Annotated in this window: 30 protein-coding genes and 1 riboswitch (2 of these 31 cut by a window edge); of the genes, 17 read left to right on the top strand and 13 right to left on the bottom strand. The window is 41.1% G+C overall.

The window, feature by feature from the left end:
• From BM176_RS23695 to BM176_RS23685, 3 genes are all read right to left on the bottom strand, one after another.
• Window positions 1–3,154: the 5' end (the start) of an SDR family NAD(P)-dependent oxidoreductase gene (locus BM176_RS23695; protein WP_090106826.1), read on the bottom strand. It extends 6,746 nt beyond the left edge of the window; the window shows 3,154 of its 9,900 coding nt (coding positions 1–3,154); it begins with the start codon at window positions 3,152–3,154; its stop codon lies off the left edge, out of view.
• A gap of 90 nt (window positions 3,155–3,244) precedes the next feature.
• A complete protein-coding gene (locus BM176_RS23690) occupies window positions 3,245–4,240 on the bottom strand; it encodes an acyltransferase domain-containing protein (protein WP_090106825.1) in 996 nt (331 codons plus the stop codon).
• A 6-nt stretch (window positions 4,241–4,246) separates the two neighbouring features.
• Complete coding sequence (locus tag BM176_RS23685; protein ID WP_090106824.1) at window positions 4,247–17,395, bottom strand: SDR family NAD(P)-dependent oxidoreductase; 13,149 nt, start codon at window positions 17,393–17,395, stop codon at window positions 4,247–4,249.
• Window positions 17,396–17,578: 183 nt separating this feature from the next.
• Here BM176_RS23685 and BM176_RS23680 point away from each other — a divergent pair, with 183 nt between their 5' ends.
• From BM176_RS23680 to BM176_RS23660, 5 genes are all read left to right on the top strand, one after another.
• Window positions 17,579–18,310 (top strand): 4'-phosphopantetheinyl transferase family protein, encoded by a 732-nt coding sequence (locus tag BM176_RS23680; RefSeq protein ID WP_090106823.1) that lies wholly within the window; start codon window positions 17,579–17,581, stop codon window positions 18,308–18,310.
• 105 nt (window positions 18,311–18,415) lie between these two features.
• Window positions 18,416–19,042, top strand: coding sequence for a response regulator (locus BM176_RS23675; protein ID WP_090106822.1), 627 nt, complete (start codon window positions 18,416–18,418; stop codon window positions 19,040–19,042).
• Window positions 19,043–19,295: 253 nt separating this feature from the next.
• Window positions 19,296–19,952: a response regulator gene (locus BM176_RS23670; RefSeq protein ID WP_090106821.1), complete on the top strand. Its 657-nt coding sequence runs from the start codon at window positions 19,296–19,298 to the stop codon at window positions 19,950–19,952.
• A gap of 154 nt (window positions 19,953–20,106) precedes the next feature.
• Window positions 20,107–23,193, top strand: coding sequence for a ligand-binding sensor domain-containing protein (locus BM176_RS23665; protein ID WP_090106820.1), 3,087 nt, complete (start codon window positions 20,107–20,109; stop codon window positions 23,191–23,193).
• 212 nt (window positions 23,194–23,405) lie between these two features.
• Entirely contained in the window at window positions 23,406–25,775 is a 2,370-nt protein-coding gene (locus tag BM176_RS23660; RefSeq protein WP_090106819.1) for an ABC transporter permease, read from the top strand.
• Between the two features lie 63 nt (window positions 25,776–25,838).
• Here the strand turns inward: BM176_RS23660 and namA are convergent, their stop codons facing one another.
• Window positions 25,839–26,915, bottom strand: a complete 1,077-nt coding sequence (gene namA / locus BM176_RS23655; protein WP_090106818.1) for an NADPH dehydrogenase NamA — start codon at window positions 26,913–26,915, stop codon at window positions 25,839–25,841.
• A 91-nt stretch (window positions 26,916–27,006) separates the two neighbouring features.
• The gene (locus BM176_RS23650) at window positions 27,007–27,210 is read right to left on the bottom strand and encodes a cold-shock protein (RefSeq protein ID WP_090106817.1); all 204 of its coding nucleotides are present in this window, start codon (window positions 27,208–27,210) and stop codon (window positions 27,007–27,009) included.
• A 280-nt stretch (window positions 27,211–27,490) separates the two neighbouring features.
• Here BM176_RS23650 and BM176_RS23645 point away from each other — a divergent pair, with 280 nt between their 5' ends.
• Window positions 27,491–28,582 carry a fatty acid desaturase family protein gene (locus BM176_RS23645; RefSeq protein ID WP_090106816.1) on the top strand — a complete coding sequence of 364 codons (1,092 nt, stop codon included), beginning with the start codon at window positions 27,491–27,493 and terminating at the stop codon, window positions 28,580–28,582.
• 182 nt (window positions 28,583–28,764) lie between these two features.
• Here BM176_RS23645 and BM176_RS23640 read toward each other — a convergent pair whose 3' ends face one another.
• From BM176_RS23640 to BM176_RS23610, 7 genes are all read right to left on the bottom strand, one after another.
• The gene (locus BM176_RS23640; RefSeq protein WP_090106815.1) at window positions 28,765–29,874 is read right to left on the bottom strand and encodes a family 20 glycosylhydrolase; all 1,110 of its coding nucleotides are present in this window, start codon (window positions 29,872–29,874) and stop codon (window positions 28,765–28,767) included.
• Window positions 29,875–29,964: 90 nt separating this feature from the next.
• Window positions 29,965–32,703 carry an alpha-L-rhamnosidase gene (locus BM176_RS23635; RefSeq protein ID WP_090106814.1) on the bottom strand — a complete coding sequence of 913 codons (2,739 nt, stop codon included), beginning with the start codon at window positions 32,701–32,703 and terminating at the stop codon, window positions 29,965–29,967.
• Window positions 32,704–32,715: 12 nt separating this feature from the next.
• The gene (locus BM176_RS23630; RefSeq protein WP_090106813.1) at window positions 32,716–34,209 is read right to left on the bottom strand and encodes a RagB/SusD family nutrient uptake outer membrane protein; all 1,494 of its coding nucleotides are present in this window, start codon (window positions 34,207–34,209) and stop codon (window positions 32,716–32,718) included.
• Window positions 34,210–34,227: 18 nt separating this feature from the next.
• Complete coding sequence (locus BM176_RS23625) at window positions 34,228–37,359, bottom strand: SusC/RagA family TonB-linked outer membrane protein (RefSeq protein WP_090106812.1); 3,132 nt, start codon at window positions 37,357–37,359, stop codon at window positions 34,228–34,230.
• A gap of 284 nt (window positions 37,360–37,643) precedes the next feature.
• Window positions 37,644–38,756, bottom strand: a complete 1,113-nt coding sequence (locus BM176_RS23620) for a YncE family protein (protein ID WP_177230517.1) — start codon at window positions 38,754–38,756, stop codon at window positions 37,644–37,646.
• A gap of 3 nt (window positions 38,757–38,759) precedes the next feature.
• The gene (locus tag BM176_RS23615) at window positions 38,760–40,730 is read right to left on the bottom strand and encodes a TonB-dependent receptor plug domain-containing protein (protein ID WP_090106810.1); all 1,971 of its coding nucleotides are present in this window, start codon (window positions 40,728–40,730) and stop codon (window positions 38,760–38,762) included.
• Window positions 40,730–41,791: a DUF5074 domain-containing protein gene (locus tag BM176_RS23610; protein ID WP_090106809.1), complete on the bottom strand. Its 1,062-nt coding sequence runs from the start codon at window positions 41,789–41,791 to the stop codon at window positions 40,730–40,732. The genes BM176_RS23615 and BM176_RS23610 overlap by 1 nt, the downstream gene beginning before the upstream one ends.
• A 126-nt stretch (window positions 41,792–41,917) precedes the next feature.
• Window positions 41,918–42,141: riboswitch (cobalamin riboswitch) on the bottom strand.
• 70 nt (window positions 42,142–42,211) lie between these two features.
• Between BM176_RS23610 and BM176_RS23605 the strand changes: the two genes are divergently transcribed.
• From BM176_RS23605 to BM176_RS23590, 4 genes are all read left to right on the top strand, one after another.
• Complete coding sequence (locus BM176_RS23605) at window positions 42,212–44,059, top strand: STN and carboxypeptidase regulatory-like domain-containing protein (protein WP_143097898.1); 1,848 nt, start codon at window positions 42,212–42,214, stop codon at window positions 44,057–44,059.
• A gap of 52 nt (window positions 44,060–44,111) precedes the next feature.
• Window positions 44,112–44,987 carry a carbon-nitrogen hydrolase gene (locus BM176_RS23600; RefSeq protein ID WP_090106807.1) on the top strand — a complete coding sequence of 292 codons (876 nt, stop codon included), beginning with the start codon at window positions 44,112–44,114 and terminating at the stop codon, window positions 44,985–44,987.
• Window positions 44,987–46,039 carry an agmatine deiminase family protein gene (locus BM176_RS23595; protein WP_090106806.1) on the top strand — a complete coding sequence of 351 codons (1,053 nt, stop codon included), beginning with the start codon at window positions 44,987–44,989 and terminating at the stop codon, window positions 46,037–46,039. Before BM176_RS23600 ends, BM176_RS23595 begins: the two co-directional genes overlap by 1 nt.
• 234 nt (window positions 46,040–46,273) lie before the next feature.
• Window positions 46,274–47,023, top strand: coding sequence for a murein L,D-transpeptidase catalytic domain family protein (locus BM176_RS23590; RefSeq protein WP_090106805.1), 750 nt, complete (start codon window positions 46,274–46,276; stop codon window positions 47,021–47,023).
• Here BM176_RS23590 and BM176_RS23585 read toward each other — a convergent pair.
• Entirely contained in the window at window positions 47,013–48,653 is a 1,641-nt protein-coding gene (locus BM176_RS23585; protein WP_090106937.1) for a L,D-transpeptidase family protein, read from the bottom strand. The genes BM176_RS23590 and BM176_RS23585 overlap by 11 nt on opposite strands.
• A 705-nt stretch (window positions 48,654–49,358) precedes the next feature.
• On the opposite strand from BM176_RS23585, the gene BM176_RS23580 reads away from it, so the two are divergent.
• The 7 genes from BM176_RS23580 to BM176_RS23550 all read left to right on the top strand — a co-directional run.
• A complete protein-coding gene (locus tag BM176_RS23580; RefSeq protein ID WP_090106804.1) occupies window positions 49,359–50,222 on the top strand; it encodes a beta-1,6-N-acetylglucosaminyltransferase in 864 nt (287 codons plus the stop codon).
• Between the two features lie 52 nt (window positions 50,223–50,274).
• Window positions 50,275–51,117 (top strand): ABC transporter permease, encoded by an 843-nt coding sequence (locus BM176_RS23575; RefSeq protein WP_177230516.1) that lies wholly within the window; start codon window positions 50,275–50,277, stop codon window positions 51,115–51,117.
• A gap of 18 nt (window positions 51,118–51,135) precedes the next feature.
• Complete coding sequence (locus BM176_RS23570; protein WP_090106802.1) at window positions 51,136–52,383, top strand: ABC transporter ATP-binding protein; 1,248 nt, start codon at window positions 51,136–51,138, stop codon at window positions 52,381–52,383.
• A 3-nt stretch (window positions 52,384–52,386) separates the two neighbouring features.
• Entirely contained in the window at window positions 52,387–54,423 is a 2,037-nt protein-coding gene (locus BM176_RS23565) for a glycosyltransferase family 2 protein (RefSeq protein ID WP_090106801.1), read from the top strand.
• A 32-nt stretch (window positions 54,424–54,455) separates the two neighbouring features.
• Window positions 54,456–55,445, top strand: coding sequence for a glycosyltransferase family 2 protein (locus BM176_RS23560; protein ID WP_090106800.1), 990 nt, complete (start codon window positions 54,456–54,458; stop codon window positions 55,443–55,445).
• A gap of 227 nt (window positions 55,446–55,672) precedes the next feature.
• Window positions 55,673–57,052, top strand: a complete 1,380-nt coding sequence (locus BM176_RS23555) for a TolC family protein (RefSeq protein WP_090106799.1) — start codon at window positions 55,673–55,675, stop codon at window positions 57,050–57,052.
• 12 nt (window positions 57,053–57,064) lie between these two features.
• Window positions 57,065–57,671: the beginning of an efflux RND transporter permease subunit gene (locus tag BM176_RS23550; protein WP_090106798.1), read on the top strand. The gene runs 2,540 nt beyond the window's last position; 607 of the gene's 3,147 nt are visible here — the first part of the coding sequence; its start codon is at window positions 57,065–57,067; its stop codon lies off the right edge, out of view.

The following is a 57,671-nucleotide window of genomic DNA, read 5'->3' as shown; positions in this document are numbered from 1 at the left end:
CTTCCCTCACTTTGTGATCCGTTAAGAAAGCTTCTTTGCCGGTGTATACACTAGTATATTTTTGCTCGTTTAAATTTGAGGTATTGTTATGTAATAACGGGTGCAGCATTGCACTCCCGGTTATTAGTGCCGGATGGGCATCCTGAAGGGGAATCCAGTACCTTTCCCTGGCAAAGGGATAGGTCGGTAAACTGATCTTGCGGGGCCTGTGTTCTCCATAGAGTAAATGCCAGTCAATAAACATTCCTTTTACCCATAACTGCGCTAAGGATTTGTTTTCTTTTTGCTCTATTGCGTAGTTTATGTATGCTTGTCCTGCGCCTCCTTCCAATAAAAAATCAGATTTATCTTTCTTAATATTACCCCTCAGAAGATTGTCTGTCTTTCCTTCCAGGAAACTTATTAATTGTGTTTTTAGTTCTTCCTGGTTTTTTGAGACTATTGCCAGTCTTTCTGTCATCGCCTCTCTTCCTATCTGCAAAGTATAGGCTATATCGTGAAAAGGAGTATCAGGATTCGCTTCCAGATAATTCTTTAAGTTCACTACCTGTCGTTTCAAACTCTCCGCATTCCGGCCTGATAAAACCACAATTGCCGGTGCTGTATTTCGATACGGTTCTCTTTCTGTTGGCCTGTACTCTTCTATTATAATATGGGCATTACTTCCTCCTGCACCAAAACTGCTAACCCCTGCCAGGCGTGGTTCGTTATTTTCTGTGGTCCATGCTTCTAATTTCTGCTGAACTTTAAAAGGGCTGCTTTCAAAATCAATATTGGGGTTAAGTGTGGCGGAGTGCAATGAAGGTACCAATTGCTTATACTTCATTTGCAGCAGGACTTTTGTAATGCCTGCCATGCCTGCTGCAGCTTCACCATGACCAATGTTTGATTTAACCGATCCTATACTGCAATATTGTTTTTTATCGGATTGAAAAGCCTTGGTTAATCCTGCTATTTCTATAGGGTCTCCTAAGCTGGTACCTGTTCCATGCGCTTCGATGTAGCTGAAGTCTTCTGCTTTTACCCCTGCCTTTTTTATAGCTTCTTTTATCACTACTGCCTGAGCATTGGGATTGGGCACAGTAAACCCGCTACTCCTTCCACCATGATTAACAGCTGTTCCCCTTATCACCCCATAGATCTGATCACCATCTGCTTCGGCATTACTTAACGGCTTTAACAATATGACACCCACGCCTTCTGCCGGAACATACCCTTCTCCTCCTTCCCCAAAGCTTTCACATAAGCCTTTGGACGACAAAAACATTGAGTTAGATAACCAATTATACTTACTGGGATGCAGACTCAAATTCACGCCGCCTGCAAGGGCAGTTGTACTTTCGCGCTTTCGTAAACTATCACATGCCAGGTGTATTGCCGTTAATGAGGATGAGCATTGAGTATCCAACCCTATACTTGGTCCCTCAAACCCAAAATGGTAAGATACTGTATTAGCCGCCAGGGATACAAAACTGCTTGGGAAAATGGACTGCGTTCTTACCTCTGCTCTGAACAACTGGTAATCTGTCCAGAACACTCCTGCAAATACACCCACCTTTTCTTTCGCCAGTTTTTTGGGTGTATAGCCTCCATCTTCCAGGGTTTTCCAACTCTCTTCTAAAAAGAGCCGAACCTGTGGATCCATGTTTTCAGCTTCCTGTGGAGATATATTAAAAAATAAAGGATCGAATTTATCTGCGTCTTCAACAAATCCACCCCATTTGCTATAGCTCTTTCCGTCCTTGCCTTTTTCTTTAGTATAAAAGTTTTCTATATCCCACCTGTCCCGGGGAATTTCCTGAATGCTGTTTTTACCTTGCTGCAGGTTATTCCAGAATTCATTTACATTTCCTGCGCCCGGAAATCTTCCGCTTAATCCTATTATCGCGATGGGCTCTTCCGGCAACCCGTAATGGAATAATGGCAAATAAGGAGATGGTGATTGATAGTCCTGTACAGGAGCCTTATGTACATAACTCTCCTGGCTTTCTGTTTTAAAATGTTCGGCCTCTTCTTGTAATAAATATTCGCTGAGCGCTTCTATAGTCTGGTATTCAAATAATAAAGTGGGATAAAAATCATGCCCGCATTTTACTTCCAGCTCTCTTACCAACTCCATAGTTTTTTTAGAATCCAGTCCTAAATCGTAAAAGCCTGTAGTATTGTCCAGCTCTGAAATCTGTTTGCCAAGTTTTGCCGCTATAATTTCTTTTAAATAGTTGGTTATAGTAGATGTCCCACTGTTGTTTGTAATTGATGGCGGATTTTGTTCCTGCTGTGGTGTTGCCGCATCTTCTACCAGTTGTCTGATCAATTCAGGATGGCGGATACGCTTACTTGTTAAGCCTCTGAAGCGTGCGAGCAGTTGCCCGTTTTCATTATACAGCGTAATATCATTCTTGATTACTTCCGGAAGTTTATTTGCCGGCAATACTTGCTTTTGGCTGTACACATACACTGTTGACGGGAAAGAATGCCGTATTTCAAAATGATCAATTGAAAAAGGAATAAATGGAATGCCTTCACCAAACATTCCCTGGCCTTCCTGCAAGCCAAAGGACATGCCCGCAAATGTTGATCCATCCAAAAAAGCAGGATGAGCCATTAATTGTTCTCTATATTCCTCTGCCAGTTCGCTTAAATGAAGTGCCATTAACTCTTCATCTCCTTTTTGATAAATCCTGCCTTTTGCCTGCATAAATTCACCATGGGAGATTTCTGCTTTTCTTGTCCTCGCATATACTTCTTCCACATCATACACATGTTCACTATTTGCGATAAAGCCTCTCACATCAAATAACACTTCATCCTGTTTTTCTAAAGCATCTAACCGGCAATGCATGTGTTCTGTCCACGGGCCAAAGGTTTCTCCCTTATGATTCATTTTTTGGGAACGGAGCACAGCTTCATAGGCAGATCCTTTTCCTTCCTGGTAGGTTATTTCTAACTTACGATTATACTCTTTTGTGGTGGCTAAAGGTTCAGTGAACAGCACCCTGCTAAGCTGGAAGTCCTGGTCAAATATTGCCTTTGCAGAACGGAGGATCAAATCAAGATAGGTAACACCTGGAATGATACTAACATCATATACCTTATGGTCTCTCAGGATATAGTTATCATTATCAAAATCCAGATGAACAATGCGGGTTTTCATATAAAATTAATATTGAGGAGTGAATTCTTTTCGACTGCGATCGTAATTCAATAATACATCGATTATAATCCAACAGTACTAGAAACATTTCTATATTGCAGATTTCAGTTCGCCCTGCATCAAATTATTTTTTCCGGCCAGGATTTCCTGTAATTTTTCTAATTGTTCGGGCTCTCTTTTAAAAGGGGTGATGATCTGAAAAACCTGAGATGAAGATGTGTGGTCCAGATTGTATTTAACAAAACTGGCGCTTGTTCCCGAAGGCCCCAGATCGATATAAAAGCAAGTACTTTTCTTTTCAATATATTTAACCATCTTTGGGAAATCGGTGTATTTACTTATCACTTCCCAAAAATAATTCTCCGGTAGCGTGGTCAGCTCTTCACATTGTAATCCTGATACAAATCCAGTCGTTGGAACTGATAAGGATGGCATACCTGCCATATCGTAAATGGATCCGTTGCGCCCATTTTCTATCAGTGGGGAATGGAAAGGGTGATTGACCGGGAGGCGTAAAAAATCAATTCCCGGTTTCTCTAATTCGGATTGAAATGCATTCAGATTTTGAATTGATCCTGCCAGGGTAAAGTGACCATCAAAATTGTCCGATGCCAGAAAAAGGTTATGCTTGAGATAGAGATGCTCCAGAAACCCCGTTTTCCGGCTCATGACTGCCACCATTCCTCCCGTAGTATTATTTCTAACAATTGACTTAGCTTGTTCAATAGTCGCCTCAATAGCTGTTTCCGCAGTCCATACTCCACTCACTACTCCAGCTGCAAATTCACCAAGACTATTCCCTGTTACAAAATCAGCCCTGACACCCAGCCCCTGCATCACGCTGGCCATAGCGATTTCAACGGCAACAATAGCGGGATGCGTGATAAGCAGGTCATCAAATCTTTGTTGTTTCGTACCATACAATTCATCGATCAATGATCGATGCAACCATCGCTGAACTATTCTATCACTTTGCTCCAGGCTATTTTTGAAAAGAGCATTCTGCTCAAATAGCTTTTGTCCCATGCCTCTGTACTGACTTCCCTGACCTGAGAACAAGAATACAATTTTGATATTAGTATCCATGATTTTTCAATCAACGGTGAAATGTAAATACTTTTGAAAAGCTTCTTTCCGATTCGTTTTTTCCTGTTTAAAAATCACTTGCTCTTCTTTTGGCCAATATCGTTGACGTTGGAAATAAATAGAAGGCCCTGTAAATGGTAATTGTACCCGGTTGGCATCCGGAATGCCGGCATTACTTAGTAGTACATGAGCATTACTGCCCCCGAGGCCAAAAGCACTAACGCCTGCCCTCCTTATTCCGTCCACCCCATTCCAATGCTGCAATTGTGTTACAGGATATACTGGCGAATTAGCAAAATCAAATCGCGGGTTTGGTTTTTCACAATGAAGTGTAGGTGGAAGTTGTCCGGCCGTTATTGAAAGTAATGTTTTGATAACACCGGCAATACCTGCAGCGGATAGTAAATGTCCTATATTACTCTTTACACTGCCCACACCGCAAGTTCCTTTTCCCCGGCCATCAGTTTCCAGCAACCGGGTAATGGCTTTCAATTCTATCGGATCTCCTATCAGGGTACCTGTACCATGTGTTTCAATATAACTTATGGTGGAAGTATCAATTCCTGCTTTGATAACGGCATCCTTCATAAGGGAAAGCTGGGCCTCCGGATTGGGCGTAGTGATTCCCATCGTATTGCCGTCATTGTTAGCCGCTGTTCCTTCAATTACACCGTATACTTTATCGCCGGAGGCTATAGCGTCCTCCAGCCGTTTGAGTACGAGAACGCCACATCCTTCACCCAGTCCGATGCCATTGGCTCTTTCGTCAAAAGTTCTGCACTTTCCATCGGGAGACAATACCTCTGCTGTACTAAGTGTAATAAATGATTTTTCATCAAGGAGTATATCCACACCTCCTGCCAGGGCAAGTTCTGTTTCCCCTGTAAGCAACCCTCTTACAGCCAGGTCTATGGCGGTAATGGAGCTGCTGCAGGCAGTATCTATTACCATATTAGGTCCCTTCAGGTTATAGATATGCGCCAGGTGTGCAGTGATAAAGTTCTGCCCCACTCCTACAATTACATCTTTGTGGTTCTTACTTATCTTATCTGAAAAATTGCTGGCCCGGCTTCCTGCATATACACCAATTCGTTTTCCCCACAAGTCCTCTTTTGCGTATCCCGAGTCTGCTATAGCCTCGGCACTTACTTCCAGCCATTGCCGTTCCAATGGATCTATGAAACTGGCTAACGACGGATTTATTCCGAAATAAGCCGGGTCAAAGTCTTCTATCCGGTTCAGAAATGCGCCCCATTTACTAATACTCTTGCCGTTTGTTTTACCTTCGGCATCATAGTGATCCTCAATAGCCCAACGACTTTCAGGAACCTCCCTGATGCTGTCTTTGCCCTGTTTCAGGTTCTCCCAATACGCTGATAGGTTATCTGCATCCGGAAAATGACAGGCCATTCCAATAACAGCAATCCGGGTATTATCAGGTTTTCTTTGATCAGGTATATTCCGCCTGGTTTCGCTTTCCGTATTACTGATTGATTGTTTTGTATAACTCCGGGGCTCTCTTTCTGCAGATACTAGGTCATCTGATTTATTTAAAAGCCCGGATAACTCTTTGGAATAATGTTCTTTTAAATAGTCACTCAACAGTCTGATAGTGGGGTTCTCTAAAATCACTGTGGGGGATATACGTACATCCGCTATTTTAGTTTCCAATCGTTTAACCAATAGTGACAGAGTAATAGAATCTACGCCATACTCCTGCAATGCTGTGTCCATATCCAGGTCTTGCGCCTGCATTCCCAGCACGTTACTTACCAGTTCTTTTAGCCAGTCACCGGCATCGGGCAGAACATTTGCCCTGACTGCGGAATACTCAGCCGGAATTCCTTTTCCCGGAATCATTAATAAAGTATCCTTATCAAATTTAGAGGGCTCATACACTGCCGGGAAAATAAGAGCCGGCAATCCTCTGTCGGATATAACAGCATCAAGGATCTCCAGGGCTTCCTTATTTGTGATTGATAACTGCCCCAAATCTTCATAAGCCCCTCCTTTCACCTCACCCATTCCTGTTTCTTTCCAGCTAGGCCATTGAATACTTGTATAGTTATACCCTTGGGATCGCTGATACACAGCAAAATGATCCATATAACTATTAGCCATGGCATAATCGCTAAAGCCAGCGGCCAACATTGGTACGAGGGCCGATATAGAAGAGAAGAGGATTGCAAATTCAGTCGCCTGTTCCCGGAGAGCCTCGTGCAGATTGTTCAGTCCCGCCACCTTGGGCATTTGTAAATTTGCAATATTTTGTACCGTTTTATTGATAAAGACAGCATCCTCTGTATCTATGTAACCCGCACAATGCAGTAATCCTTTAATTGGTCCCCACAGCTTTTGCACATCATCCAGAGACGCCTTTAATCTTTCTTTATCCAATAGCGGGGTGTTTAATACTATTACATCGGCCCCTGCCTGCTCAAGGAAAAGAATGTCGCTGATTTTTCTGCCCAAGGGGCTGTCTTCTGTTCTCATCGATTCCCAACTTTCCCGGGTAGGGAGTTCATCTTTTCCCAGAAGAATTAGTTTGGTAACATTATGCTTTAGCACGAGATGTTTGGCACAGGTCATACCAATGCCTCTGGTGCCTCCGGTAATCAATACCGGGTAAGTGATAGAAAAGGCTGCCGGTTTTCTTAAGATGATGGATTTCAATACCGGATGATGCCAGCTGCCTTGAAGGTTTTTGAGGTTTGTGTATTGATTCTGGCTATTATAAGCATCTATTATTAACTTACCCTGTTCTTTCTCCTGTAACCCTCTGTTGATGTGAATATGAAGACTGTCAACCTTGGAATATTCTGCCTGAAGCATATGATACAATCCAAATCGTTCAGCTCCTTTTAAGTTTTCAACGTCAGATGTTCCGTTACTAACTATCAATAATTTCAAAGGCAGGCTTTCCGACTTTTCGATCAATTTCTGGATCAAACCAATCCATTCATAACGGATGCCTGCTTCATTCTCCAGTGCACTGAGATCTATTAAACCAGCTACATCTTTTAAATATCCAGGATATTCTATTCCCGGAGAAACTACAGTGATTGTATCAAATGCCCTTTCTAATTCCTTTATTAAACCAATACTGGAGCCATCACTCAAAACCAACACTTTACCAGGACGGCTTCTATTTTCTTTTAGCGTAATCGGTTGCCAACCTTCAGTGAAAACTACAGATTCTCTTTCCGTCAATAAGCTTATATTTTTTTGGGGTGCAGGTAATGTGATTGCGGACGATAGAGGTATCCAATACCGCTCCCTTGCAAACGGATACATCGGTAAGCTGATCTTATTGGGTTTCTGATCCGGGTAAAGCAAAGTCCAGTCAAGGCTTATGCCTTTTACCCATAGCCTGGCTAAAGATTTGCTTTCTTTGTGCTTGATAGCCATTTCAATGTACCCTTTGCCAGCTTCTCCTTCCAGCAGAAAGTCGGATTTGTCTTTTTTAATATTGCCTGTAATGAGATGATTGGTTTCCCCTTCGAGGTAACTTGTGAGTTGCGTTGTTAGTTCTTCCTTGTCTTTTGCTACCAATGCCAGTCGCTCGTCCATAAACTCCCTGTTTGTCTGTAACGTGTATGCTATATCGTGAAGGTTTACTCCCGGGTCCGATTGCAGGTAATTCTTAAGATTACCTGCAATCGCTTTAAGTCTGTCTTTGTCCCTGGCTGATAAGAGTATGATAACTGGTGATGAGCTGCTATATGCGGTTATGTCCTTTGATTGATATTCTTCTATCACAACGTGCGCATTATTTCCTGTCATGCCAAAGGAGCTCACGCCGGCTATTAATGGTTTATCAGATTTCCAGGGCTCATTACTTCTATTGATTATGAAAGGAGAACCGTCTATTTTGATATACGGATTCAGCTCCTCAAAATTAGGCATCGCAGGAATGGTCCTGTGTTTCATCATAAGCAGCACCTTGATCACACTTGTTAACCCTGCCGCGGCTTCCAAATGGCCTGCATGAGCCTTGGTAGAGCCGATGGTGCAAAAGCCTTCTTTATCAGTATATTGCTTAAAGGCGCGTTTTAATGCATTGATCTCAATGGGATCTCCCAGCCCTGTACCAGTGCCGTGGGCCTCTAAATAACTGATGCTTTCCGGGTTTATGCCTGCTGCATTCCAGGCATCGATTAATAACCTCGTTTGAAGTTCAGGTCGCGGAGAAGTAGGATTATTGGATTTCCCCACATGATTGATTGCACTGCCTTTGATAATGCCATGAATTTTGTTACCATCTGCTATCGCTTTGGATAATGGTTTGATCAATATGGAAACAACTCCTTCTCCAGGTACATAGCCATCTGCTTTTTTATCAAATGTGTGACATCTTCCTGTTGGTGACAATGCCTGCATTCTTGAAAAATAAACGTAATGCAGGGGACTTAACAGAACATTCAATCCTCCTATAACTGCTGTATCTATTTCTCCGTTACGGATTGCCTGGCACCCCAGGTGTAAAGCTGTAAGCGATGACGCACAGGCATTATCCAGTGGTACAGAGGCTCCCTGTAAATCAAAATGATAAGAAACACTGGCAGATAAACCGGACATAATACTGCTGGTATGCTGGTAATCACTAATAGATGTTTGTGCCCGCACTATCTCATCCCAATATTCATGAAAACAACTTCCCACGTATACGCCGGTACGGCTTCCTTTTATTTCATTTACCACACCTGCATCTTCAAATGTGTGGTAAGTTGACTGCAGTAACAACCTTAACTGGGGATCCATCCATGTTGCCTGTAGTGGTGCAATACCAAAGAACAGCGGATCAAACTTGTCTATGTCTTTGAGAAAACCTCCCCATTTGCTGTACGTCTTATTAGCAGCTTCCCGGTTTTCGTCAAACCACGGTTTATAATCCCAGTGACCCTCCGGGATTTCTGTGACCAAATCTCTGCCAGCCTGAATGTGATCCCAAAACTCTGTTAAATCGGCAGATTGAGGAAGATAGCCACTCATTCCTATAATGGCGATGTCCTCCATCCTGGACTGTTCCACTTTCCTGGATATTTCCTCATGTTTGAATACTGCCTTTTCCGGGGTAGAACTTTTTTGTTCAACCGGTAGAGGTTTCCCTGCTTCCGGAATTATTTCCTGTAATATTTCTCCATTGTTCTTCCCAAATTTCTCTGCTAATTTCCCTGCATGATCGCTATTAAAATAACCTACTAAATCCTCTATATTCTGATATTCAAAAAAGAGTGTGGGATATAATTCTATGTCCAACTCCTTTTCTATTTGTTGAGATATGCCAATCATCTGGCCGGAATTCAGGCCCATATCCATGAAATTTTGCGCTACTGAAATCTCTGTTTGAGGTTTGCGCAAAACCTCTCCAATTTTATTTTGTAGGTATGAAGTAATCTGCATATCATGGTTTGCTGGTGAGGAGATGGGTTTTGAAGTTTTTTCGCCAAACAGGCTCGCCGGGTCAGGTACTGATTTAGTTGTAAAGCCTGGCATATGAACGACTGTGGCGCCATCCGGGTTTAATATCTTAATATTAAATTCGGCTATCTGAGCATTACTTTTAACAGGTGAAATATAACAGTAGTAATCCTGCAAAATGAAACCGGAGGAATCACCCATAACTTCCACTGCTTTTATCATAAGTGGCGGCCAGTGATTATTAACTGACTTTTCGATATCCCGGTGCAGACACAATGTACTGGCTACGTGGGCTCCATCCAATAGTGCAGGATGAATGGTAAAAGTTTGTGTATGCTTCAATTGCTCATCACTTACCCGAAGCGACGCCAGCAAATCTCCGTTTGGCAGATACCAGACTTTTTGAACAGTCCTTAAAGTGGATCCATAACAGGACTGATCCCTATGAACATAAAATTGTTCTGCCTCCAGTTCTTTAACGCTATCTTTTTTTAGTTTAGCAACATCCATTTTATCTTCGGTTGCTAAGAATTGATTCAACTCACACGTAGAGGATATGTTTACTTTCCCGTCTATTTCATATTCAACGCTAACACGATTAGATGCCGGATCTGTGATACTCTTTAACTGGGCTATTTCTCCTGGTACCAGCACCAGTGGATTAGAGAATAATACCTTTTCAAGTCTCAATGCCTTTCCGGGATATTGTCTAAATCCAGTGTCAATACTCATGGCCAGGTGTGCTACTCCCATCAGGACTTGTTTGCCAAAAAGCTGGTGGTCCCGCATTAACGGTTCATCATAAATAATCTTTTCTTTTATTGGACTTTCTTCTTTTAGTGGGTTATTATTTTCTGTTCCCAGCCAATATGAATTATTGGACAACCTTTCTACCGGGAGAGCTGCCCTTTTTATTAATGTGTTGCCGGCTGCTGGTTTTTCTATCACCATATGGCAATTAGTTCCCCCGAATCCAAAACTGGATATGGCAGCTATTTTCTTGTCTGCATTCCATTCCCTGAGCTTTGTATTAGGATAAAAGGGAGATTCCTCAAACTTAAACCGGGGATGCAGGCTTTCACAATGCAAGGTGGGTGCCAGTTGATTATGTTCCATTTGCAGCAGGATTTTTATCAACCCTGTTACGCCTGCTGCCATCATCGTATGACCAAGATTGCTCTTAACGGAGCCTATGGCACAGTATTGCTTATTAGCAGTACTTGCTCTATATACTTCTGTGGCCGCTTTAATTTCTATCGGATCGCCTAACAAGGTGCCGGTGCCATGCGCTTCATAATAAGTGATCTCTTCAGGTGATATTCCAGCCTTTTCCAGTGTCTCTTTGATCACTTCTTTTTGCCCTTCCTTATTGGGCACGGTCAATCCCATCGTTTGCCCGTCATTGTTAACCGAGGATCCTGTAACGATACCAATTATCCGGTCCCCGTCTGCCAGGGCCTGATCGTAATCTTTCAGCATAAGAAGGCCTGCACCTTCTCCCATCACAAACCCGGCTGCCCGTTCATCGAAAACATAACATCTTCCATCCCTGGATAATACTTCGGCCTGGCTAAATCCTATATGACCGAATACATCCACCATGATCGATACGCCTCCTGCTATGGCCATCGTTGTTTTTCCATTCAGGATATCATCACAGGCCTGATGAATAGCTACCAGCGAACTGGAACAAGCTGTATCAATCACCTGGCTGGTTCCTTTCAGATCATAAAAGTCAGAAACCCTCGCCGCAATCATATTGCTGATGCTATTCACAACTGTATGCTGGTGAGTTCCTGCCGGCAGGAGATGATAATTATTGCGGAGGTAATTGTTATCCTTTGCGCCAATGTATACACCGGTTTTTGTATTCGCCAACTCCTCTTTCCTATACCCGGCATGGGATAACAAATCCCTGCTAAGTTCCAGTATGATCCGCTGTTGGGGATCTATCGCTATGGCTTCTTCATCACTTATCTTAAAATAACGGGCATCAAACAATCCCGGAGTTTTTAAGAATCCTCCTTTTGTGGTGTAGGTTTTGCCAGGAGTTGTGTTTGCCGAATAATAATTTGAGGCATCCCATCTGTTTGTCGGTGTTTCGCTGATCAGATCTTTCCCCAATCGTAAATTCTGCCAATACTCATCAAGATTATCTGATTCCGGTAGTTTGCAAGACATGCCAATAATAGCCACTTTCCCACTATTCTTCGAACTTCTTCCAAAGCGGGGACGCTCTGGTCGTATTTGTATGGCAGGCGCTATATTGTTTTCGTTGTCCTTAATTGGTGTGGACTCTTTTAACGTTAGTGATTTTTCTTCTTCCAGGTATCCTGCCAGTAAGGATATGGTGGGATAACTTACAATAGCGGTAGGCTCCATGGCTATTTCAAACCTTGCTTCCAGCATATTGAGGATCTTCATCATCATTATAGAGTCTACCCCATATTCCGAAAAATCAGTTTCAGTGTCCAGATTTTCTTTGCTCAGCTTAAGTAGAGCGGAACACATTTCTATCAATATTGCCTCTATTGCAGATTTACTGTTGCCTGTATCTTTTAAAGGCGCTTTCTGTTGTGTTTTTTCGCCTTTATTGAGTAGTACTCTGGATATTTTTTCTCCTGATCCAAAGGCTACTATTCCCTGGCTAATGGTGCTGCCAAGTAACGCTTCAAATGCTTTGATCCCTTCTTCTGCAGGCAATGGCAGCATACCCCACTGCGTTTCCAGGTATTGGGCAGATGCCGGATCTACCTGCATACCTCCCTCCTTCCATAGCGGCCAGTTAATACTAAGCGTTTTGCCTTGCCTTTTCCCTCTTATCCTTAGTTCCTCGCGATGATGGGCATAGTTATCCAGGTAAGCATTGGCGGAGGCATAATCGGCCTGACCTGTATTGCCCAATATGCCCGATATGGATGAGAAGAATACCATAAAATCCAGTGCTTCTTCTTTTGTGGCCTCATCCAGATTCCTGACACCCGCTATTTTGGGAGAGAATACTTCCGTGACTTCTACGGCTGTCTTTTTGATGATAAAACTATCGCGGATAACTCCTGCGCTATGAATAATCCCATCCAGTTTCTGGTATTTTTCTTTGATCGTTTTAATTAAAGAAAACACTTCGTCTTTATTGCTTACATCACAGCGGTAGTATATTGCACCAGGTATTTCTAAGATCGATTCTTTGAGCTCACTTCTTCCGGTGAGGATGAGCTTCGTGTTTTTGGTTTTACTGATGTGCTCCGCAAAAATTCTTCCTAAGCCCCCTGCGCCGCCTGTTATTAAATATACTCCACCTTCTTTGATGCTCATGTTTATTATGCCTGAAACAGATTGTAAAGTTTTGACTTCTCTGTTTCCACCACTATATCTCACTTCTGTCTCCATTGTTCGCTGCTCAGATTCGAGGATCTTAGTAAGCTCTTCCAGATCACGGACAGATAAACTTTCCACAACTATGATTTTCCCTGTTATTTTTGGGTTTTCCCGCGTAGCTGTCTTTAACAATCCAGATACAAAACCATAGTCTATATAGTCTGCACTTTGGCAAACTACCATTATGTTCGCAGGCTCTTTCGTTTTTAATTTTTCTTTTACTGTTTCCAGCAAGTTCATAAAACAGGCTTCCGTCGTTTCCTGGTTAATAGCCCTTACTTCTACCTGCAATGTTTCAGTGAGTTTATCGGCCAAGCCTGAAGGGGCGCCTGCTAAAAGTACAAGTTGGGTAGCGTTTGTTTCCTCATGACTGCTCGTTACCTGTTCCGACAATTGCCAGCTGTTACTATATAAATGAGCAAATGTCTTTTTTGAAAGGCTATCCAAAGGCAACATAACAAAGTCTCTAAAACTGAGTAACACCTCTCCATTATTATTAAGCAGATCAATATCATAACTGACTACTTTACCGTTTGCTTTATTGTTCTTGCTTTTTCTTGCATAACACCAGATCGTCTTTGGCAGGTCCTGGTATATATTGACTTCCCTTACGCTAAAGGGAAGTGACAGGACTTGATCACCTTTCGCAAAACCCAGGCCTATGCAGGTTTGCAAAGCGCTATCCAGTATGCCAGGGTTCAGTATATAACCATCTTCATTGGGTAAACTGATCCTGGACAAGGCTTCTTCTTCACTGTAATAAAGCTTTTCTATCCCGCGGAAACTCTTTCCGTAATCAAGGCCCATTGCTTTAAATAAGCTGTAACAGGTTTCATGCTCCTTTGTATGGAATAGCCTTTGCCGTATTGCCTCCGGATTCTGGCGTTCTGGTGCCTGTTGCATTTTTGTACTGAGTTTTCCCTGGCTGCTCACCTGCTCCTGCCCGCCATTCTCTCTATAAACCTCGTAACCTACTTCTTCCCCGGATGAATAAAGGCAGATGCTTACTTTTTCAGGTATTTCGTTTACTCGTATCGGACTTAGCCAGGTTACATCTTTCAACCAGTTGATCTTTTCCCCTGTTGACCGGGCTCCGGCTTCCCTGGCTAATTCCAGATAGGCAACGCCGGGCAGCACCTTTTCTTCCCGCACTTTGTGATCGGACAGGAAAGATTCACTGCCAGTGTATATACTGGTATATTTTTGCTCTTTTAAAGTAGAACTGTTGTAATGTAATAGTGGATGTAACCGGCTGCTATCATCATGTTTTTCCCGCGTTTCCATTTCGGGTATCCAATACCGTTCCCTGGCAAATGGATAAGTTGGTAAGCTGATCCTATCGGGTATATTATCAGGGTAGAGCAAAGACCAATCGAATGTTGCACCATAACACCAGTATTTTGCAATATTTTGTAGCTGTTTTGTATTCAGCCATTCTTTTATTATTGCCCGATCCTGACGGAAGATCTCAATTGATTTTATATCTCTCTTTATATTTCCCGTGTAGAGATGCAAAGAAGATTCGTTAATATATTCGCTAAGGCTGCTTTTTAATTCATTTAAATCCTGGTATACGACGGCTAAACGCTCTTCCATCTCTTCTCTTGTAGTTTGCATGGTATAAGACAGAGAGGATGGATTTATATCCGCTTTTTTTCCGATGTACTCCACAATCAACCTTACATAATCCTTTAATCTTTCACTATTCCTGGCAGACAATACAAAAAGGTAAGGACCTGCATTTTCTCCTGCATTTTTTTTCTCCTTATAAAATGATTCTAATACTACATGTCCATTGGCACCTCCTATTCCAAAGCTGCTTACTCCTGCTCTTAATGATTCATCAGGAAGTACTGGCTGCCAGGGCCCGGGCTCGTTTTGAATATGAAAGGGGCTACCTTCTAATTCTATCTTAGTATTTAGGTTCTTAAAGTTTATAGTCGGTGGCAGTTGCCTGTGTTCCATTGACAGTAAAACTTTCATTATGCCTGCCATACCTGAAGCCGCTTCTAAATGGCCAACATTCGTTTTTATGGAACCTAGCCCGCACCAGGGTGCCGGCAATGATTTATTGCCAGGCATATCTGCCCGTAAGTTTTTAAATGCCGCCGTTAATCCGGCTACTTCTATAGGGTCTCCCAGGCTGGTGCCTGTACCATGAACTTCTATGTAATTGACGGTAGTAATATCTATTTCTGCCTTCTTATAAGCGTCTTCTACTAATTGGCGTTGCTTTTCCGGGTTGGGAACGGTCAAACCTCCGGATTGTCCTCCATGGTTAACCGCTGTGCTTTTAATGATTCCATGAATATAATCTCCATCTTCTATTGCCTTTGTCAATGGTTTCAGGAATAACAGAACCGAACCTTCAGCTCTTACATATCCATTCGCCTTATCGTCAAAAGTCTGGCATTTACCATCCACACTTAGCATATTAGAGTGATGATAAGCTAAGCTCCTTGAGGAATGGCACATCAAATGAATAGCCCCTGCTATGGCCTGGGTGCAGTCACCAGACCTTATGGCATTCACGGCTTCATGAAGGGCTACTAATGACGAAGAGCAAGCCGTATCTATCTGAAGGCTTGGTCCGTTAAAATCAAAGAAGTAGGATATTCTATTGGCCATTAAGGCAGGAGAAGTACCTGTACCTGTTAGGGTTTCCTGTCCCGTTTGTTCTCTTAATAATAACTCATAATCGCTACCGCTGGCACCGATGTAGACTCCTGTTTTACTCCCTCTTACTGCAGATGCTTTGTATCCTGCTTCTTCTAATAATTCCCAGGTAAGCTCCAGTAGTAATCTTTGCTGAGGGTCCATCAATTCTGCCTCCCGGGGAGAGATCCTGAAAAAAGAAGCGTCAAACTTGTCAATATCTTTCAGGTAGCCGCCGCGATCGATTCCTTTGTCAGTAGTATTCAGGCGGAGCCATTCAGGCCAGGTCCATCTTTCTTTAGGCCGTTCTCCTATAGCCGATTTTCCTGTTATCAGCATTTCCCAGAGTTCCTCCTTATTAGCTGCCCCAGGCATGCGAAAGGAGGTGCCGATGATGGCGATAGCATCCGGATCTGGCGGATTTGTGTTTTTAACCCGTTTCGTTGTGGAAGAACTCTTTTCTTCTTCAATAGCCTGTCCCGACCCTTGCAGTACATAATCTACGATATCCTTTACCGTGGATAGACCATAAAACCTGCTGGGATTACTTTGTATCCCGAAGGTGTTGCTTAAATGTTCGGAAAGCTCCATAAATATGACCGACTCTAATCCAAGAAGCCGTAAATCCGTCACCTCCGTCATATGTTCTACTCCCACCATAGAGGAGAGGAAATCAAGGATCGACTTAGTTATATTTTCGCGGTTATGTCCTGTATTTTCCCCTACTTCCTTTTGGTGTGGTAACGGGGAAGGAAGAGAATTAACCTTGTTTTTTATCGATTCAGAAAGTTCCTTAATAGTGAAGATTTTACCGATTAAGTGACCATCCCCCTTACGATAAAGTGAGGAAACTAATTCAATTTTATTCTCACCAACAAACTGACAACTATCAAGATTATAGATTAATTCGTCTTCAGCGTTGGCATTGCCAAAATAAAAAATATCGCGTGCTATGCAGGAGGCATTATACGCCCAGTCTTCCATTTTTTCATTGGCTTTATTCAGCTCATGGAAATAGGGTCGTTCACATTTATCACATATCTTGGAAAAAGAAGCAAAATAGAGTAGTCCCACACCATTTACGTCATCAACGGGTTCAATTTTATAGTCGCGGGTATATATTGTTTTCGAATCCAGCGGGAAGGACGTTCCTGCCAGGTCGATGCGTATGTCTTTAAATTTATCAGTAGGCGTAGATAATTCCGATTTGGTTCTGATATATTCCTTTGCAAATTTCGGAAGCTCACTGTATGCATTGATTTTATTGGAGTCGGACGCCAATGGTGTTCCTATTTTAAGCTCCTTATTATCACCTCCTTTTAGTGTAGAAAAAACGGACATTAAGGATGCCTTTATTTTTTTATCGGAACAGGTGACCTCAGTGTCACTGAAGAACATTTTACTCCCATAGCGCGACAATTCGCCATTCAGGGATATATCCTGGTTTTCTTTGAAAGAAAATAAACTAGCATTGCTCTCCCAGCGCAAACGTACAAAACTTGCATAGAGCCTTTCTCCATTGCCATTCACCAGATCGCCCGATTTCACTCCTAAGCCCTCGGCAATCATTGCCCAATGCATATCCCCCAACTCCTTCAATAACCAGTTTTCGGACATCCCACCCCAATGCATCTGGGGCAGATTCAATGCGTAACCTCTGTTACAGAGAGTTTTTCCGGATATTTCCTGTGCTCTTTCCATGGGTTATTGTTTTTAAAGACAATCTTGATTCCAATAGTACATAGATTAGAAAATTGCTGCTATAGATACTTTTCTATTTTAAAATTTCCAGTTGATCGTATATTTTGCAATTATTTTATATAGATACTTTTCTATAGCAGGCTCCTGAATATCTTCCTACTTTCATATATAAAACCAGAAAGAATGAAGAAAGGGGAAATTATACTAAAGAGAGAGAATAGGAACTTTAATGCCGGATTTTGCATAATTAAACAGGAGTTACCTGATCTTATAAATAAGATTCAACTCCTCCATCAAGATGAAAGAAACTACTTTGATACATTATTATTCGATAAACGAAAAGCGGATTACCTGCTGGGAAGGATTGCTTCAAAAAAAGCAATAGGTGAGCTGACAAAAGAAGAGAATATGGACTCAATTTCAATCGGGTTTGGGATTTTCCAATTCCCGGTAGTAAAGAGTTCTGTAAACCGGAATATTCAGGTAAGCATCAGTCATTGCGATAATTTAGGGATTGCTTTAGCATTTCCGGAAGAACATCCTTTGGGAGTAGATATCGAGAAACTGGATAACAATAAAATTGATGTGATGAGAAGCCAGGTTTGTGCTAATGAATTCGATCTTATTTCAAGCAGTGATCTGTGCTTACCCACTGGCTATACAGTCATTTGGACCATAAGAGAGAGTTTATCGAAGATCTTCAGAACGGGATTGACGATGGATAATAAATTAGCCGAAATTAAAACATTAATAAAAGTTGGTACCGTTTATGTAAGCACCTTCCGCCATTTTTCTCAGTATAAAGCCATTTCGTGCTGTGCAGGTGATTATGTTTGTTCAATAGTATTACCAAAGAATACGGTTCCGGTTCTTGATCTTTTTTGGAACTCATTTACAGAAATTGTTCAGGAATAAATAGCAATAATCGACTTAAATGTTTGTCCCACTTAGTATACTCATAACTATTACCAATAAACTAAGTAATTCTAAAGGTCTCATTATCAATATCCCGTTAACTATATGAAAAAATTCTTAATTGCCGACGACCATTCTATCGTAAGAACCGGTCTTAAATTTCTTATAAGGGAAGAATTCATGGATGCAGAAATAGATGAATGCCAGGATGGAAACAGCGCCTGGAAGAAAATACAAACCGGCGAATATGACCTCACGATCCTCGATATATCCATGCCCGCTACTGACTTCCTCCATTTATTAAAAAATGTATTCGACCTGAAACCGGACCTGAAAATCCTTATCGTAACTATGAGCAGCGAAAGGATCTATGCCAAAAAATATCTGAACCTGAGCCCGAGCGTGAAAGGTTTTATTAACAAAGAAGCTGCCCCATCCGAGATCCGGAGGGCCATTGTAAGCATTTTGAACAACAAAAAATACCTGAGCCCCAGGTTGCTGGATATCCAGATCCAGGAGATCCTTAAAGGAAAGGAGAAAAACCCATTCGATGCTCTTTCCATCAGGGAGCTGGAAATCATGAATCATTTAGTTAGTGGAAAAGATATCCCGGAAATCGCTGGTATTCTATCCGTGGATAGCTCAATAATACGCATACATAAGGCAAATATTATGCATAAACTGGGTGTTTCCAATGTGATTGAATTATGTGAAATGGTACAAAGGTTTTAATGCATCTCTTCTCCTGTAAGTTCGTAAATGGCATTTGACATTTGACATTAATCAAAAAATATAGATATTAAACAATTGAAAATTAATATTTTATGTGTTGTTTTTTCAAGTGTGGTTAGTAGTATGTAATTAGGGATGAGTATTAATTGAGTAAAGTAACTACTTTAGACAAAAAAACGACCATTACTATAACGACCATTATATATTTGCTGCTTTATATTTAGTCATTTACTACTCAAAACCCTTAATTGCTATGAAAAAGTTTTTAATAGCCGACGACCATTCCATCGTAAGAACGGGGATTAGCCTTCTCCTTAAAGAAGAGTTCATGAACATAGAAATAGATGAATGCAAAGATGGAGATACTGTCTGGGAAAAAATAAAGACCAGCAGTTACGACCTCGCAATCCTGGATATAAATATGCCGGGAACAGATTCTATTAATTTGTTGCAAAACATTTTCGCGTTCCGTCCAGATCTGAAGGTTCTGATCCTCACTATGAGTAAGGAGGAAATTTATGCCAGGATATACATGCAACTGGGTGTTAAAGGGTTTATTAACAAGGAAGCCGATGATATAGAGATCCGAAAGGCTATTACAACCACTCTGAATAATAAAAAGTATCTAAGCCCCGAAATGCATGTCTCCCAGAGTCTGGAAGCTAATAAAAGAACCCCTTCGAGTCTCTTTAACAGACTATCTCCGCGGGAACTGGAAGTGATGACCCATTTGCTTGAAGGGAAAAATGTTTCACAAATCGCTAACCTGTTGTGCGCGCATACTTCAACAATAGGGACTCATAAAGCAAAGGTTCTTCAAAAGCTTGGCGTCACCAATATTATTGAATTGAAAGAATTCACACAAATGTTCAATCACGCAGGATACGGTATTACGAAACAGGTTTCGTAAGTCATGTGTAAGTCTGAAATTTCCCCCGGAATTATCTAATCTGAAACTTAGCAAAATATTCACTGTAGCATTGTCATCTTATTACTAAGAGAGTTTGTATTGTCAAGCCATATCTGTATAATTATTGTTTTAACTTCTGTTACAACCATCCACTATGTTGACTTATCCTTTGAGGCACTTAGTACTCATATTTGTTTACCTGTTGTCATGTTTTCCATCCAGTGGACAAATAAGCCTATCCGGATACAGCATCACCAATTATAATAGCGATAATGCCCTACCTCAAAACAGCATCAATAGTATAGCCTTTGACAAGAACGGATTCCTATGGCTGGCAACGAGAATGGGCTTGGTCCGGTTTGACGGTGAGAATTTCAGGGAGTATAATACGGAGAATACCTCCGCCTTAGTCAATAATGAACACTTCCTGCCCCTAACAGCACCAGATCCGGATAAAACACTCATTTTACCAAAGGATGACAGCTTCCATATCCTGACGGTATCAGATGATTACCAGATCGAAACAGATAGTATTCATTCCGGCCTTCTACATTCATTCAACACCTCGAACTGTCACTTATTTGATTTCACCAATATTTATAAAAAACAGGTGCTTGAAAACAAAACCGGGAGATATAAGGAGCTATTCGCTAAACTGAGTTCCAGCAAGACCCTGATCACTATAAGTGAAAAACAGGCTTATTTAAAAGTGGGTAAGGATTGCTACTTCCTTGATGAGAATGCGGGAAGCATTACCGTACTTCCGGAAATAACAGCACATAAGGATAAACTACAATTCGCAGTCGGGAATATTTTTTGCTATGTGGATGATGATAACCATATGTATGCTTATAAAGAAGGGGTTCTGCAGAGAAAAATAACTACTGGCAATAAATTACATCAATTTTTTGTCCAGGCTACAATGCCAGGTTCGGATCTGGAACAGGCATCATTAAAAATATTAAGAGATCCCAGCCACACCTTCATGATACGCAAGGATAGTATCCTCACGCTTCAGATTGTCAATAATATATTGGATTGTGAAATATTAGTGGCCAATAGCTCCATCACAGATATCGAATGTATGATCTATGACGAAGACTATCAAACCATATACATAGGAACCATTACGCATGGATTGTACATATTGAAAAAACAAGAATTCGAAAGGCTTTTTTTAACCGGCCCTAAAATCAATATCAATTATGGGGAGGCTCAGATTGAACTGCCGGGAGGAAGAATACTGACGGGCGCTGGTATAATGAACAGGGGCAATAAAGGCAACTGGGTATTTCCCAGCACACGCACTATTACCAGATGGGCCTTGCTGAAAGCATCCGATGGGACAATCTGGTATTCCGAATCTGACTCTTTAAAAAGAACAGACGTTGATCTTCATCCTTCCGTTACTGTCAGTTACCTGGGAGAATCGCTTACTGGCATTGTGGAAAGAGAAAATAAGGAAATAATATATAGCACTTTTCACAAATTATTCCGGAGAAATGCAAAGGAGGAGACGATCTTACTGGATCATCCCGGATTGTTACAAAATGCACGGATCCAGACAATCAGAGAGGCCACTGCGGGTAATATATGGATTGGAACTGCAAAAGGAATATTTGTATATGAACTATCGCGTCGTCGACTCCGTAAACTGTCCCTTTTAAATATGGATGTATCAATTATCGATGTAGCAAAAGATAGTAGTATCTGGATTGGTACCTATGGACAAGGTTTTTATAAATTCTATAAAAACCACTTTATCAGAATGCCTGTGGATGTCCGGAAACATCTTTTGATCGCACATTGTTTCATGGAAGATAAGCGCGGTTATTTCTGGATACCAACCGACAGGGGATTATTCAGGGTAGCAAAAAAGGAACTTGATGATTATGCATCCGGCACTAATACGAACGTTTTTTATTATTATATAGATAAGTCTCACGGATTCACCACCAATGAATTTAATGGCAGCAGCACTCCCTGTGGAATTGAAACAAAGGATGGCCGTTTCTCTTTGCCTTCGATAGATGGTTATGTCCAATTCCATCCCGATAGTGTACATATTAATTTACCTGACAAGGCCATATTTGTAGACGAGGTAATGGCCGATGACAAAAAAATATTTCTAAAAGATAATTTAGTACAAATACAGGATTTCAACCGGCTTGTCTTTGAAATTTCATCGCCCTATTTTGGCAACCGCATCAACCTGCACCTTGAATACTCGATTAAGGAACTAGGTGGAAAATGGTACCCAGTAAATGAGGATGGAAGGTTAATAATAACAAAGCTGGCTAAAGGTCATTATACACTTACCATAAGAAGACGGGATAGCGATACCCATTATAAAACAATCCAGCTTACCATTCTTCCTTATTGGTATGAAACAGCCTGGTTTCGATGGCTTACAGGATGCCTGGTGATTGGTGCATTTTTGTCTTTCTTCCGGGTGCGATACAATTCCCAGGTTAAAAGGGCCGAGCTGTTGGAACAGAAAGTGGCGGAAAGGACACAGGAATTGTCAATTACTAATAAAGACCTTAATCTGTCTAAATTGCATTTATCCGATAGTAACAGAGTGAAAGAGAAAATGATCTCCATCATTTTGCACGATTTCCGGTCTCCACTCAGGTTTCTGCAATTACTGGCACGCCATATACATGGGAATTTTAGAGAAGTAAGCGAACAGGAATTAGCAACCTTGCTGTTGAAATTCCAGACAGCCACCACAGATCTGTATGATTTTGCACAGGAATTTTTGATTTGGACCAACGCCCAGAAAGAAGACTTTATTATTAACAGGGAAAAAGTAGCACTATGGGAAATTACTAATGATATTATCTCTTTATATAGCGTGGGGGCTAATATCAACAGAAATGTATTTATTAACCTCATCCCCGGGAATCTCACACTGACTACGGATGCCAACTTGTTAAAACTGATAATAAGGAACCTGGCAGACAATGCTAATAAATACACAGCCGATGGAGAAATAAGGATCGAAGCAATACAAAGCGATTCAAACCTGCAGATCATCATGACCGATACAGGCCAAAGTATGAATAAGGAACTGATAGAAAGAATTCTCAATAATACCTATAACCCCGCCGACGCCAACCAGGGATGGGGATATAAAATCATTACGGAATTACTGATCAGGTTAGGCGGCATACTCAGCATAGATACATCCACCGGACAGGGCAACAAAATAACAATAACTTTCAGGGAAGATAAGTGAGAAATGTATAAGGATATGTATTCCTCAAATAACGCAACCCTAAGTTCATTTATGAACACACATTGTATCAAAATCGTACAGCTTCGCAGGATTAAGTCATTATAAATAATTGACTTATAGTTAATTAAAGTCCGGCATTTTCTTTGGGATATTATGGGAACTGTTTTTTCGGGGTATAATCTGAATCTCCATCTTATTTTAAAGGAATTATAATGTTTAGAAATTATTTAAAAACCGCATGGCGCAATCTTTGGAAAAACAAAAGCCTGTCGTTCATCAATATTTTGGGGTTGGCAATGGGTATGGCCTTTGCTACGCTTATCGGTTTATGGATTCAGTTTGAAACAAGTTTTGATTCATTTCATAAAAATAGCGATCGCATAGCTCTGGTGCAAAAGCATACGTTATTTAATAATAACAGGAATACTCAGGAGTCTACCCCACTTCCTTTGTATTATGAATTGAAAAACAACTACCCTGAAGTAAAAAGAGCCTCGCGGTTAACCTGGAATGATAACCATAGCCTGGTAATTGGCAATAACAAATTCAACAAAAAGGGAAGATATATTGATCCGGATTTCCTGGAAATGTTTTCGTTTCCACTGGTGAAAGGTAATGCTGCAACAGCATTGACTGATCCCAATTCCATCATACTTACCGAATCACTTGCGACCGCTTTATTCGGCACAGAAAACCCAATTGGTAAGATAATAAAAATAGATAACTGGTATAATGCGCAGGTTACTGCTCTGGTAAAGGATGTTCCTAAAAATTCAACATTAGATTTTGATTTTTTAGCCCCCTATCAATTTATAATGGAGCATTCTGACTGGATAAGAAATAACAGTACAAATTGGGGCAATAATTTCCTCATGAATATCGTGGAACTGAAAGAAGGGGTTTCCATGGCAAACTTTTCAAAGAAGATTAGTCCGCTGATTGTACAAAAGGATAATAGACTAAAAAATCAAACACTGTTCCTGCATCCTTTAAGCAAATGGCATTTGTATAATGATTATAAGAATTGGATAAATGTGGGAGGAAAAATAGAATATGTGAGATTGTTTGGTATCATCGGTATCTTCGTATTGCTTATTGCATGTATCAATTTTATGAATCTTTCGACCGCGCGTTCCGAAAAAAGGGCAAAAGAAGTCGGTATCCGGAAGGCTGTAGGTTCAGGGCGCATGCAACTTGTTACTCAGTTTTTGACTGAATCTATGCTGACGGCTTTTCTCGCTTTTGTACTCTCCATAGGAATAATCCAACTGTTATTGCCCTATTTAAAAGGCCTGGGTTTTGAAAATATCAGGTTCGATTTCAGCAATATTTTTCTGCTTGGTTTCTTACTCCTTGTTTGTATACTCACTGGGTTTATAGCAGGTAGTTATCCGGCTTTGTACCTCTCTTCATTTTTACCGGTCAGGATATTAAAAGGAATATTAAGGCAAAGCAAAAGCGCCGTTACTTTTCGTAAAGTGCTGGTCGTTTTCCAGTTTACAGTTTCTATTGGATTAATCATCAGTACGGTCATTGTTTTTCAACAGATCAATCATGCCAAAAATCGTTCTTTGGGTTATAACCCGAACAACCTGATTTCTATTAATGGCAGCGATGATCTTACTAAAAACTACACCGCATTAAAACAAGATCTCCTGAACAGCGGTTATCTTGAATCGGTAGCAAAAGCTTCGCAACCAATGACAAGGACCACAAACCGGTGGAGTGACTTCTCCTGGCAAGGAAAGGATCCAAATACAGACATCGCATTGGATGCAATAATGACCGATTGGGATTTTGAAAAAACAGCAGGTTTAAAGTTTAAAGAAGGACGGCCTTTTTCAAAAGAATACAAAACCGATTCAAATGCTGTGATCTTAAATGAAGAGGCCCTAAAAGTAATTGGTTACAAAGATCCGATTGGAAAGACAATGACATCCGGCGGAAGAGTAATAACTATTGTTGGAATAGTAGAGAATGTATTAATAGATAACCCATTCAAACCTGTTTATCCTTTGGCCATCCTTTTCAATGGCAATGTTGCTAATAATATTCTTCTGCGATTAAAATCAACTTCAGATTTAAGGAAGACATTAGCCGCCATTCAACCGGTTTTTGACAAGTACAATCCTTCTTCTCCATTTGAATACAATTTCGTAGATGACGAATTCAGCAAGAAGTTCACTATAGAAAATCAGGTTGGCAAATTAGCCGGCATCTTTGCAGGGCTAGCCATTTTCATTTCCTGCCTGGGTTTATTTGGTCTTGCAATGTTTATGGCTGAAAGCAGAACCAAAGAAATAGGTATTCGTAAAGTATTGGGCGCATCGGTTGCCAGCATCTGGGCATTGCTGTCCAAAGAGTTTGTATGGCTGGTACTGCTCGCTTGTTTGTTTGCTTCTCCTATTGCTTTCTGGTTAATGAAAGACTGGTTACAAAAATATGAATACCGTATTGATATAGGCTGGTGGATATTTGCCGTTGCGGGGATGCTTGCCATTATTATCGCCTTACTTACAGTAAGTATGCAGGCTATTAAAGCGGCAATTGCCAATCCGGTGAAGAGTTTGAGATCTGAATAATCTTCATCCTTGTTTGTAAGATTAAGTGCTATCCTTATTTATTTAAGAATAGCACTTAATGCTTTAATGTCTTGGTTTAGCTCTCTCATACTGTATCGGCCATACTACACTCTCATCATGTAATACATGCGCTGCATGAAGTGGAAAATAAGGGTCCCGCAGTAATTCTCTTGCCATTATCACCAGATCAGCCTTTTTATCTGCGATGATCGATTCTGCTTCCTGTGCAGTTGTGATTAAACCAACAGCTCCTGTTTTTATACCCGTTTCTTTGCGGATATGTTCTGCAAACGGCGTTTGGTATAATGGGCCAACGGTTATTTTCTGATGAGAGGCTAGTCCGCCGGACGAACAATCAATCAGATCTACTCCCTTTTCTTTTAAAATCATTGCCAGTTTCGTAGATTCTTCCAGGTTCCATCCTCCTTCTGCCCAGTCGGTTGCAGAGATACGGACAAATAAAGGATGATCAGATGGCCAGACTTCCCTGATGGCGGCAATAATCTCCAATAATACTTTAATTCTGTTCTCAAAGCTTCCGCCATACTCATCTGTACGATGATTGCTTAGTGGAGATAAGAATTCATGTATGAGATAACCATGCGCAGCATGAATCTCTATCACCTGGAAACCGGCTTCGAGTGACCGTTTTGCAGCAGCTTTAAAGTCGGCCACTACTTTTTTGATACCATCAGCTGTTAGTGCGATTGGCATTCCGTAATGTTCTGAAAAGGGAATAGCACTGGGTGCATGGATTTCCTTCCAGCCGCCATTTTCAGGAGATATTAATTTCATTCCTTTCCAGGGTACACTGGTACTGGATTTACGTCCGGCATGTGCCAGCTGGATACCTGCTGCGGCTCCCTGTGCTTTTATAAAAGTCGTGATATTGAGGAGTTTGGTAATATGTGCATCATCCCATATGCCCAGGTCCTGAGGGGAAATACGCCCTTCCGGAGAAACGGCTGCTGCTTCCGTGATAATCAATCCTGCGCCACCTACTGCCCTGCTGCCCAGATGTACCAGGTGCCAGTCATTGGCAAATCCGTTTTCTGAGCTGTATTCGCACATGGGCGAAACAACGATCCTGTTTTTAAATGTAATTGCTCCTATCTGTAATGGCGAAAATAGCGCTGACATAATGTGCCTTTTTATAGACTAATTTATATAAAAAAAAGATCCCGGCGATTGCCGGGACCTTTAGCTAAATCAAGTGTATGAAAAAGCGAGCTTAGTCGATACGTTTAACGTTAACGGCATTCATACCTTTCCTACCTTCCTGCAGTTCAAACTCAACTTTGTCGTCTGCTTGGATCTCATGTACAAGACCGTTTACGTGTACAAAAGTCTCTTTATTGGATTCATCATGCTTAATGAAGCCAAAGCCTTTTGTTTCGTTAAAGAACTTTACAGTTCCTTGGAATTTTGTGTTCATTTGTGTAAAATTATAAATTTGTAAAGGACAAATGTAGGGATTATATTCTCTGGCGCCAAATAAAAATAATCTCTAATGGTTATTTCGTTGTAAATTAACCTTAACACATCTATAACATTTGTATATATTATTACTTCTCCGTAGATTGTGGAGGTTAAAATAGTGGTATGTAATTAATTTCGATCTGTATAGTCATGAGTTTCTTTTCAGTTTATCGTTTATTGCCACTTTTTATCAAGCCTAACAACTGTTTCGCGATCTAAAAACAATTCAATCTATTATGGCGAAAGTAATTTTCAACAACAAGAAAGCCTTATTCTTTCAATCTCTTAAGGCCGATGTGGAGTCCTATTTTGTTAAAAATAACATAAAAAAGACCGGGAACTGGAAACTGTATTCGAAAACCTTAGTACTCATTCCTCTTGCTATACTCCTATATACTTCATTATTGGTATTCCCTATGACTGCAGTACTGGGCATCGGGCTCAGCGCTTTCCTTGGTTTCATCCTGGCTTCTATCGGGTTTAACATAATGCATGATGCCTGTCACGGCAGTTATTCAACAAATTCCACTGTAAATAATTTACTGGGATTATCCCTGAACGCTTTAGGTGGTAATGCCTTTATCTGGAAACAGAAACATAACGTGATCCACCATACGTACACTAACGTAGATGGTATGGATGAAGATATTGCAAAGAGCCCGTTAATGCGTCAGTGCAGTACACAGGCATGGACGCCAATGCACCGTATCCAGCATATTTATGTTGTATTGGTATATGCGATCTCTTCTTTTGCTTGGGTATTCATCATGGACTTCACAAAATACCTGACCCGCAAAATCTACAAAACACCTTTACAGACCATGAGTGTTAGCGATCATGTGGTTTTCTGGGCAAGTAAAGCATTATACCTGTTATTCTATATCGCTATCCCGGTAATGGTAGTGGGTTGGCAATCATGGGCAATTGGTTTTGCCGCTATGCACGTTGTTTTAGGCTTTACCCTGGCAATTGTTTTCCAGCTGGCTCACGTGGTAGAAGAAACAACCTTTGAAGTGGTAGGTGAAGAAACTAAGGTTATTGAAAACGAATGGGCTATCCATCAGATTAATACAACAGCAAACTTTGCTCCTGATAATAAAGCAATTTCATGGTTTGTAGGTGGACTAAACTACCAGGTAGAACATCACCTGTTCCCACGCGTGAGCCATGTACATTATCCGGAACTTAGCAAGATTGTATCTGCTAAATGCGAAGAGTTTGGTATCCAGTATAACAGCATGCCTACAATGCAGGCTGCCGTAAGATCACATTTCCGTTTCATGCGTCAGTTAGGTAGAAAGCCGCAATCAATGGCAATACCTGCATAAGCATTGAACTTAACTTATACATAAAAAGGCGTCTCAAGTAATTGAGGCGCCTTTTTATTTTCTTCGGTATGCCTGAGTTGCTGGCAGACACTAGCCACTTAGCTCTTCTTTATCAACAATATGTACTTAAATAAAACAGGCTGTATCATAAGTACGATACAGCCTGTTTTTTAATTCAATCCTTACAGCTTTCCAATATCAGCATACAACATCCTGAAACAACGGCTGGAGGTCTCTAAAGTATCCTTCGCCACGCCTTCCCTCTTTTTCCTGCCGTAATATTCGTTCATAAAATCTTCGGCACCAGACCATACTGTTTGCATCATCCCCTGATACCTGTCTTTCATTTCGGGAGTAGCCGTTTCCCTGAATGAGATCATATCTTTCAACTGCTGCTGCGCAAACAATGGCTTACGCCAGGGGCAGGTAATCACCTGTAATCCTTTCATCGCAAAATATACAGGTGTTTTGTCAGGGCGATCGTAATGCCAGTCGCATATCACTACATCTTTTGGGATCATGTCAATAGCACGGTAAGTGTTGTTAAAACTGGCTTCCCATCTCCCCAACCCGGTAGATTTACCATCCAGGAGTCTGTCGCCCCATATCCATAAATTACGCCCTTTACCAGCCAGGTGATTACGCAGCACTGTTAGCTCCCCGGCAAACAATTCAGCCTTGTCTCGGCCTCCGCAACGCGGACATTTATCCTCTCCTATGTAAAACACCTCATCCATCCCTGCGTGAAATGCTTTTGACTCAAATACATCGCAGATTTCATCTATCAGGTCAAATACTACTTTATGTACGTCCGGATGCAAAGGGCAATAACTCTTGCAATACAATCCATCAGTATTGGGCCATACATATTTCCCGGTATCCTGCATCTTCACCCAGGGTGTTTCGTCAAATTGCGGATATACAGATAACAATTTGTTTGTTTCAAACGCCCAGGATTGATGCCCCAGCAGGTTTACCTGCGGAATCAGATTGATATGATATTGCTTGCATACCTGCACCACCTTTTTTATATCCTGTTTGGACAAGGCTCCTTTGTCCTGTAGTTCCGGATGACTTTCATATTGGTAATTATAATCTACCCGGAGTATCAGCGTATTCACCTGCCGGGGTGCCAGTTCCTCCCTGATAAATTTTATGAATTCATCCAGCGCGGCAGTATGTGGTGCGCCTATACAAAACCCTCTTACCGGTAATATGCTGTCTGGTGGGGAAGCAAAGGTACCGGTAGTGAAAAATAATAACAGGATTGATAAGATCAATGCATTTTTCATGTATGTTGCTTTTAACGTGAAAGAGACTACATGAATGTAATAAATGGACGCGGCATGTGCCAGTAGTATTTGTTGAATGGTGATTAATTGTTATTTCTCTGATGAGAAGGCATATTCTCCGGACCCTACAGCATATACAACAAAACCACCCTTCGTTCTGAGCAATTTTATATCATCATCTGCCGTAATCGCCTTGTTCCTTTCCTTCACCTGTTTATCTGAAGCTGCAGGGATATATACTTCTGCATGAGTGTTCACGGGAATGGATATATTCCATGTAAAGGTCTTTCCATCATCCTGCCAGTTACTGCGAATCCATCCATAAGCCGAATGATAAGCTGCATTCACTTTCTTCAGATCTTTTATGACCAATGGTTTCATAATGATCTTTTTATAGGCAGGACTATCTGGCCGGATACCTCCCAGGTACTCATAATACCAGGTAACTAGATCTCCCAGCAGCATCACATGATTGCCTGAGTTCATAGCCGGATCGGCGGTATTACCATTCCACAGTTCCCATATGGTAGTGGCTCCATGTTCTGCCATATAACCCCAGCTTGGATAAGTGGTATTAGTGGCCAATTGATAGGCTATATCTCCCCTGCCATAATCAGAAAGGGTACGCATTAACCATTCCGCTCCTACCAGTCCTGTGCTGATATGACCATTATAATCCTTCAGCGTTTTATTGACAATATGTTTAAATACCGAATCAACTTTTTCTGATGGTGCAAGATGATAAGCAAGTGAAAAGATATTGGCCGTTGGAGTATTATTCGCATAATAACCATTCGCTGTATTCAGGAACTTATTATTGAACGCTGTTTTAATTTTCTCTGCCTGCTCCTTAAACGTTGGTACATCAGCGGTATTACCGGAAATAACAGCGAAGTGTTCCATGAGTGTCAGCATCTGATAATAAAAAGCAGTACCCAGGAAGTCGCCGGCTGTTTTCCTGGCAGGATCCTGTGAGTGGATCAGTTCAGGAGATTCAGGTGGTACGCACCAGTCACCATAAGTATCTTTGGTGAGGATATCATCTTTCATATACTTATTCTTCATGTAGGTCATCCACTTTTTCATGGATGCATAGTGCTGACGGATAGGCTGATCATCTCCATACTGTTCATAAAGTAAATTGGCAATGGTTAGATACGCTCCTGGCCAGGTCATGTTATCCGAATATATTTTCCAGTAAGTAGGCGCTACGTCCGGAATACTTCCTTCTGGGTTTTGTGCATCTTCTATATCCTGCAACCATTTGGCATATAAACCGTGATTATTGAATACAAAACTTTCTCCCTGTGCTCCTGTGGCACGATCGCCGAGCCATCCCATACGCTCATCCCGCTGCGGACAGTCGGTTGGCATACCCCTGTAATTACCACGGATACCCCAGTACGCATTATTATAAATGCGGTTGATCACTTCATTGGATGTTTCAAATTGTCCGCTGGTTTCCATCTCATCATATACTACCCTGCCTTCAATGGCAGAGAGGTCTGGCTTTCCTGGGTAGCCGGTTACTTCTACATAACGGAAACCATGATAAGTGAAACGTGGTTCCCAGTTTTCTTCACCTGTACCTTTCAGTGTATACTTGTCTGTTACCTTGGCAGAACGAAGGTTCTCCATATATAATGTGCTGTCGTCTTTTAGTCGTTCGGCAAATCTCATGGTTACTACTGTTCCTTTGTTTCCTTTTACTTTCAGATGTACCCAGCCTACAAAGTTTTGTCCCATATCATAAATGAAAGTACCGGGGTTGATTTCTGTAACATGAATAGCTTTAACCGTATCCATTATTTTGATTGGATTGTTGGGTTGCGCTACCAATGCTGCTGTTTGACTCACCAGCTGTGCTTTCAGCCATTTACCGGCATCATAGCCGGATTTGTTCCAGCCGGTCAATTCTTTCTCTGCATTATATTCTTCGCCGTCATATTCATTGTTGGATATGATTGGTCCGTCTACAGTTATTTTCCAGGTATCATCAGTGATCACTTTATCTGCAGATCCATCTTCATAGGTAATGTTAATCTGGCTGATCATTTTAGGATAACCGTAGTTTGTTACCCTGCCCAATCCACGCATAGTAAAGAAGCGCCCATTTCCAAGAATGGCGCCTATTGTATTACTTCCTTCTTTCAACTGGGATGTTACATCGAATGTATTGTAAAATGCACGTTTGTTATATTCCGTAGGACCGGGAGCCAGTACCTGGTCTCCTATCTTTTCCCCATTGATGTACAACTCATACAGTCCAAGTCCGCTGATGTAAGCAGTAGCTTGTTTCACTTTTTTAGTCAGGCTGAAATCTTTGCGTAAATAACGCGCAGAAAGACGGGTAAAAGTATCTGTAGCTTTCGCCTTATCCCATGCAAAAGCAGAATCCAGCCCTATCCATTTTGCCTGCCAGTCGCCTGCCTGCAATAATCCTGTGCTCCATTTTGCGGGTTGGCTCCACTCAGTTTCACTGCCATCGCTGGTCCATACTTTTACTTTCCAATAGCAGATGGTGCCACTATTTAGTTGTTTACCTGCATACTTTACATTAATAGATTGATCTGAAGATATCTTTCCGGGATTCCAGAGATCACCTTCGTTTTTGCTAAGTGCGCTTTCTGAAGAGGCTACAATTACCTGGTAGGCTTGTTGCACCACTCCCCTGTTGTTGCTTTCTACTTCCCAGCTGAGTCTTGGTGTTGTAATGTCTATACCCAGCGGATTATTGCGGAATTCGCATCGTAGATTGGAAAGTGAATTCTTCCCGTTTTGCGTACAGGCGCTAAGTAGTAGTGAAAAAACAATGATGTATCTGATCATACAGTTTTTATTTTATTGTGGGTTTTGCGTTAGGTTATCAAGGTTTACATCTGTTTGTGGTATTGGCAGTAACAGTCTGTTGACCGTTATCTGGTATCCGTTTGCCGGAATCTGGGTACTCAAAGCCTTTTGGTTAACGCCGTGAGCATTCATTATCTCCACTGCTTTGCCTGATCTTACAAGGTCATACCAGCGATGGTTTTCAAATGCCAGTTCTATTTTCCTCTCCTGAAATATGGCATCTCTGAAAGCATCCTGAGAGGCTACGGTAGCTGCTGTTTTAGGAGCTAATCCCGCTCTTGCCCTTACCTGATTGAGCAGATCAAATTCTTCACCTCCGGCAGTAAAGGCTTGTTCGTTGAGGCACTCTGCAATCATCAGCAATACATCTGCATAACGGAGTACCGGGAAATTATCATTAGTACGTCCTACATCAGTAAAGCCATGATTATACTTTTTTACATATGGAATATTCACGAAATTACTATCGGCATCTTTATAACCATCTGCCATAGAAACATCTTTACGTTTATCGCCAGTTTCGTAAGAGGCGATCATATCCTTAGTAGGGATATTCCAGCCGGAGCCACTACCGTGAATGGAAGTTTTGGTATCACGGGTAACATAACTTCCGGATGTATATGGCGCAAAAATATACATGAAAGTGCTAAAGAGACCTGATTGTGATCCAAGATACTGAATCTCGAATATAGATTCAGGTCCATTCTTTTTATTAGGATCAAAAACATCCGCGTAGTTTGTCAACAGGGAATAACCCAGAGCCTGTACTTTGCGTAGTTCTGCCAATGCAGATGGATAGTTTTTCTGGGTTAAATACACTTTAGCCAGTAAAGTACTGGCGGCCCCTTTAGTGGCACGGCCAACACTTGTACCTGAATAAGAGGCTGGCAACTTTTCTGCAGCATCTTTCAGATCAGCTAAAATAGCGGCATATACTTCATCTATAGTGGCACGGCCATTTGACTTTGTAGCTTCGGGCGACTGTACAGACGTTAGTTTTAAGGGTACTCCTCCAAATTGTCTTACAAGATTGAAGTAATGGAATGCCCGTAAAAACTTGGCCTCACCGGTATATTGATCTCGGGCAGCATCGGTCATATCGGTTACATTGGGAATATTATCCAGTACATCATTACTGCGGGATATACCGATATAACTGTTCTTCCAGAAATTACTGATACACTCTGCAGTAGCTGGTACCAGGAATTCATCTGCAAACTCCCATTGTTCACGTCCTCTGTCCTGATTATTATACTGAAACCATGTATTATCAGATCTCATTTCGCCGAAGATCCAGTAGCTCTCATTGGCAAGAGGTTGTAATATACTATAGGCTCCATTTACAGCCTGTTGAATTTCTGGTTCTGTTTTATAGAAAGCATTTCCGTTGATGATTGTTTCCGGGTTGAGATCAAGGAAACTCTTCTGACAACCACCGGCAAGCAAGCCTGCCATTACAGGAAGGAAAATATATTTAATTTTCATGACTGTTAATTTTCACTTTTAAAATGACAGGTTAATACCAAGTGTATAAGTGCGGGCTACAGGATAGTTGGTAAAATCTTCCCCGGGAGTTAACGCAGTGGTAGTTGCATTTCCTGAAGGAGATTTACGACTTACTTCCGGATTTGCACCACTGTACTTCGTGAAAGTAGCCAGATTCTGTACACTTGCGTACAAACGCGCACCGCTTATAAATTTTGTATGCTCCAGCAATTTTCTATTGAAATTATAACCCAGCGCTATATTCTGAATGCGCATAAAAGAACCACTCTCCACCCATTCAGAGTTTACATCACGGTATATCACCCTGGCACCATTCGTAGTAGGTGTTTTACCATCACCCGGATTATCCACAGAACGCCAGCGGTTCAATACACTACGGTCTACATTAAATATCCCGTCTATATTCTGGATGTACTGTTTGGAGGTTTTCAGGATCTGACCGCCCTGTGATCCCACCAGTACAATACCAAGATCAAGGCTTTTATATTCGAAGTGATTGGTTAATCCCCAGATGAATTTTGGATTGGGATCACCAATAATGTCAAAATCATTTACCGGTTCTATTACCCCATTACCGTCCACATCTTTGTATTTGATAGAGCCTACTACAGAAGTAACATTCTTAGGCGATTTATCAAAGTCTGCCTGATCTTTGTACACACCTTCCACTACATAGCCATAAAACAATCCTATGGGCTTACCTACCTTTGTAATATGGGTATAGGAACCTTCTCCGCTCCGGCCGCTGTAAACTGGATCGTTCTTGGCATTCAGTGCGAGTACTTTATTACGGTTAAAAGCAATATTGGCGCTGGTAGTCCACTTTAGTTCTCCAGGCAGGTTATCGGTATTAATCCCAAATTCAAATCCGTGGTTTTCTATTTTCCCTGAGTTGATGATCACATTTGTATAACCAGATGACAGTGGGATTTCAGAGTTATAGAGCATTCCTTTGGTGATGCGTCTGTAATAATCTGCAGTCACATTAAGCCTGTTCCCGAAAAAACCGGCATCTATACCTGCATCCAGTTGGGATGACTCTTCCCAGGTAAGATTAGGATTTCTGAGTGTGGTAGAACTCCTGCCGCTTGCCACACCTCCTCCCAATACATAATTGGTGGAAGTAATATTAGACATGTAAGTGTAATTCCCGATGTTATAATTCCCTGAAAGACCATAACTCATTCTTAGTTTAAGATCGCTCAGCCAGGAAACATGTTTCAGGAACTCTTCTTCAGATGCCCGCCAGGCAAAAGCTCCCGAAGGGAAAGTACCAAAGCGGTTGTTGGTACCGAAACGGGAAGAACCATCAGAACGGATAGTTCCTGTGAGCAGATATTTTCCTTTATAAGAATAGTTGATCCTGCCGAGATACGACAAAATAGCCCACTCCTGCGTGTTCTGGTCGTACGAAGGGATTGTAGCAGCCGCATTAATCGGTTGTATCAGATCGTCCGGATAGTTGGATGCATTGATCCTGAGAAATTCTACTCTTTCTTTCTGCGCTGTATAACCCAGCACTACATTTATAGCATGATCTTTCCCTAACTTTTTATCATAAGACAATAACATTTCTGATAACCAGTTCAAAGCATTTCCTTTGGTCTGTGAAGAATTAGGAATGCTGGGCGGCGGATTATTCACTCCTCCTAATATGGAAGGATTAAATACAAAAGAAGAACCGTTGCCATAGTTCACATTGAAACTTACTCTTGCCTTTAATCCTTCAACGATTTCATACTCTCCGTATACACCTCCCAAACCAGAAAAGGAGGTCACTTTCGTAGCTCCGTATTGCAACGCGTTTAATGGATTACCGGCGCTGTACATACCTGTAGAAGTGATGTATGGCGTGCGTTTTCCGGTGCTGTCTGTTACAGATACCAGTGGGCTTAACCACAAACTACGGGTAAGCACATCCGTAAATCCATTCTCGAAATCATTGACATGTTGTACGCTGTAAGTAGGTGCCAGGTCCAGTCCTATTTTTACCTTCTTCCCTATTTTACTTTCTATGTTTGCTCTTACCGTATACCTTTTATAATCTGTATATCTTAATACACCATCCTGGTCAAAATATCCGAAGGTGAAATTATACTTTGTATTCTCCGAACCTCCACTTACTCCTAATGAAGTATTATGCTGCGGAGCAGTATGTAACACAGTATTATACCAGTTTGTACCTGCACCATATTGTTCCGGATGTCTGTAATCTGTTGGAATATCAGCATCGGTGGCTGTCTGTCCCCTGGATGCGAAATCATCAATGATAATATCTTTTCTGAACTGTGCAAACTCCCGTGCATTCAGCATTTCAGGTCTGCCCTTTTGTGGCACTTCCTGGTAACCGGTATACGTATTCAGCGTTACCCTGGGAGCACCTTTCTGTCCATGTTTTGTAGTGATCACTACCACACCGTTTGCTCCTCTGGAACCATATATCGCTGTAGAGGATGCATCTTTCAGCACCGTCATTGTTTCAATATCATCCGGGTTGATAATGTTCAGCGGACTAGCCTGCTGATCAAAACTGCCGGATAATGGAAAACCATCCACTACATATAAGGGATCGCTACCTGCACCAATAGAACCTGATCCACGGATCCTGATAGAAGCGCCACCTCCGGGCGTTCCGGAAACAGCACTTACCTGCACACCGGGAATCTGACCGGCCAGTTTCTGGTCAAGCCCTGCTGTAGGAAGATCCTGCAATTGTTTGGCATTAATACTGGCAATAGCTCCCGTCATATCTTTTTTCTGCTGACTACCATAACCAATTACCACTACTTCGTTCAATCCTGAAGATGTGGATTGCAACTGTATATTAATTGTGGTGGCACTGCCTACAGTTACACGCTTTTCATCATAGCCGAGAATGTGAAAGGATAATACATCGCCGGAAGATACCTGTAAGGTATATTGCCCGGTGGCACTGGTTTGTGTGCCGACTGGCTTGCCTACTACCCGGACTACCACTCCTGTTAGTGCACCAGAAGAAGAATCGCTTACCTGACCGGAGATCGTAAGTTTTTGCTGTGCTATTCCCGGAATACTAATCAGGAGTAACAGCAAACTACATTGAATGGCAAACTGCCGCCATTGCGGACTACAGATTAAATACTTGTACATAACGGGAATTTAATGATGAAGACATGGCATAAGTTTTTCACTCCGGAAATTTTCCCGGATAATGATGGCACAAATAATAAATGGAACCTGTATTAATACAGTTTATGAATGCCTGCTATGAATACAATTAATGTAAGAGAACATACGTGGAAATATTAATTTTATAAAAAAAGAGACCTACCAGGAGTAATTTCCTGAAATGAAATAATACGTGAACGAAAATTAAATTAGCATAAAAAGTCAGGGCAACTATCCTATACTATCTTACTGGATATAAAAAAGGGCTAGGGTTGTACAAAAACAAAGTGCGCAGGAATATTACCAGTGGTTACACTCCATTTTTTCTTTCCCTGCTGGCTAAAACAATACAAAGTACCTGGCAGGATATAATTTTTAGCATCCGTTACATAGATATCAGCTGTTACAGGATCAATAGCAAGGCCATATGGTACCTGTATCTGCTTTTCTGTGCCATCGGTAATAAAACTATTGGTGATTACCGTTTCATCTTTTACGTTGATAATCGCATAGGTTACCGTATTCTTATTCGTAATATAGCTCCATTCCACACTATAGATATAAGCAGAATCTCCTTTCATGCATATGTTGCTGGTTGCAAGATTAAAAGAGTCTTTTATCTGTTCCGTTTTAGAATCTATTACAAACAGCTTTGATGGAATATTGTAATAATCTCCTCGGGAAGTTACATACAGATCTCCATATTTATCTGCTTTCATGTGATCCAGGTTAATGGCTACATCGATACGTTTTATCTCTGTGAAAGTATTCAGATCTACCACAGAAACGGTACGGTCAAATTGCGGCGGACTATACCCGCCCGAATTGGCAACATATAACTTGTCGTTTATAATGGCCATCTCTTCTGGTTGTCTGCCCACGGTAACCTTCCTTGTTATTTCCAGAGAAGTGGTATCTATTTCTGCCACATATCCCTCAACTGTTCCCGATGCTGCAGCATAAGAGCTTACATATGCCTTACCTTTATAAAAAGTGATATAGCGTCCATTGGGAATATCTATCTGGCCTATACGTTTAGCCGTAAATTTTTCCATCACTTCCACTTTATTGGACAGGTTGATGACTGCATATAATTTCCCTCCATAAATCTGAAGGTCATTCCCCACATCTCCCAGTTCTTTTACCGTGGCAGGATTCACATCATTATAGATATTCCTTTTATAAATTCCTGTATTATGACTGAAATAATCAAGGGATGCCTGGTTCATACCCGTATTTCCTTCATTCAGCAGGTAAAAACTATGCCGCAGTGTATCCGGTTCGGTTACCTGTGTCTCTTCATGAGGAATTACCTGTTGCCCGTTACGACAAGCAACCACAACGGAAAGTATAATGATCAGCAATAAATTCAACTTCATGATCTAATAATTTAAACTCACAGAAAAACGGAAATAACGTCCGGGCATTGGATAATTGATCACCACATCATAATATTGATTCAATAAATTATTCACCTCACAACTCACCTTTACCAGCGTTTTCCTGTAGTTGAAATGCGTTAACAAAGATATGTCACTTGTATACCAGGGTTTCAGATAATTTTCAGGTATTTCATATCCTGTGGAATTCCTTTTCCCTACATAAATGAAACTGTAATTGATATCGTAATTTTTCCAGGAAGCATGTGTAATAAATGATCCGCTGTGCAAAGGGATATAAGCTATCTGGTCTTTGTAATTCACTTCTCCGGGTGTTGTCATATCCATTGCCCGCTGGTAAGTATACTTGAGGGAGAAATCTGTTTGCACTGATGCAATGCGGTGCAGGGCAGTCTGAATCCCTGCATCTAATCCGTAGATATCAACTTTACCAATATTCTGCATCATCCAGCGGAAGCTTTTACCGGGTGCTGCTATGATCTTATCCGTTACGTTATTGTAATAGCCATCTACCTGTATAGACAGGTATTCCCAGAGTCCGGGCATCTGTTGTGTATAGCTAAATCCTGCATCATACTGTTTTGTATATTCCGGTTTGAGTGCCGGACTGCCAGACGTTCCATAGTACAGATCATTGAACGTAGGCATGCGGAAGATGTTTTTATAAAAAGAGCGAACCCGGAATGCCGGATTGGTAAAAGGTTGCCAGGAAGCAATGACAGTGGGTGTATATGCCCTGTAGTTCTTCCCTGCAACGTATAATTTAGTGTCTTCATTTACAATGGTTGCCAGTAAACTTCCCTGCAGATCCAGCCTTTTAAAATGCAGTTGGGAAGCCAGTGCTGCAAGTGTAGTATAACGGGTGGGAATGGGAAAATGATCCAGGTTAACGGCCGTCATTTCATTCACCTGGAAATCTCCGGAAAGAACTACATCCCAGAAGGAAGTAAGTTTGTATTGATTAGCTGAGGAGATATAATATTCATGTTGCCGGAAGCGGTTCATTAAAATGCCGTCAATAGTAACAATTTCAGGATCACGGTAGCGGACATAATCATGACCATATTTGGCATTCAGCAGCATATTATATCGATTGCCAATTTTTTTATTGAAGGACGACTGCACAAAGAAATTCCTGTCCCACTGATGTTGTGAACGTTGAAATACATTGTTTACAATAGCACCGGGTAAACCACGGCTGGAATTATAATAATACGTTTTGATATTCCAGGTGCTGCTATCTTTTAATTGTCCATATAATCCGCCTTCGATACGCCAGGCATCTATCTCACTGTTATTGCGGATGGCAGTTGTATCATAAGTACCGTTAGTATAACGGAATTTATACCGGCCATTGCCATGTGTCCATTCACTGCTTGCCACAGCCGTTACTTTATCAGATAGTTTTTGCTCCAGTCGTACAGCAGGATTGATCAATCTAAAAGAGCCTGTTTTAAAACTCACCTTCCCATGTGTTTGTTCATCTGCTTTAAATACCGGTTTGCGGGATTGCAGGTAGAGAGAAGCTGTTGAGGAGAAGCCTTTAGCAGGCTGAAAGATCACTCCTTTCTGTGCATTGTAAAGGTCTATCTGTTCGATATTATCCAGCGAAAAACGTCCAAGGTCTACTGTACCATTCTGAGCATTACTCAGTTGAATTCCATCATAGAACACACCCAGGTGATTGGAGCCCATACTATGTACATTCAGTGTTTTTAACCCTCCTAACCCGCCGTAATCTTTCAGTTGTACACCGGAAAAATAACGCGTAGCATCTGCTACGGATAAACTATTCATTCTTTCAAGTGCCACTCCGTTCAGTGTTTGTACTGGTGTAACAGAGTTGCTTTTAGCGGAGAATATAGTAACTGTTTGTAGTGTATGTAAAGCAGCAGTATCCTGTGCCGCAACAGCACAGGATACCAACAGACATATAAAAGTTAGTTTAAGCATTAATGGAAAACAGCCATAGCTGGATAATATTTACCATTGTAAATAAAGTTATTCCCCTCTGCACCGGTAGTAGCATTATATGAATAAATCGTATTCACCGTACCGCCATAGATGTCATTTGTTGTATTTAACACCAGCTCACCCTTTTTCTCATTGTAAGCAATGCCCTTACCAAACAGATAATGATTGGCTGGCAGAGTAATAAATGGTGTTGTTAAAGAAGCCGCATTGCCAACAATATATTTATATACCATTGTATAAGCAGATGTAACATATACTGCATTCTCTGTGGTAGAGGCAACAATAGATCCGCTGTTATAATTATATTCGTTGAAATAAACATCAAAGGAGGTATTTATGGTATCTACCGCCAGTGTACTCGCGTTTATCTTTAATAAAGAGTTGACTGTTGCTGCCCATACGCTTCCATCTTTGCCAATAGCAAATCCTGTAGTAGCTGCACCAATTACTTTCGCAACACTATAATCACCGGCATTCAAGGCAACGATACCGTTATTAGCAGATAATACAAAAATATAATTGCCTGCTTTAATCATATCTGTTACACTACCATCAATGCCACTGATTTTGGTACCGGTTGTTAAGGAAGAAAGGTTAACAGGATAAATACCATTCACAGTACTGATCAGGCCACGGGTATTATCAACTCCCACAAAGGCATGTGCCCGGTCTGGCAGGTTGTTGATACGTCCGGTTTCTTTCAGTGTGGAAGCATCTGTTACCACTAACGGGCCTCCCAGGTTTACCACCAGGTATAGTTTGTTATTATAAATGGTTCCAAACTCAAGTACCTGCTTGTTGGTGCCTAATGTATCACCGGTACCGGTATTTTCCTTTTCGTATACGTATAAATAAAGGGAATCTGTATCGTAACTATAAAAGTGCACGCTTCCGGTTTCATTTCCCCAACTGCCTTCATTCAACAGGAAAAAGCCATTATCATATCTGCCTTTTACAGTTGTAATATTTTCATCCTTACTACAGGATGCCATCACTAAAACCAAAAGGGCCAATAACCAGGGGTATAATTTTCTTTGCATATATGAATGTTTATTTCATTTGAATGTTTACAATAACATGCCTGATAACTTCAGTTATCCATGCAGGAGGATAATAAATAGGAGCGCATAATTAGTTTACGTTCCATGCTTTTCACCCGAAAGCTATGAATTACAAATGCAACAGGCAGGTCTTCTGACTTTCCTGCTTCTCCGGACGCCTTCCCGTTTCTGCTGTAGCAGAATTAGTGGCAGTGTAGAATATGTCCGGGAAAACAATTCTGATGATTACCATCAGAATACAGGATTTACAGCTACGGGGATAGTACCGGATTTACACCGGTTTCCCTATTAATCCGCCACCAGGCGGAACCAAATGCGGCACAAACCTACAGTAAGGCTATTAAATATCCAAAAAGAAAAATACATTAGTATCTTGCCGAAAAATTCAAAACCACTCAGTTGAAACGACTCTTTCTGTTTGTAGCTCTCACGTTGATTGTTTCTTGTAGCGTTGCCCAGAGCTTACTGAATAAAACGGTTTCCGTTAATGTTACCCGCCAGCCGCTGGCGAGGGTACTAGATAACATTGGTAGTCAGGGTAATTTTCATTTTTCATATATCCTCGATTTTATCCGGGACGATAGCCTGGTAACCCTCAATGTGAATCACAAAACTGTAAAGCAGGTACTGGATATAATGTTCCAGGGAACCTGCCAGTATAAGGAAATCGGTAACCAGCTGATTATCCAGCGGGCAGCCCAGGGTAAAGAAAGATGGTATGTGGTGAGTGGATATATTACTGATGCGGTGACCGGCCACCCGGTAAGCAATGCCAGCGTCTACGAGCGGATGCAACTAATATCGGCCATGACTAATGAGCAGGGCTATTTCCGGTTAAAGCTCCGTGAAAAAGACCGGCCATCCTTCACTTCTATCACAGTAAGTAAAGATCTGTATAAAGATACCGCCATGCTGATAAGCAGTGGTTATGACCAGGAAATGGTGGCCGGACTAAAACCAGCAGGTACTATCCAGTTATCCGTTGTAGACGTAAACCAGTTTACCCGCGTGGAACAAACATGGCTTGGAAGTTTTTTCCTTTCTTCCAAACAGCGCATGCAAAGTTTGAACCTCAGTGATTTCTTTACCCGTCAGCCCTACCAATCCTCTATCATACCTGGCCTGGGTACACACGGAAAGCTGGGCGCACAGGTAGTAAATAAGGTTTCCCTTAACCTGATTGGTGGATATACCGCAGGATTAAATGGTTATGAAGTGGCCGGAGTATTTAATATAGATAAGAAAGACGTCCGTTATGTACAATTCGCGGGTGTATTTAATGTGGTGGGAGGAAAAATGACCGGGATGCAGGCATCAGGATTGCATAACCATGTGCTGGATTCCCTCACGGGTGTACAAATAGCAGGAATAAGCAATATAATAAATAATAATTACACTGGTATGCAGGCAGCAGCCTATAACCAGGCAAACGGTAATGGTGAAGGGTTGCAGGTAGCCGGAATCCTGAATATCACAAAAGGTAAAACCCAGGGTGTACAATTGGCAGGTGGAGTTAATTATACAAGAGCATTACGGGGAATGCAGGTATCGGGAATCGGGAATATCGTCGTAGATACAGTTCGTGGTGCGCAATTCGCAGGTGGATTAAACTATGTTAAAAAGATACATGGGATTCAGGTAGCTGGTACGGGAAATATCGCCACAGATACTGTCCGTGGTTTACAGGTAAGCGGGTTGTTTAATTATGCCGGAACGCTGAAAGGGGTGCAAATTGGAGTAGTAAATATTGCTGATTCTTCTGATGGCTATAGTATAGGGTTGCTGAATTTTGTGAGAAAAGGTTATCATCAGCTGGCGGTATACCACAGCGAAATCGCGGATGTTACAGTTGCCTTTAAATCCGGTAACCATAAGCTTTACACTATTCTGCTGGCAGGTGCAAACCTGAACAGCGATGAAAAGGTATTTATTACCGGATTTGGACTTGGGCATATTTTCCGGATTAACAGGAAAATGAACTTTGCGCTTGAATATTTATCGGAAACCGTCTATCTGGGCGACTGGGAGAATACACATTCACTGAACCGCCTGCAATCAGTATTTAATTTCCGGCTGGCTAAAGGCATTACGCTCTTTGGAGGGCCGGCCTTTTCCCTTAACTATGCACCGTCCACAATTACTGTTCCCGGATATAAGGCCTCCTTACCTGGGGGCTACAAGGCTTATAATATAGGAGATAAGGTGACCGGCTGGTTTGGCTGGCATCTGGGCATCGGGTTTTTCTAGATTATTTGATACCTTTGCAACCCTCGAAAGAGGATTGCTAAAATTGAATACTATGTCTAAAGTAAAAGTAGGTTTTGTGCAAATGAGCTGTTCCGGTGATAAAGCAGGGAATCTTGCAAAAGCCAGTCAGCAGATACGGGAAGCCGCCGCTAAAGGTGCACAAATTGTATGTCTGCAGGAATTATTTACTTCCCTGTATTTCTGCGATGTGGAAGATTATGACAACTTCTCCCTGGCTGAGCCTATTCCTGGTCCTTCTACAGATTCATTACAGAAAGTAGCGGCAGAGCTGGGGGTGGTGATCATTGCCTCCCTCTTCGAAAAGAGAGCACAGGGATTATATCACAATACAACAGCAGTACTGGATGCAGACGGTGCTTACCTTGGTAAATACCGTAAAATGCATATCCCCGACGACCCTGCTTATTACGAAAAATTCTACTTCACCCCGGGCGATCTGGGTTATAAGGTATTTAAGACCAAATTTGCCACTATCGGTGTATTGATCTGCTGGGATCAGTGGTATCCGGAAGCGGCCCGTATTACAGCGTTAATGGGCGCAGAAATCCTCTTCTACCCTACTGCTATCGGCTGGGCTACTTCTCAGGACGAGGCGACCAATGTAGAACAATATAATGCATGGCAGACAATGCAACGCAGCCACGCAGTAGCAAACGGGATACATGTTGTGAGTGTGAACCGTGTAGGATTCGAGCAGGAAGGCCGTATGAAATTCTGGGGTGGTTCTTTCATATCCAATCCATTTGGTACCATCATGTACCAGGCTTCTCACGAAAATGAAGAAGTATATGTACAGGAACTGGATATCGCATTAACAGACAGGTACCGCACACACTGGCCGTTTATGCGTGACAGACGAATTGACTCCTACGCTCCCATCACTAAAAGATATATTGACGAAGCATAATGAACGGACAACCTACGCCTAAACAGCTTGGATATTATTTTCCAGCCGAATTTCATCCCCATGTGGCTACATGGTTAAGCTGGCCGCATAAAGAAGCCAGCTGGCCCGGAAAAATAGATAGCATTTATCCTCAATACTGTCAGTTCATAAAGTACCTGGCGCAAAGTGAAATTGTACGCATCAATGTGAATGATGAAGCAATGAAAACATTTGCGATGAGGCATTTACGTAATGCAGGTGTGAATCTCGATAAAGTAGAATTCTTTATTCATCCTACCAACGATGCATGGTGCCGTGATCATGGTCCGGCGTTCCTGATAAATCCTGCTGCTGAACAGAAAAAGGTAATAGTAGACTGGAATTATAATGCCTGGGGTGGAAAGTATCCTCCATTCGACAAAGATGATATTATCCCGACGTTGATTGGTCAGCATTTCCAGTTACCCGTATACCATCCGGGAATTATTATGGAAGGAGGATCGGTAGAATTCAATGGCAAAGGTACGCTGTTAACTTCTGCCTGCTGCCTGTTGAACGAAAACAGAAATCCTCATCTGAACAAGCAACAGCTGGAAACCTATTTACAGGATTTCTATGGTATAGAACAAATCCTTTGGGTAGATGAAGGAATTGTGGGAGATGATACCGATGGTCATATTGACGATACTATTCGTTTTGTAAATGAAGATACTGTGCTGACGGTAGTGGAAAGCAATAAAACGGATGAAAATTACGACCTGTTGCAGCAAAACCTGCGGCAGTTAAAACAGATGCGCCTGTTAGATGGCAAGCAGTTGAATGTAATAGAACTACCTATGCCCGATGCTGTGGTTTTTGAAGATCAGCGTTTACCAGCTTCTTATGCTAACTTTTACATCAGCAATAAACATGTGATCGTTCCGGTATATAACTGTGATAATGATGATAAAGCTTTGCAGATAATTTCTGAATGCTTTAAAGACCGTGAAGTAGTAGGGATTGATTCTACGGAGATCATCTGGGGATTAGGTAGTTTCCATTGCTTAAGTCAGCAGGAACCAGTGGTTAAATAAGATTAATGTGAAATATTTGAGCGGGAATAGTACATGCAAATGTATTTATTCCCGCTTTTTTTATTCTGTCCAGGTCGGCGATGGCGGGCTGTGCCAACCGTTTCTGTCAAAAGAATGTTAAAAAACCTCCTACAGCAGAGCTTCTGGCCTTTACTTTCTCATGTTCTTAGTTTTTAAATGGGTAAATTCGTCCTAGTCATTTTTTTTTAACTGAAGCGCCTAACTATTTGATTAATGAGGAGACTGATTTTTAAAAGAATCGCCAGGCTAACTTTGGCCGCCGGTGTATTTTCTTTTTTTATGTTTAGTTCACCGAATCCATCTATTGGTAAAAAAACAATGCCTGTTGCTGTTGCAAAAACCAATGCAAGCAAGAGTAGTGGCGTGTTATACCAGAGCCTGAAACTGGATTCACTGGGATTATCAAGAGAAGCCTTTAAGTATGCCATAAGTGGTATGGAAAAATTGGAAGAAGCAGGTAAATTATCTAATGCAGACCTGATTACTATTGTAGACTTCAGCCTGCCTTCCAGCAAGAAAAGGCTGTTTGTAATAGACCTGAAGAATGGAAAAGTACTGTTCAATACATTAGTATCACATGGTCGTAATTCCGGTGCTGCAGTGGCTACTGAGTTCTCCAATGCTCCTGAAAGTTTTAAGAGCAGTCTGGGATTTTATATTACTGGTGAAACTTATAAGGGAGAGCATGGTTATTCTTTACGGTTACAGGGAGAAGAAGCAGGTATTAATGACAATGCTTTAAGCCGTGGAATTGTAATGCATAGTGCTGCTTATGTGAATGATAAACTGGTTCGCCTGCAGGGTTATATTGGACGTAGTCTTGGATGTCCGGCTATTCCTGAAAAAGTACATAAGTTGATCATCGAAGAGATCCGGAATGGTACTTGTTTATTCCTATACAGTCCGGATAAATATTATATGGCACATTCAAAAATGTTCGAGCAGGACACTACTATTGCTTAGCATCTGAAAACATCTTTGCCATCATGCTGCTATCGTGGTAATAGATATCTTTTATAAAATGTAAGTGTCCATCTTCATCTACCCAAGCCGTATAATATGTAATCAGCACAGGTACCGGATTTTTCACGCGTACATATTTTTCCTTACCACTATTCATTGCATTTTCAATCTTTTCACTCGTCCATTGTGCCTCATCTGACAATAAATAATTAGCCAGTTTTACAGGATCACTCAAACGGATACACCCATGACTGTATGCCCGCTGATCCCGCTTAAACAAGTCCTTCTGATTAGTATCATGGAAGTAGATATTAAAGTTATTGGGGAACAAAAACTTAACACGCCCCAATGGATTATCTTTTCCCGGTAATTGTCGTATAACCGGCACCCCACTTTGTTGCCCTATAATTTCCATATGCCTTTGTTGCAGGTAATTACTATTGCGGCTCATGGATTTCATCACCTCTTCACGCACAATACTTCTAGGTAAATTCCAGTACGGACTAAATACCACCTGGTTAAGGTTACCGGAGAACATCGTAGTACTCTTACCTTCTTTACCCACTACTACAGCCATATCGAACTCTTTTTTCTTTCCATTCCATACATGCATCATGAACTCCGGAATATTCACCAGGATCAGCCTTCCTTCCGGTTCTTCAGGCATCCAGCGCATCCTTTCCATATTAATCAGCAAGGTTTGTACAAGTCTGATAGCCGGTACATTCATTTCTTTCAGTAAAGAATCTGTGATGATACCCCGGGGCGTATGTCCATGAGTAGCTTCAAATGATTTCAGTGCATTGCCTAACGCATCTGTAAATGCGCCGGAAGTATCTTTATCAGTTAAATCACCGGTAATCTGCAAACGTCTTTTAACCGCAGCTATTACAGGAGTACTATCACCAGCCCGATATTTTTTCTTATCAACCGGGATACTATCCCAGCCTCCTTTTTTTGCAAGGTCTGTATAGATCTTTAATGGTTCTATGAGCGAACCATATGCACCATGTGCCGCGGTAAATTTTCTATTCCCCCTGCTCTTATCTGCCAACACAGCCTCTGCAAGTTTTAATACTTCCTGTTTTTGGGAAGGCACAAATTGCTCCATTTGCTGTACCCATGTATCACTATCTTTATAAGCATCTTTGAAATAAGTTATAAATCGTTGAGATAGCTGAAGCTCTGTTTTAATAATGTTTGCGTTTGTGGCGGTAATACCGGAATCTGGAGGGTCCGTCATTAGGGCATTTAAACGGTATTCCAGCGATTTATTATTTTCACTGGTATCCACACTGTAATCATACAAACTCCGGAAACCGTAAGCCTGTTCATTCAGACCATTGGAATCAAACCAGGCATACTGAAAATTACGTGCATTATAAAAGCTGCGCAGCCGGTCGGCAATTGTATCATTCAATTGTTGTTCGACAATGAATTTCTCTACAGCCGTTGTATCCAGAAACAGGTTATTATAGGCATTAGCCATATTAAGACTGGTATTTCTTGGAGTAACCGCTATTTCTATCTCTATCTCTTTTTCTTCTATTTCTTTTTTCTCTTCTTTTCGTGATTTACAGCCAATGGATACTGTAATCACCGCAAACAATAAGATCGCTAACTTATTCATATTGAAAGCCTTTGCAAAACACATGCCTCTTGCTTTTAGGGGCAAATCACCCAATACAGATTTGTAACGTATGGATGAAATAGAGATGAAGCATAGATAAAGCATATCTCTGGAAGTATGTTTTGTTTATGCTTTATATATGCTTCACTTATGCTTTATATATGCTTTATCTCTCTGGAAGTCTTTATAGTAAAGACTCTTCAGCATATCTTTTATTTAATAATAAGATCAATACTAATTGTATTTTAAGTCGTTTTATACTTTATTTTCTTATTGTTAGTAAAATCATATTATCTCGATAAAGCTTCACCGCTTTTTTGATAATCGATTTTTAATGGGTTAATGCCAGGGCTTTAGCATCTGTTTTTGAGAAGCCGGTTGAAAGTGGGGTATTTAATTCGCAACCTGTATATTTCATCTATGGATAATTGAGATATCCCCATTTCCTTAAAATAGTTTAAAACATACAGCCAGATTAGATTGTTTGCTTTATAGCAAAAAACTGCTTTATTCGCAAACTAAAGAGGTGCAAATTCCGTAAATTGGATTTATCCCTTTTTCATGAATCAGAGTGGATAATTTAAAACTCCAGGCTCAAGAGATAATATATAATTTAACCTTTTATTATATTTAGGTACTATTTGTAAGCTTTATTTAGGTAAATTTATTATAACTGCAACAACCAAAATAAAACCAGCCTCATATATGAGAATTGCAAATATTATTATTTTTCATAAAGACCCTGGCTCTATAGAACGTTTGATCAATGCATTGCAGCATCCAAACTTTGATTTTTACCTTCATCTGGACAAAAAAGTTGATATCCGCCCCTTTGCCTACTTAGCAGATTTACCCAATACTCGGTTTATAATAAACAGAAAGGTCGTTCACTGGGGAGGGTTTAGTCAATTAGAAGCGCTATTAGCGTCACTTGAACAAATATTCAATGGAGATATATCATATGATTTTGTAAATCTTTTAAGCGGACAGGATTATCCAATAAAACCTGTATCTGAAATCAATAATATATTATCAGATAGCATAGGGAAATCCTTCATGATCACAGAAACCCCTCCTAGCCCCTGGTGGGATGAAGCTATGGTCCGTATCACAGACTATCATCTGTCCGATTATGATTTCCGGGGGAGATACCGGTTGGGAATAGCACTTTCAAAATTATTGCCCAAACGCAGATTTCCACTTCCCTTACAGTTGTATGGAGGACCATACGCATCATACTGGATTTTGAGTTTCGATGCAACTATGTATATTTATTTCATTTTACACCGGAATGAAAGTATCAAGCTGTTCTTTAAACATACCTGGGCACCTGACGAATTTCTGATTCATACATTACTAATGAATTCCCATTTCAGAGGATCCATCCTTAATGAAAATCATCATTATATGGACCGGTCCCAGGGTGGTGCCCATCCCAAAACATTAACAAAGGAAGATTTTGATTTACTTCAGCAATCAAAAATAATGTTCGCACGTAAATTTGACCGGAGAATAGATGCTGACATCCTGGACATGATAGATGAAAAACTTTTATTCAGGGCAAATTAGCTGATACCACACTCATCTTAAAATGCCCCATCAGCTTACTTAAATTATCAATTTGCAAACAGAATGGAACTGGAAAATTGAAGCCAAAACCAGGTGGTTTCATTGGAATCTGAAAGAGCTGTGGCAATATAAAGATCTGCTCAACAGATTCGTTAGAAGAGATCTGATCGCTAATTACCAGCAGACTGTTTTAGGACCCTTTTGGATTTTTCTACAACCTGTGTTAACTACAATTGTTTACTGGGTGATATTCGGTAAGGTTGCCGGAATTTCTACTGATGGCATCCCGCCTGTACTATTTTACCTGCCCGGCGTTATCGTCTGGGCCTACTTTTCAGACTGCCTGAATGGGACTATGTATACCTTTTTGCAAAACTCCGCATTGTTTAGCAAGGTATATTTCCCACGTTTGATTATTCCTCTTAGCGCTATTTTCTCCCATACAGTACGAATGCTGGTCCAGTTGCTATTATTCACCAGCCTTTATCTTTTTTATCTGATATTTACTAACGCTGTTCATCCCAACCTGTACATTTTACTTTTACCGTTTTTTTTATTGCTTACAGCAGCCTTTAGTTTAGGAGCAGGACTTATTATTAGTGTTATGACCGCCAGGTACCGGGATCTGGATTATGCACTGCAATTTTTACTGAGACTGTTTATGTTTGCAAGCCCGGTAGTATATCCCACCTCCATCGTACCGGATAAATACCGGTTTATATTCTGGCTCAATCCGCTAACTCCGATTATCGAAAGTTTCCGGACAGCTTTTTTCACTACCGGGCCTCTTCATTATAAGTACCTTTTACTAACGCTGTTTTCCATTACCGCTCTCCTTACCACTGGTTTAACTTTGTTTAAAAAGAGAGAACTGAACGTAATGGATATTGTTTAATTATTAAACAACACTGCAATGACCAGGATAATGATCAAGGCTGAAAATGTTTCCAAATACTATAATCTTGGCAAATTAGGCTCGGGAAGGCTGAGAGAAGATTTTAAGGACTGGTGGGTTCGCTCTGTCTTAAAGAATGGTAATAACCATAATGGAACAGAAACGCGTAGCCATATCTGGGCATTAAAGGATGTTAGTTTTGAGGTTTCCGAAGGAGAAGTATTGGGGTTTATTGGCAATAACGGAGCGGGGAAATCAACTTTATTAAGGATTCTTTCACGTATAACAGCGCCCTCATATGGTACAGTTATGGGCAATGGCCGGGTTGCCAGTTTGCTGGAAGTTGGTACAGGGTTTCATGCAGAACTCACAGGGAGAGAAAATATATATCTCAATGGTCATATCCTGGGGATGAAGAAAAAGGAAATAGCCAGCAGGTTCGACGAAATCTTAGACTTTTCCGGTGTTGAAAAATTTATCGATACTCCTGTTAAAAGATATTCAACGGGAATGTATATGAGGTTGGCATTTGCAGTAGCGGCTCACATGGAGCCGGATATATTGATCGTAGATGAAGTGCTTGCTGTGGGTGATGCTGAATTCCAACGTAAATGTATTGGAAAAATGAAAGAGGTTTCATCACAGAAAGGAAAAACAGTTCTTTTTGTGAGCCATAACCTGCAGGCTTTGCAAAACCTTTGCCAACGTGTTATAGTAATTCACCAAGGTCAGATTGTTGATGAAGGAGAACCTGAAGCGGTTATTGGAAGTTATTTAAAAAAGGAAAAAAATATCAGCTGTTTCCAGGAATATGATGACATGTCCTCTGCTCCCGGAAATGATAGTATACGTATCAAAAGAGTAGAATTAATCCCGGAATATGTCAATGGTCAGCAGGTTATAGATATCCGTACTCCGGTTACCATTCATTTTGAATTCTGGTATCTGGAGGCAACATCCGGTAACCTTATTGTAGGGGTACATTTATATAATTTCAGGGGAGACTTTATTTTTGATGTTTGCTCGGAAGGTGCCATATATCCCAGTGGTTTAATAGAAGGGAAATGCAGTATTCCAGGAAATTTCCTCAATGATGATTCTTATTATATATCAATTGTTTTTGTGAAAGATACCACCAATCGTTTATACTACTTTGAAGGATGTTTATCTTTCGATGTGGAAGACTATCGCAAAAACACAGCATGGTTTGGTAAATGGCAGGGCTTCGTAAGGCCTGCTTTTCCGGTTACTCTTACAACGAAATAACTCATGCGCAAGTTTTCACCTTATACAATCGAGCATTTACAGCTAAATCAGCTGGATGAACTTGTAACTCCCAAAGGTAATACTTATCTGGTTTTTTGGGCTGGTGAGTTGCCGGTTGGACATCTGTGGTATAAAGCGTCTGATACTCATGCTAACAAGCAGAACATCAGAACACGGATTAATCAGGCACTAAGGCCCGTTTTAACACATTACCTTCCCGCATCTTCCGGCACGCCGGAATGGGAACTTATGCTGGACGAAGGTAAATACAGCAGCATATCTTCGTTACTGAATTTTGAGAGAACCACTCCTCCGCAGCAAACTATTTCCGTTGTCATTTGTACCAGGAACAGGCCCACAGCAATGCAGAATTGCTTAACATCCCTTACGAAATGCCTGGATAATGATTTTGAAATTGTAGTAGTAGATAATGCTCCGGATAACAATCTCACAGAGTTGGTTGTAGCGAAATTCCCTGGTGTGAAATACGTGCTGGAAAAAAGAAAAGGACTTGATATTGCACGTAATACTGGTGCCAGGTATGCCACTCACAATATTATTGCTTATACAGACGATGATGTGATCATACCATCTAACTGGATCCAGAATGTGAAATCTTGCTTTGATAATCCATTAACAATGGCAGTGACCGGGATTGTTTTACCAGCCGAACTGGAAACATATTCGCAATACGTTTTTGAACATGACTGGAGTTTCAATAAGGGATATTTACCTAGAGTGTTTGATCACCGGTATTTCCTTGACCATGTGGAAACTGGTGTGCCTGCCTGGGATATTGGTGCAGGTGCAAATATGGCATTTAGAAAAGAAGCATTTGAACTGGTAGGTTTATTTGATGAACGATTGGATGTTGGTGCATCGGGTTGTAGTGGAGATTCGGAAATGTGGTACAGGATATTGGCTGAGGGATGGAATTGTAACTACTATCCACACTTATATGTGTATCATCAGCATAGGCGTACAATGAAGGAGCTCCGTAGCCAACTTTACCATTATATGCGTGGGCATGTAAGTGCATTGCTGGTTCAACATGAAAATTATCAACATAAGGGGAACCTTGATAGAATCTATAAAGGTTTTCCAAAATACTATTACTACAGGATAAAAGGTTATTTCAGCAGCAACAGAGATAATTCAGCTTTGCTGAGCGAAATAAAGGGTTGCTTTGCCGGAATGAAATATTATAAGGCCAATAAAGATCGGAAAAGACATGATATTTATTCACTTCCTGAAAAATTGATGGAAAAAGCTGTGGTTAATGAAGATACAAAGGTCTCCGTTATCATTCCATGTTATAACCATAGCCACTTTTTAAAGCAGGCAATTGACAGCGTTTTGGGACAAACACATCAAAACCTGGAAATTATTGTAATTGATGACGGTTCAGATGATGAAACAGCTTCTATTTGTTATGGCTATGGAGAATGGGTAAAATATGTAAGAGTAGAAAGAGTGGGCTTGTCAGCAGCAAGAAATATCGGAGTACAGTTTTCAACAGGAGATTTTATTGTTTTCCTCGATGCAGATGACTTTTTATATGAGTCTGCGTTTGAGATCAATCTTTATTATTTTAACTTTTATGGCAATGTTGCTTTTGTATCAGGCGGTCATAAGCGTATGGATTACCTGGGACTTAGCTTGCCAACAATTAGTAGTGAAGTAAAATCGGGAGATAATTACTGGTCATTATTGCAGGGTAATTATATTGGGATGGAAGGAACTATAATGTACAGAAGAGAACTGTTTTTCCATTTTCATTTTGATACCTCTTTACAATCCTGCGAAGATTACGATCTTAATTTACGTATTGCACGAATATTCCCCGTATTCAGTCATTCGGATTTAATAGCAGTTTATCGCATACATTCCGGAAATATGTCGCTCAACAAAAAAACGATGAAACATAGTGCACTGACCGTATTGAAAACACAAGAGAATTTATTAATTAATGAAGAAGAAAAGTCTGCCCATAAAATTGGTATGGAAAATTGGGAGAAATTTTATGGAATAACAACATAATCAGAATTTATTAAAAATTTAAAAGCCCTGAAATGAATAAGCGTATACCCTCATCACCTCCGTTAATAGAGCCGGTAGATTACCTGGTTAACCGACCGTTATGGTCTGTTATGATTCCAACATATAATTGCAGTGCTTATCTGAGGCAAACATTGGAAAGCGTATTACAGCAGGCCCTGGCCCCTGATAAGATGCAGATAGAAGTGATTGACGATGCCAGTACAGATGCCGACATTGAGCAACTGGTAGCGGAAATAGGTAAAGGACGGATCGGTTTTTTTAAACAACCTGTAAACCAGGGTAGTTTGCGCAATTTTGAAACTTGCCTGAACCGTTCAAGGGGTAAGTGGATCCATATATTACATGGAGATGATGTGGTGAGTAAGGGGTTTTATAATGAAATAGAAAGTCTATTCGTGGCCTATCCGGAAGCCGGTGCTGCATACACCGGATTTTGGCATTTTAATGAAGAAAGTGGGGCGCGTTATCCTAATGAGACTGTTTTAACAACGCCAGGTATAATAAACGATTGGTTAACTATAATCGCCCAGGGCCAAAAGCTTCAACCGCCATCAATTGTTGTAAAAAGAAGCGTGTATGAAAAATTAGGCGGCTTTTTTGGTGTACATTATGGAGAGGATTGGGAAATGTGGGTGAGGATAGCTGCACATTATCCAGTGGCTCATTCTCCGGAAAGGCTTGCCCAATACAGGATACACAATAATAACATTTCAAGTAAGTATTTTCTCTCCGGTCAGCATATAAAAGATATAACCTTTGTTATTAAAACCATACAGCAATATCTTCCTCCAAGTCAGAGAAAAGAACTTATGAATGTTGCCAAAAGGAACTGGTCTCATTATTTTGCCAAGACTTCAGATTTGGTTTATGGTGGCTATAAATCCCCTCCTCAGGCACTTGTACAAGCAAAAATGGCATTCATTTTACACAAAAATAAAACCTCTCTTTTTTTCCTGTTAAAAACATGGTTAAAGTTGACTCTCAGATATAAAATGAGTTAACCTGAATGGCAATACGCTTAGCAATCTCACCAGGCTTTTAAGAAAATATACCGGCAAAAGTTCCTCTGCCTATCAAAAAAGTTTGCTAAAAAAGTAAAAATCAGGCTAAACCTTCGTTTTCTTTCTATTTTTGGACCTTTCATTGTCTAAATTTGCAATTTAAGAGCAGCTATCGGGGCTATTTCAGGTGCCTTCATAGATACTTGATAAATTAAAATAATTGATGAATGAATGGTTATCATAAAGGAATTGTAACCACGGGCTGTTTTATAATCCTATCGCTTTCAGTTTTTGCACAGCAAAAACTACTGAGTATTAAAGAGGCACTGACATTAGCAGAGTCATCGCAGCCACAGATGAAAGCCTATGATCAACAGTCCCAGGCAGCCAGCTATAATGTAAAGATTGCCAGAAATTCAATAATGCCGGAACTTACCGCGGGTTATCAGGCCGGCTATGCTACCTACAACAATATTACTGGAATGAGTTATCCAGGACTCATTTTGCCCATCAGCGGACCGCCATCTTCCGGTAATGTATATGATCCTGTTGCGGGTACTGCTTTAACAGCTATTGTCAAATGGAATCCGCTCACCTTCGGGCAGCGGCAGGCCGCTATAGAAAAAGCTGCCATGCAGTTTAAACTGGCGGGTAGTTCTTATAATGATGTCCTTTTCCGTCAACAGTATCTTGTTATATCGACTTATCTTGATGCTGTCTATTTACAAAAACTGCTTCAAAGTTATCAGGCCAATATTGACCGCACCAGGGCTGGTTTAGAACAATCCCTGGTACTTGCGCAGCAGGGTCTGCGCCCAGGTATTGATACCACACAGTTTCAGTCTGTGCTTGCTCAAACCCAAACAGATCTGCTCACGGCACAACGACAATACCATGCTCAGATTGAAGAGCTGTTAAGACTTACTGCTTTAACCTGCACTCCTGATAATATTGTACTTTCAGATAGTACTTTAATTGGTCTGCAACCTGCTGGAGTAACTGCCACGGATACTGTTATTACACACCCTATTTTTCAATATTACCAGGCCAAAAGAGATGTTAGTGAAGCTGCATTAAAGGAAGTGCAACGCAGCTGGCGCCCCAAACTTGATCTATGGGCTAATGCGTATGCCCGCGGATCAGGAGTGGCTGCAGATGGTAGTGTGCATTCACAGGATGGATGGTCGCTGACACGCAAAAACTATGGTGCAGGTATTCAATTAAGTTTTCCGGTATTGCAATTCTCACAGGTCAATCTGCAAAAGAAGCAATACCGCTCCCTGTTAAAAGCAGATGAAGCGCAGCTTGATCAGGTAAAGCTGAATTTGCAAACACAAAAGGAAACGGCGCAATTTAATTACAATCAAAGCCTGCAAATAACAAAACAATCACTGATCCAATTGCAGGCGGCCCATTATGCCTTTGACGGACTTAAACTTAGCTACGAAAGCGGATTGATTGATTTTACCAGACTTATTCAGGGGCAATATGAATTATTAAAGGCAGAGACCGGAGAAGCCGGTGCTTTTATACAGGTATGGCGCTCATTACTGGAACTGGCAGTGGCGAATGGGAATCTGCACATATTTACTGAAAAACTGAAATAACGACACTGTTTTATGAAATTGATCATATCAGCGTTACGGCACCCTGTTACAATATTGGTAGCTGTTATCGCTATCCTCTTTTTTTCATACTTGTCCATCCGAAATGCCAAAGTGGACATATTTCCGCGTCTGGGACTGCCAGTAGTATACGTCGCTCAACCTTACGGCGGATTGTCTCCGGAACAAGTGGAAGGATTTGTAACTTCCTATTACGAATATCACTTCCTCTATATTACAGGTGTTAAATACGTAGAGTCCAGGAGTATACAAGGAGCGGCTATCATCAAAATAGAATTTAATGAAGGTACGGACATGAGCCAGGCAATGGCCGAAGTTGTGGGATATGTAAACCGCGCCAGGGCCTTTATGCCTCCAGGCACAGTGCCGCCATTTATTACCCGGTTTGACGCGGGTAGTGTACCTGTAGGTCAACTCGTATTTAGTTCAGAAAGTAGATCCTTAAGTGAAATATCAGACCTCGCACTATTTCGGGTGCGCCCTATGTTTTCTACACTTCCGGGTGTTTCTGCACCACCTCCATTTGGAGGCAATCAAAAAACAGTGCTGATCACTATCGATCCGGATAAATTGCGCGGACATAACCTTTCACCAGACCAGG

This window comes from Chitinophaga sp. CF118 (assembly GCF_900112615.1).
Lineage (GTDB): Bacteria > Bacteroidota > Bacteroidia > Chitinophagales > Chitinophagaceae > Chitinophaga.
The sequence above is the reverse complement of the archived record's forward strand: the minus strand, read 5'-3'. Positions and strand labels throughout refer to the sequence as shown.

Bases quoted from the DNA above. Each gene is read 5' to 3' on its own strand.
- BM176_RS23690 (WP_090106825.1), bottom strand. From the start codon at position 4,240: ATGGATACTAATATCAAAATTGTATTCTTGTTCTCAGGTCAGGGAAGT.
- BM176_RS23685 (WP_090106824.1), bottom strand. From the start codon at position 17,395: ATGGAAAGAGCACAGGAAATATCCGGAAAAACTCTCTGTAACAGAGGT.
- BM176_RS23680 (WP_090106823.1), top strand. From the start codon at position 17,579: ATGAAGAAAGGGGAAATTATACTAAAGAGAGAGAATAGGAACTTTAAT.
- BM176_RS23675 (WP_090106822.1), top strand. From the start codon at position 18,416: ATGAAAAAATTCTTAATTGCCGACGACCATTCTATCGTAAGAACCGGT.
- BM176_RS23670 (WP_090106821.1), top strand. From the start codon at position 19,296: ATGAAAAAGTTTTTAATAGCCGACGACCATTCCATCGTAAGAACGGGG.
- BM176_RS23665 (WP_090106820.1), top strand. From the start codon at position 20,107: ATGTTGACTTATCCTTTGAGGCACTTAGTACTCATATTTGTTTACCTG.
- BM176_RS23660 (WP_090106819.1), top strand. From the start codon at position 23,406: ATGTTTAGAAATTATTTAAAAACCGCATGGCGCAATCTTTGGAAAAAC.
- namA (WP_090106818.1), bottom strand. From the start codon at position 26,915: ATGTCAGCGCTATTTTCGCCATTACAGATAGGAGCAATTACATTTAAA.
- BM176_RS23650 (WP_090106817.1), bottom strand. From the start codon at position 27,210: ATGAACACAAAATTCCAAGGAACTGTAAAGTTCTTTAACGAAACAAAA.
- BM176_RS23645 (WP_090106816.1), top strand. From the start codon at position 27,491: ATGGCGAAAGTAATTTTCAACAACAAGAAAGCCTTATTCTTTCAATCT.
- BM176_RS23640 (WP_090106815.1), bottom strand. From the start codon at position 29,874: ATGAAAAATGCATTGATCTTATCAATCCTGTTATTATTTTTCACTACC.
- BM176_RS23635 (WP_090106814.1), bottom strand. From the start codon at position 32,703: ATGATCAGATACATCATTGTTTTTTCACTACTACTTAGCGCCTGTACG.
- BM176_RS23630 (WP_090106813.1), bottom strand. From the start codon at position 34,209: ATGAAAATTAAATATATTTTCCTTCCTGTAATGGCAGGCTTGCTTGCC.
- BM176_RS23625 (WP_090106812.1), bottom strand. From the start codon at position 37,359: ATGTACAAGTATTTAATCTGTAGTCCGCAATGGCGGCAGTTTGCCATT.
- BM176_RS23620 (WP_177230517.1), bottom strand. From the start codon at position 38,756: ATGAAGTTGAATTTATTGCTGATCATTATACTTTCCGTTGTGGTTGCT.
- BM176_RS23615 (WP_090106810.1), bottom strand. From the start codon at position 40,730: ATGCTTAAACTAACTTTTATATGTCTGTTGGTATCCTGTGCTGTTGCG.
- BM176_RS23610 (WP_090106809.1), bottom strand. From the start codon at position 41,791: ATGCAAAGAAAATTATACCCCTGGTTATTGGCCCTTTTGGTTTTAGTG.
- BM176_RS23600 (WP_090106807.1), top strand. From the start codon at position 44,112: ATGTCTAAAGTAAAAGTAGGTTTTGTGCAAATGAGCTGTTCCGGTGAT.
- BM176_RS23595 (WP_090106806.1), top strand. From the start codon at position 44,987: ATGAACGGACAACCTACGCCTAAACAGCTTGGATATTATTTTCCAGCC.
- BM176_RS23590 (WP_090106805.1), top strand. From the start codon at position 46,274: ATGAGGAGACTGATTTTTAAAAGAATCGCCAGGCTAACTTTGGCCGCC.
- BM176_RS23585 (WP_090106937.1), bottom strand. From the start codon at position 48,653: ATGAATAAGTTAGCGATCTTATTGTTTGCGGTGATTACAGTATCCATT.
- BM176_RS23580 (WP_090106804.1), top strand. From the start codon at position 49,359: ATGAGAATTGCAAATATTATTATTTTTCATAAAGACCCTGGCTCTATA.
- BM176_RS23570 (WP_090106802.1), top strand. From the start codon at position 51,136: ATGACCAGGATAATGATCAAGGCTGAAAATGTTTCCAAATACTATAAT.
- BM176_RS23565 (WP_090106801.1), top strand. From the start codon at position 52,387: ATGCGCAAGTTTTCACCTTATACAATCGAGCATTTACAGCTAAATCAG.
- BM176_RS23560 (WP_090106800.1), top strand. From the start codon at position 54,456: ATGAATAAGCGTATACCCTCATCACCTCCGTTAATAGAGCCGGTAGAT.
- BM176_RS23555 (WP_090106799.1), top strand. From the start codon at position 55,673: ATGAATGGTTATCATAAAGGAATTGTAACCACGGGCTGTTTTATAATC.